The sequence below is a fragment of the Pigmentiphaga sp. H8 genome (assembly GCF_003854895.1).
In the GTDB taxonomy this organism is placed as follows: Bacteria; Pseudomonadota; Gammaproteobacteria; order Burkholderiales; family Burkholderiaceae_B; genus Pigmentiphaga.
In genome coordinates this window covers 725,832-781,956 of sequence record NZ_CP033966.1, presented here as the reverse complement: position 1 = coordinate 781,956, position 56,125 = coordinate 725,832, and the positions used below count along the sequence as shown (strand labels likewise).

The window sequence follows — 56,125 nt, the reverse complement described above, 5'->3', positions numbered from 1 at the left end:
TTTCCTGGAAGCGCGCGGTCAATTGCAGCGAGTGTTCGAGCAGGAAGCGGCCGGCCTCGGTCAATCGCAGCGATCGCCCGGTTCGCTCGAACAGAAGCACCCCGAGCTCGTCTTCCAACGCGCGTATCTGGCGGCTGAGCGGCGGCTGCGCCATGTGCAGCTTCTCGGCGGCGCGGGTGACGTTCATTTCCTGCGCCACGGCCTGGAAATAACGGAGTTGCCTGACGTCCATCGATACTTTTTAGGTATTGAAAACGCCAAATATAGTCTTGGACGCAGGAAAAATCGACTTCCATACTGACTTCCCGAATCACAATGAACCGGAAAAGTATGGCTTTCCCCCATATCGAGTCGATCGAGGCCATCCTGGTCGACCTGCCCACCATCCGCGCCCACCAGTTGGCGATGACGGTCATGAACGTGCAGACGCTCGTCATCGTGCGTCTGCGCTGCTCCGACGGCGTGGAAGGGTTGGGAGAAGCCACGACCATAGGCGGCCTGAGCTATGGCGAGGAAAGCCCCGAGGGCATCAAGCTCGCCATCGACACCTACCTGGCGCCGGCGCTGCGGGGGCAGGATGCCTCGAACGTGCTGGCCGCGGCGCAACGCATGAACCGGGTGGCGCGCGGCAACACCTTCGCCAAGTCGGCGCTCGAGACGGCGCTGCTGGACGCTCAGGGCAAGCGGCTGGGCGTACCGGTCTCGACGCTGCTGGGCGGCGCCGTGCGCGATACGGTGCCCGTGCTCTGGACGCTGGCCAGCGGCGATACCCGGCGCGACATCGAAGAGGCCGAATCCCTGCTGGCCGCGCGGCGGCACGATACCTTCAAGCTGAAGATCGGCCGCCGTTCCGTGGCCGAGGACGTGGCCCACGTGTGCGCCATCAAGGAGGCGCTGGGGGCGCGGGCGCGCGTGACCGTGGACGTGAACCAGGCCTGGAGCGAGTCGCAGGCGGCCACCGGCATCGCCCGGCTGGAGGCGGCCGGCGTGGACCTGATCGAACAGCCGCTGCCCCGCGCCCACCGGGCCGGCATGGCGCGGCTGGCGGCGCGCTTCGTCGTGCCCATCATGGCCGACGAGGCCGTCCACAGCCCCGAAGACGCCATGGACCTCGCCCGCCAGGGCGCGGCCGACGTGCTGGCCTTGAAGATTTCCAAGTCGGGCGGCCTCTACGAAGTGCTGCGCACCGCCGCCGTCGGCGATGCCGCGGGCATGGCGCTGTATGGCGGCACCATGCTGGAAGGCAGCATAGGCACGGTGGCCGCCGCGCACGCCTTCGCCACCCTGCCCCGTCTTGAATGGGGCACCGAATTGTTCGGCCCCTTGCTGCTGGTCGACGACGTCGTCCAGCAACGCCCCGCCTACCAGGAATTCTCGATGACGCTGCCCACCGGACCCGGACTGGGATTGGCGCTCGACGAAGACAAACTCAGGCGCTATCGCCGCGATCGCTGAAGCGCCATCACCAGGAGAGTCACATGTTGTTCCTCGTCCGCATGGATGTCCGCCTGCCGCCGTCCATGCCCAAGGAAGAAGCCGACACGCTGAAAGCCACTGAAAAGGCCTATTCCCAGGATCTGCAACGACAGGGCAAATGGCCGCAGCTCTACCGCGTGGTGGGCGAATACGCCAACTACAGCATTTTCGACGTGGCCGACAACGACGAGCTGCACGCCCTGCTGTCGTCGCTGCCGCTGTTTCCCTACATGGAGATCCACGTCACGCCGCTGGCCCGCCACCCCTCGTCCATCCACTGAACGCCACCGGCGGCCCATCCGTATCTACTATTCATATCGGAGACAACGATGAAACCCCTGCACAAGACAACCGCCCTGGTCCTTGCCGCCCTGTTTGCCCTGCCGCTCGGCGCGGCCGCCGCGGGTGACAGCTATCCGGACCGCTCCGTCCGCTGGATCGTTCCCTTCCCGCCTGGGGGCGCCATGGACAACATCGCCCGCACGCTGGGCGAAGCCATGGGCAAGAGCCTGGGCCAGTCCTTCGTGATCGAGAACCGCGCGGGCGCCGGCGGCAACATCGGCGCCACCTCGGTGGCGCGCGCCAAGCCGGACGGCTACACCATCATGATCGTGGCCAACGGCATGGCGGTGAACCCCGCGCTATATCCCGACATGGCCTATGACCCCGTCAAGGATTTCGCGCCCATTTCGCTACTGGCCGTCGTGCCCAACGTGCTGGTGGTCAACCCCCAGCGCATCCAGGCCAAGACCGTGCCGGAAGTCATCGCGCTCGCCAAGGCGCATCCCGGCAAGTACACCTATGCCTCGGCCGGCGTGGGAACTTCCATCCACCTGGCCGGAGAACTGTTCGCCAAGATGGCCGGCGTACAGATGCTGCACGTGCCCTACAAGGGCAGCGGCCCGGCGATCGCCGACATGCTGGGCGGGCAGGTCGACTACATGTTCGACAGCATCACCTCGTCCAAGCCGCACATCGACGCCGGCAAGCTCGTCCCCATCGCGGTCACCACCAAAAAGCGGTCGGCCGCGCTGCCCAACGTACCGACAGTGGCCGAAGCCGGCCTGCCCGGCTATGAACTGACGCCGTGGTTCGCCGCCTTCGCGCCGGCGGGTACGCCGCCCGCCGTCATCGACAAGCTGAACCGGGCCATGCGCGACGCGCTCAAGACGCCCAAGGTGCAGGGCACCCTGGCCTCGATCGGCGCCGAACCCATAGGCGGATCGCCCGCCGAACTGCGCGATTATCTCGCCGCGGAAATCAAGAGCGGACGCGAGCTGATCGAATCGCGCGGGATCAGGATGGAGTAAGGCGCGGGCCCGGGGGCTGTTTCCAATGCGCATCCTCGCGCATAATGCGCCGTTCATCGAAGCGGAACCTGCGGAGACAGCCCCATGAAAATAGAAACCCTGGCGGTACACGCCGGCTACAGCCCCGAACCCACGACCCACGCGGTGGCCGTGCCCATCTACCAGACGGTCGCCTACTCCTTCGACAGCGCGCAGCACGGCGCCGACCTGTTCGACCTGAAGGTGCCGGGCAACATCTACACCCGCATCATGAACCCCACCACCGACGTGCTGGAAAAGCGCGTGGCCGCGCTGGAAGGCGGCGTGGGCGCGCTGGCGCTGGCCTCGGGCATGGCGGCCATCACCTATGCGATACAGACCATCGCCGAAGCCGGCGACAACATCGTCGCGGCCAGCGCGCTGTACGGCGGCACCTACAACCTGTTCGCCCATACCTTCCCGCAGCAGGGCCTGGAGACACGCTTCGCCGACCCGTCCGACCCCGCCTCGTTCGCCCCGCTGATCGACGCGCGGACCAAGGCCATCTTCTGCGAATCGGTGGGCAACCCGCTGGGCAACGTCACCGACATCGCCGCGCTGGCGGACATCGCGCACGCCCACGGCATCCCGCTGATCGTGGACAACACGGTTCCCAGCCCCTATCTGTGCCGGCCGTTCGAGCACGGCGCCGACATCGTGGTGCACGCGCTGACCAAGTACATGGGCGGCCACGGCAACAGCATGGCCGGCGCGATCGTCGACAGTGGCAAGTTTCCCTGGGCCCGGCACAAGGACCGCTTCCGCCGGCTGAACGAACCCGACGTCTCGTACCACGGCGTGGTCTATACGGAAGCCCTGGGCGAGGCGGCTTTCATCGGCCGCGCGCGTGTCGTGCCGCTGCGCAACACCGGCGCCGCGCTGTCGCCCTTCAACGCCTTCCTGGTGCTGCAAGGCATCGAGACCCTGCCGCTGCGCATGGACCGCATCTGCGACAACAGCCAGGCCATCGCCCAATACCTGCAGGATCACCCGAAGGTGGGCTGGGTCAACTACGCCGGACTGTCCAGCCACCCCGACCACCATCTGGCACAGCGCTACATGGGCGGGCGCGCCTCGGGCATCCTGTCGTTCGGGTTGAAGACCGGCGGCCGCGAAGCCGGCGCCCGGGTGCTGGATGCGCTCAAGCTCTTCACGCGGCTGGTCAATATCGGCGACGCGCGCTCGCTGGCCACGCATCCCGCGTCCACCACCCACCGCCAACTGGATGCCGACGAACTGAAGAAGGCCGGTGTGAGCGAGGACATGCTGCGGCTGTCCATCGGCATCGAACATCTGGACGATCTGATCGCCGACCTGGACCAGGCGCTGGCCGCGGCCTGACCCACAAAGCAGGCAGCCGAGAGGCTGCCTGCGGCAACGGCTCAGGCCGCCGCGGGCGGCACGAAGGTCTGCCAATAACCCGGCCGCGAGGCCTGGTCGCCGTAGGAGGCCAGCCGGTCGGCCGCCACGCCCAGCAGATCGACGGCGCGCTTGCCCCGGCTCTGCACGTACGCGTCCAGCTCGCGCACGCTGCGGGCCAGCACCTCGTACCCCCCGGTGAACACCGCCGAGGTCATCTCGGTGGCGCAGGCGCCGGCCAGCAGGAACCGGGCGACGTCATGGCCGCTGCGCGCGCCGTTGGTGGCCAGCAGGGGGTAGTCCGGCCCCAGCCGCTTGCGGCTCAGCGCCAGCCAGCGCGCCGTCAGCGGCAGCGCCCAGCCGCCGCCCAGAGCCGCGGAAGTGCCCAGCACGGGCGCCTCGGTGTCGAGATCGGGCAGGAAGCCCATGAAGCGCCCCATCATCACGACCGCGTCCGCGCCCGCCTGCCTGGCCGCGTCGGCCAGGGCGGCGACGTCCTCGCTCTGCCCCGTCAGCTTGATCCAAAGCGGCAGCCGCGTCGCGGCGCGCAACGTGCGGACGATGGTGGTGATGCGTTCGCTGCTGCGTTCGAGCACGATGGCGCCGCGCGCGGCTTCCTCGCCATGGGGCGCGCCGATGTTCACTTCCAGCACCCGCAGGCCCATCTGCTCGATGGCCCGCGCATAGCGCGCGCACTGGTCGAGATCGCTCAGGATCAGGCTGGGGATGACGTAGGCGTCCTGCGCCGCGGCTTCGCGGTCCAGCGCGACCAGTTGTTCCATCCAGGGCTCGAACTCCAACTGGATCAGGCCCGAGCGGCACAACAGCTGCGCATCGGCCGGCGGCGCGAAATTCCACGGCAGCCGCTGCCAGTCGCTGCCCAGCAACGCGTAGTCGGTGCGGTCCAGCTGCTGCTTGGCCGCAGCCGATTCATTGACGGACTTGGCGACCACGGCGCCCACGCCCGCCCGCAGGGCAGCGCGAATACCGTCGGCCGTCATGGTGTGTTCCCCCGATCCGCAGATCACGGGGTTCTTCAAGGGCAGCGACCCCACTGCCACTTCGAGTCTGGACATGGAATTCTCTCGGATTGCGGCGGGGCATGCCCCCGGCCGCTTCAATTCTTCCCGGCGCCGGCCAACCCCAGGTGCTTGTAGGAAACCCCGTTCAGGCGCTCGGTCAGCGCGGCCGCCGCCTGCTGGACCAGCTTCACCATGCCGGGCGGCGGCGGCGAAGGCACGTCCTTGCTCGCGCCGATCACGCCTATGATGCCCATCAGTTCGTCGCCCTTCTCGGCGCCCCGGAAAATGGGCGCGGCCAGCACGTTGATGCCTTCGAGCACCTCGCCGTTGGCTTCTTCGAACAGCCGCTCGCGTATCAGCGCCAGGCGCTCCAGGATGCGTGCCGGCTCGACCATGGACCGGTCGGTATAGGCCTGCAGTTCGCGCCGCAGGATCTTGCGCTGCGTGGCCGGATCGCAGTAGGCCAGCACGATCCGGCCCTGGGCCGAGCAGTGATGCGGCACGCGGTTGCCGGGCTTGACGGTGATGCAGACCTGGTTGGTCGACTCCACCGACGAGATGACCAGCGCCGAGTCCTCGGTAACCGCGGACAGCAGCGCCGTCTGGCTGGTCTGGTCGCGCAGCTGCGTTAGGTAGGGATCGGCGATCAGCCTCAGGTCGAACTGCTCGCCCGCTGCCGTTCCGTAGGACACCAGCTTGGCGCCCAGCCGGTATTTCTCGCTGACCAGGTCCTGTTCGACGATGCCGAGCTGCCGCAGGGAAGCCAGGTGCCGGTAGACGCGCGGCTTGGGTTCGTCGATGGCCAGCGCCAGCTCGGTCACGCCCAGCGGGCGGCGCGCCGCGGCCAGTTGATCGAGTATCGTGAAGACGATGGCCACCGACTCCAGCAGCGCGGGGCCCGCCCCCTTGGCCGAGGTCGCGGGTGCTTCCGGTTCCGTCTTCTTTGCGGCGCTGGTCCTCATACCTCTCCTCAGATACCCATCAGGGCGGATGCGTTCGTGGAAGTCATTTTACGAACTTCCGCCTCGGTGTAGCCCAGGTCCAGGCAGGTCCGGATCACGTGGCGGAAACCGTCCACGATCCGCGGATTGCCCTGCTGGCCGAGATCCGACCCCAGTATGGTCCGGTCCACCGTGCCGGCCTCGATGATCTGGCGCAGGAACTCCGGTTCGTAGAACTTGAACTTGGAGCCGGGCACCCACATGCACATCGAATGCTCCATGTAGACCCCGTCGCGCGCCAGCACCTTCATGTCGTCGAGCGTGGCGTCCACCACATAGGTGGGATGGTTGACCAGCAGGCGCTTGACGCCCCGCTTGCGGGCCTCGTCGAACAGCGGCCAGATCTCCGAGATGTGCAGATGCCCCGCCGACAGCACCACGTCGGCCTCGGCGATCAGGTCGAGGATGTCTTTGACCTCCTCCTTGAGCCTGCCGCCGGCATCCAGCACCGTGAGCGGCACCGGATCGATCATCTTCTTCTTGGTCTGCGGGAATTTCTCGGTGAACTTGTGATCCTGCTTGTGGTGGTCGATGTGATTGGCCGACGAGAACGTCGGCATCCACACCAGGCGCGCGCCCAGCTTGATGCCATGCTCGACCGCGTGCACGTTCAGGCCGCCCACCGAGTTGTTCAGCGGCACGCCCGACAGCATGAGCACGCCCAGGTTGCTGAAATGCTTGTTCAGCAGGTAGGTGACCGGGGTGGCCGAATAATAATGGTCCTTCAGCAGCACGGCCTTCAGGCCGGCCTCGGAGGCTTCCCGCATGGCCTCCAGGTGGTCCAGGTAGCGGGCCATCACCGACGGTCCGCTGTGGCAATGCAGGTCGATGGCGCCCTGCACGAGGTTTTCGACCCGGGGGTCCAGCTCGGTGGCCGGGGTTGCGACGGCGGAAGTATTCATGGTTTGCACTCCAATGTTTGAAGAAAGGCCGCGCGCAGCCAGCTCTGGTCCGAGCCGATCACGAACAGGCTGACGCCGCGGGCGGCGTAGGCGGCCCGCGCGCCGGCATCGGGCAGGAAAATGCCCACGGCGACCCCGGCGGCCGCGCCGGCCTGGATCACCTTGTCGACCGCCTGCGCGACCAGCGGGTGATCGAGCTCCGTCACGCCATAGGACACCGCCAGGTCCGCGCGCCCGATGAACAGGCAATCGACGCCGGGCACGGCGGCGATCGCGGCGATGTTGTCCACGCCCGCGCGGTCCTCGATCTGGCACAGCACGCTGGCGCCGGCATCGGCCTCCTGCATGTGGCGAGCCATGGGCAGCGCGCCATATCCGCCCGAGCGCGGCGAATTGCTGTAGCCGCGCACGCCGCTGGCGTAGCGGGTCCGCGCGACGATCTCGCGGGCGCACTCGGCGTCGACCACGTGCGGCACCAGCACGCCCGCCGCTCCCATGTCCAGCACGCGCAGCACGCTGGCGGGGCCGGGATCGGGCAGACGCACGACCGCCGCGGTGCCGGCGGCGCGGGCAGCCAGCACGCACTGGTCCAGCTGGGCCGGATCGAACACGGCATGCTCGGCATCCAGCACGACGAAGTCCAGGCCGGCGCCGCCGGCGATCTCGACGTGCTGGTACGCGGGCGTCTTGATGAACGTCCCGCTCAGCGGCGCGCGCTCGCGCAGGCGGGCGCGGAACGCGTGGTTCACGGTGGCCATGGTCACTCGAACTCGGCGCGCTGGTACTCGACCAGGTGCTTGTAGTCTTCCCGCAGCGGCGCGAACACGTCCAGGTTCAGGACCACTTCGTCTCCCACGGGCTCGGCATAGTGCATCACGTGCGGCGGGATGCGGATCATGCTGCCCGGGCCGCCCTCGACCACTTCGTCGCCCAGATGGAAGCGCACCCGCCCCTGCACGATGATCACCAGTTGTTCGAACGTGTGGCTGTGCGGATTGGTATCCATGCCCGGCGTGAGCCAGTTCATGACGCACATCACGTCGTCGCCGCGAAAGCCGACCCGCTCCACGCCCTTGCGCACGGTTTCCCGGGCCAGGTCGTTCCAGTTATGCAGATTCGCCAATGCCATACCGCCTCCTTGAGTTCGCTTCATTGCACCGTGACGCCCGCGGTTTCCAGCAGCTTGCTCCAGCGCGGGATGTCCAGCTTCAAGCGCGCCGTGACGCGGTCCGGCGTACCGCCTTCCGGCTCGGCGCCGATGTCGGTGATGCGGCGGCGGACGTCTTCCTTGGCCAGCCCCTCGTTCAGGGCGCGATTCAGCTTCTGGATGATGGCTGCCGGCGTGCCGTGCGGCGCGTTCAGCGAGAGCCAGGAACTGGCGTCGAAACCGGGATATCCCAGCTCGGCCACGGTGGGCACCGACGGCAGCATGTTGGAACGCTTGGGTGTGGTCACCGCCAGGGCGCGCAGCTTGCCCGACTTCACCAGCGGCGTGGCGGTCGGCACGATGTCCATCATCACCTGCACGTTGCCGCCGACCAGGTCGGTCAGCGCGGGCGAGCTGCCCTTGTAGGGCACGTGCATCCAGCTGACGCCGGCCACCTGCTGGAAATACTCCCCCATCAGGTGGTTGATGCTGCCGCTGCCGGCCGACCCCATGGCCAGGGGACGCGAACCGGACTTGGACAAGGCGATCAGCTCGGCCACGGTGTTGGCCTTGAGCGCGGGATTCACCACCAGGATGCCCGGCGTGCTGGCGTACCAGATCACCGGTTCCAGCCGCTCCAGCGGATCGAACTTGCGTTCCTTGAACAGTGCCGGGCTGACCGTCAGCGGCCCGGCCGCGCCGACCGCGAGCGTGTAGCCGTCGGGCGCGGCTTTCGCCACCTCCTCCATGGCCAGCAGGCCGCCCGCGCCGGGGCGGTTCTCCACGATCACGGCCTGGCCCAGGCTTTCGTTCAGCGACTGCGCCATCAGGCGGCCGACGATGTCGACCGCGCCGCCCGGGGCGAACGGCACGATGAGCCGGATGGGCTTGGTGGGATAGGTCTCGGCCACCGACACGCCACAGGCAGCCATGCAGGCAAGGAAAATGGCGCCGCCGCGCCAGGCGGGGGCGGGGAAAAGCCGCGGGAATGACATGGTGCGTCTCCTTGTTCGAGTGTGAGCGCCCCCCTGCCTGCACGGCATGGGCGCGAGATTCCGGGAACGGGGGAAAGGCGGGGAGATTGCGGACCGAGGGGCCTGCTCCCGCCTCTCATTTGTTCTTTTAAAAAGAAAATAATTTCTTTGTGAGAAACATGGTAAAGAGCCGGACCAGGGGTGTCAAGCGCCCGCGCAGGCGATGGACGAAAAAAAACGAGGCCCGAAGGCCTCGTTCTCGGCAGCGGAACCGGGACGCGTCAGGCAACGCCCGCCGCGTGCGCCTGCTGGTCGGCGTGGTAGGACGAACGCACCATCGCGCCCACGGCGGCATGGGTGAAACCCATGGCGTAGGCTTCGCGCTCGAACATCGCGAAGGTGTCGGGATGCACGTAGCGCAGCACCGGCAGGTGATGCTCGGAAGGCTGCAGGTACTGGCCGATGGTGATCATGTCGACGTTGTGCGCGCGCATGTCGCGCATCACCTGCAGGATCTCCTCGTCGGTCTCGCCCAGGCCCAGCATCAGGCCGGACTTGGTCGGCACGTCGGGATGCAGGGCCTTGAATTCGGCCAGCAGCTTGAGCGAATGCTCGTAGTTGGATCCCGGGCGCGCCTGCTTGTACAGGCGCGGCACGGTTTCCAGGTTGTGGTTCATCACGTCCGGCGGGCCGGCGTTCAGGATGGCCAGCGCGCGGTCCAGGCGGCCGCGGAAATCGGGCACCAGGATCTCGATGCGGGTCGAGGGCGACAGTTCGCGCGTCTTGGCGATGCATTCCACGAAATGGGCGGCGCCGCCGTCGCGCAGGTCGTCGCGGTCCACCGAGGTGATCACGACGTAGTTGAGCTTCAGCGCGGCGATGGTGCGGGCCAGGTTCAGGGGCTCGTCGGTGTCCAGCGGATCGGGACGCCCGTGGCCCACGTCACAGAACGGGCAGCGGCGGGTGCACTTGTCACCCATGATCATGAACGTGGCCGTGCCCTTGCCGAAGCACTCGCCGATGTTCGGACACGAGGCTTCCTCGCACACCGTATGCAGGTTGTGTTCGCGCAGGATGCGCTTGATATCGTAGAAACGCGACCCCGGGGACGCCGCCTTCACGCGGATCCACTCCGGCTTCTTGAGCCGTTCCACCTGCACGACCTTGACGGGAATGCGCGAGACCTTGGATTCGGACTTCTGCTTCTGCAGCGGATCGTAGGCCGGTGCCGCCACGGGTGCGTCGGCATTGCCGCCCACGGCGGACGTTTCGGGCACAGAGCTCATCGACTGGTTCCTGTTCGGCGTGACCGGGGTAGAACCGGGGGCCGGGATTAGTAAAGACCCTTATTCTACCGCCGCCGGCGCCGGGGCGGCCAAAGCCCCTGCCGGCGCCTGGGCCGTCAGGGCCTGCTCCAGATGGCGCGCCAGGCGGTTGCCGGCCTCTTCCAGACTGACGCCGCAGCCGCAGGAAGCCAGGTCTACCGTCCGCAATCCCGCGTAGCCGCAAGGGTTGATCCAGGTGAAGGGCGACAGGTCCATCGCCACGTTCAGCGCCACGCCGTGATAGGTACAGCCGCGATGGACCTTGATGCCCAGCGCGGAAATCTTCGCCAGTTCCAGCGCGGCCTCGGGCGGCCGGGGCCAGTCGACGTAGACGCCGGGGGCGTCCGGCTTGCGGCGCGCATCGGGCAGGCCCAGGCCGGCCAGCATGTCGATCACCGCCTGCTCCACCCGCGCCACGTATTCCTTCACGAAGTACCCGGCCCGCTTCAGGTCCAGCAGCACGTAGGCGACCACCTGCCCCGGGCCGTGGTAAGTCACCTGCCCGCCGCGATCGCTCTTGACCACGGGCACGTCGCGCGGCGCCAGCACGTGCTCGGGCTTGCCGGCCAGGCCCAGCGTGAAGACCGGCGGATGCTCCACCAGCCAGATCTCGTCCGGCGTCTCGGGCCCGCGCGCGGCCGTGAAGGCCTTCATGGCCTCCCAGGTCTGGTGGTAATCGGCGGGAGCCGGCAGCCAGCGGATCAACATGCGGCGCTACAGCACGTACTTGACCATGGGGTGCGAGGTCAGCTCGCGGTACAGGGCGTCCAGTTGCTCGCGCGAGGTGGCCCGCACGATGAAGGTCAGGCCCAGGTAATTGCCGCCCGAACTGGGTCGCTTTTCCACCGACTCGGGGTCGAATCCGGGATCGTGGCGCAGGACCACCTCGGTCAGCACCGCGACGAAATCGGGATGATGGGCGCCCATGACCTTGATCGGAAAGTCCGACGGGTATTCGATCAGCGAGTCGGGAGTTTCAGGTAAGTCTGCCATGATGCATCAAAGCCTTGCGATCGCCTCGTCGTATCCCTCGCGCAGCCGCGCATAGACCGGCCCGGGCCGGCCATCGCCGACGGGCTTGCCGTCCAGGGACACGACGGGCAGGATTTCCTTGGTGGCCGACGACAACATCAATTCGTCGGCCGCGTCGACCTCGGCCCGGGAAATCGGCCGCATCTCGAGCTGGATGCCGCGGGCCGCGGCCATGTCCTCGATGAAGCCGTAGCGGATGCCTTCCAGGATGAGGTTGTCCTTCAAGGGCGCCAGCAGCCGGCCGTCCTTGACGACCCAGACGTTGCTGGACGAACCCTCGGAAAGATGGCCGTCGCGGAACATCACCACCTCGGGCACGTCGCGATCGGCCGCGAACTGCCGCGCCAGCACATTGCCCAGCAGTGAGGTGGACTTGATCTCGCAATGCAGCCAGCGCTCGTCCGGCATGCTGACCGTCTTCACGCCGTCCCGGCGCGCTTGCGCCGAGGGCCGCGCGAAGGGACTGCTCATGCCGAACACCGTGGGCACGACCTGCGCCGGAAAGGCATGGTCGCGCCTGGCCACGCCCCGGGTCAATTGCAGGTAGACGAGCTGGTCCTGCGCATCCGAGGCCTCGATCAGCTTGCCCACCAGGTCCTGCCACTGCCGGACCGTATGCGGATTCGGAATCCGGATCGCCGCCAGGCTGCGTTCCAGCCGGGCCAGGTGCTGCGCCATCCGGAACGGCTTGCGCCCGTACACCGGCACGACCTCGTAGATCCCGTCGCCGAAGATGAACCCCCGGTCCAACACGGATATCTTGGCCTGCGACAACGGCGTGAACTCGCCGTTCAGATAGACCCGAGGATCACCCTCGATACCAGGAATCATGCCATCTCCTAAGATCCCCCCTACGCGCTTCGCGCGCCCCCCAGGGGGCGATGCGGGTGGACCGGCAAAGCCGGATCCACCGCATCCTGAGTCTAGTACGGATATCTTGGATTGTGGCAACGGAGAGCCAATCCAAGAGGCTGGTACCAGACCCAGGAAACCGCGGATCTGGCTTTGCCTGTCCGCCGGTTTCGCCCCCTGGGGGGCGCGCGTCAGCGCGTAGGGGGGGGCCTCAACTTCAATTGAACCAGAGGCGAACCGCGTCGAACGCCCGGCCGAAGATGCCGGCCACGTCCACCGGTTCAAGCACGGTCAGCGGCACTTCGCGCACCGGCTTGTCGTTCAGGGTCAGCTTGACCGTGCCCACCTGCTGGCCGGCCTGCAGCGGCGCGACCAGCGGATCGGTCCGTTCGATCATGGACTTGACGTTGCCGGCCTGGCCGCGCGGCACGGTCACCCAGATCGCCGACGGCGAACCCAGCTTGGCCTTGCCCACGCTGCCCTTCCAGACCTTGGGCTCCACCACCGGCTGCTTGGCGTCGTAGACCTTGACGGTATCGAAGTTCTGGAAACCCCAGTTCAGCAGCTTCAGGCTTTCCTGCGCCCGGGCGTTCTCGCTCGAAGCGCCCACCAGCACCGTCAACACGCGGCGGTCACCGCGCATCGCCGAGGCGATCAGGCAGTAGCCCGCTGCATCGGTATGGCCGGTCTTCATGCCATCCACCGACGGATCCACCCACAGCAGCCGGTTGCGGTTGGGCTGGGTGATCTTGTTGTAGGTGAACTGGCGTTCCTTGTAGTAGCCGTAGTAGTCGGGATGATCCTGGATCAGCCGCTTGGCCAGCAGGGCCAGGTCGCGCACGGTGGTCACGTGCTGCGGATCGGGCAGGCCCGTGGAGTTGGTGAAGTGCGTCTCCTTCAGGCCCAGGCGCGTGGCCTCCTGGTTCATCAGCGCGACGAACGCGTCCTCGCTGCCGGCCACGGCCTCGGCCAGCGCCACGGTGGCGTCGTTGCCGGACTGCGTGATCATGCCGCGGATCAGTTCTTCGACCGTGACGGGCTTGCGCGGCTCGATGAACATGCGCGAGCCGCCCGTGCGCCACGCCTTCTGCGACACGTTGACCGTCTGGGCCAGCGTCAGGCGTTTTTCCTTCAGCGCGTTGAACACCAGGTAGGCCGACATGACCTTGGTGAGCGAGGCGGGTTCGATGCGTTCACCCGAGCGCTCCTCGGCCAGGATCTGGTCGCTGGTGACGTCGATGGTCACCCAGGCGCGCGCCGCGATCGCGGGCGCCGGCACGGAAGACAGCAGGCCGACGGTCGACATCGGCGGCGCGGACGGCGTCGCGGCGGAAGTGGTGGCGGGAGGCGCGGCGGCGGCCAGGGCGGAGGAAGGCACGGCGGCCGGGAACGCGAGGAAGCAGGCGGAAGCCACGGTGGCCAGCGCGAACCGACGTCCCGGACCAAACGAGAAAAAGCGCAGTTTCATGTGGGAGGATGGTCGTGCAAGAGGGGCGTGCCGCCGGGCCTGGCGCGCGCCCCGCGATGCGGGGTGGAAAACGTGATTATAGGCACCCGGGCCGCCGGGCCGGCGACGCGGCGCCGGACACCTGATGAAACCGAATGCTACAGCTGGATGTCAGGCCGGTTCAGCCCAGGACCCGTGCCAGGTAAGCCAGCACCAGCCGCTTCACGACCACGAGGTTGCCGTGGAAGAAGTGGCCCGAGCCCGGAATGACCGTCACGGGCAGGCCTTGCGGGCGCGCCCAGTCCATGACCGATTGCAGCGGCACGGTGTCGTCCTGTTCGCCGTGGACGACCAGGGTGTCCTCCGGCACGCTGGCGACCGAGAACCGGCTGGCCGCGGTGCCCAGCAGCATCAGGCCCGCGATGTCCAGTCCGCGCTCGCTCTGCGGTCCGCAACCGGCGTGGACCTGGCTCGCCACCGCGCTGCCGAACGAGAAGCCGCCCAGCACGAAGCGGCCGCCGGCCAGCGCCGGATACCGGTCGCGGAACTGGTCCACCACGCTCAGCATGTCGGCGGCTTCGCCCTGGCCGTTGTCGAACTCGCCCGCCGACGCGCCCACGCCCCGGAAGTTGGGCCGTACCGCCGCCAGCCCCTGCTGGACGCAGGCGCGCGCGATGGTGGTGACCACCTTGTTGTCGCGCGCGCCGCCGAACAGCGGGTGCGGGTGCAGCACCAACGCCCAGCCGCGCGCGGCCTCCAGGCCGCCCTCGGGGATGTCGAGCGCGCAATCGACGGCGCCCGCGCCGCCTTCAAGAACCAGATGTTCCGTGGTGTTGGCCATGCGAACCTCAGATCCTCAGGCGTTCGACCGGCTCGCCCCGCACCAGGTGCGAGTCGATGATCTCGTCGATGTCGCTCTGGTCCACGTAGGTGTACCAGACGCCCTCGGGATAGACCACCAGCACGGGGCCTTCCTCGCAGCGGTCCAGACAGCCCGCCTTGTTGATGCGGATCTCGCCCTTGCCGGCCAGCCCCAGCTGCTTGATGCGTTTCTTGGCGTAGTCCTGCATGGCCTGCGCGCCCTGGCGCGCACAGCTGGGCCGGGGGGCATCGGCCCCGCGCTCGTTCAGGCAGAAGAAGACGTGGTGTTTGTAGTAGGACTCCATACCGGCTCGCAAAAGGGAATGGGGACAATCGGGAGGTCAGGCGGGACGCCGCCGGGCCAGGAAAAAAAGCGCCGCCAGCGGCCAGATCACCGACAGACCGAGCGTGAGCGATTCCAGGTGCAGCCAGCCCGTGCGGGCCATCGCGGTCGTCATGTCGAAATACTGGTCGGACGGAAACAGGTTGACGATGGCCAGTTGCACGCACAGCGCCGTGATGCCCAGGCCGCGCTGCCAGGCCGGCTTCAGATAGGCCATGCCGGTCGCCAGCAGCAGCCCGGCCGCCGTGCCCGCCGCGGCCCCGGTGGTGACCCACGCGCCGGGCGCCTGCCCCGGCACGGCCAGGGGCTGCAGGGCCGCCTTCGCCAGCACGGCGCAGGCGACCAGGACGATGGGAAGGATACCGCGCGCCGGCACCGGGCGCGCCATGTACAGGAGCAGCATCGCGGCCCCCACCACGGCGGCGGCGGTGCAGACCTGTTCGGCCACGATGCGCTGCGCGGGCTCGGGAGACCACAGGAAGCCCACCACGTCCGAGGGAAGCGCCGCCCAGTCGCCCAGCAGCAGCCACAGTTCGCCGGTGCCGAACAGCATGGGCTGGCGCGGGATCTGCATGAATACCCACAGCATCGCCAGGATCAGCGCGGGACCCGCCTCGGCCCGGAACCACCGCTGGCGCCAGCGCGCCAGCGCGCCGTGGCCGATCAGCCAGGAGGCGGTGGCGGTGCCGACCAGCGCCCCCAGCAGAGCGCCGGCGGTGTTGGCCGCGAGGTCGACGTTCGAAGCGATGCGATTGGGCAGATAGGTCTGCAACGCCTCCAGTACGCCGGACAGCAGTCCGCAGCACGCCACGGCCAGGACCACGGCCAGCAGGCCCCGGCAGGCCGGATAGACGGCCCAGACGAACAGCGCGCCCACGGGCAGGTAGGCGGCGACGTTGGCGATGATCTCGGAACCGACCCAGTATTGCGGCCACGGCGCCCGCAGGTAGGCGAACGGGGGCACGCCGACGTCCACCCACCCCGAGAACGGATACAGGCTGGCATAGACGACCAGCAGAACGATGATGGACAACGCCAGCCGCGCCAGCGGCGCGCCGTGCAGGCCCGGTGGCGCGGGCACGGCGGACGAGGGGATCGAGGCGCCCTCGTGTCGCTGCGCGACATCCTCCGTGTGGGAGGGAGCACGTCCTTCGGGCGGCGTGCTCATGGGCGACGGGAGCAAAACGTAAACGACATGCCTCAAGTTTATGCGTTTTGCAGGCCCCGGCATGCGAAATCCGCCGGCTCTGCCTACAATCCGGTGTTTCCGCGTTCCACGCGCGGCCCACGACGAAGATCCATGGTTGCACCCGACTCCGCCCTCTCCGACACCCGGTTGGCCCCTCCGGGGGAGCTTGCCGCCGGCTTGCGGCGCCAGTTGCCGGACTGGACCGTGACCTGGCTGGACGCCACGGCGTCCACCAACGCCGACCTCCAGCAATACCTGCGCCGCGGCGGCGCCGGGCCGGCGCTGCTGGGCAGCCACGAGCAGACTTCGGGACGCGGGCGGGCGGGCCGGCCCTGGCGCACGCGCGCGGGCGACGCGCTGCTTTTCTCCTGCGGCTGGCAGGCGGACATCCCGCCCGCACGCCTGCCGCCGCTGTCGCTGGTGGCCGGCGTGGCCGCGTGCGAAGCCCTGAGCGGCCTGCTGGGCAACGGCGCCGACGACGCGCTGCTGGCCCTGAAATGGCCCAACGACGTGCAATGGGGTGCCGCCAAGCTGGCGGGCATCCTGGTCGAAACCGTGGCCGTGCCGGCCTCGGGGCGCATGGGCCTGATTCTCGGCATCGGCATCAACCTTCGAGGCGCGGCCGCGCTGTCGCAGGCCCTGGGCCGCGAAGTCGCCGACTGGGCGCAAACCGGCGGCACCGGCGATCCCGTGCGCCTGGCCGCCGCCGTGGCGCGGTCCTGGCACGACGCCATCGCCCACTATGCCGCCGAGGGCTTCGGCCCGTTCCAGGCGCGATTCGCCCGCTGGGACGCGCTGTACGGCCTGCCGGTCCGGGTCATGGACAATGGCCGCATACTGTTCGAAGGTACGGCCCGGGGCGTGGACGAAGGCGGCAAGCTGCTGGTCCAGGCCGCCGACGGCACGCGCGCCGTCACCGTGGGCGACATCTCCGTGCGGGCGGCCCAGGCATGAGCGCGCCCGGATCCACGCCGCATGCGGAACGCGCGGGCACGCTGCTGATCGACGCCGGCAACACCCGCGTCAAATTCGGCTGGCGGGACGACGGCGCGGCCGCGGGACAGACCGTGCCGCGCACGCCCCTGCAGGTCGCCTTCCGCCACGAGGAAGTGCCCGAAGCCCTCCTGCCCTGGCTGGACGAAGCGGGCCTGCGGCCCCATGCCGCGATGGGCTCGAACGTGGCCGGCGACGACAGCGAGCGCACCATCGCCGAGCTGCTGGCGCGCAACGGCTGCGCGGTGGACTGGATACGCGCCGGCCGGCGGCTGCTGGGCGTCACGAACGGCTACCGCCATCCCGAGCGCCTGGGCGCCGACCGCTGGCTCAGCCTGGTGGGGATCTGGAATCGCTGGCGCCGCCAGGCCGCCCCCGGCACCCCCGCCCCGGTGCACGTGCTGGCCCATTTCGGCACCGCCACCACCGTGGACACCCTGGATGGCGCGGGCCGCTTCGTCGGCGGCCTGATCCTGCCCGGCCGCGATCTGATGCGCCAGTCGCTGGCGGCCGGCACCGCCGGCCTGCCGCGCTCGAACGGCCAGGTCGCGCCTTTTCCCGACAACACCGGCGACGCGATCATGTCCGGCGTGGCGGCGGCCCAGGCCGGCGCCGTGGCACGCCAGTGGCTGGCCGCGCGCGAACGCTTCCGGCAGGAACCGCTGCTGGTGGCCAGCGGCGGCGCCTGGGCCGCCATCGCCGGAGAGGTCGCCCACCTGATGCGCGCCGCCGGCTCGACGCGCCAGGTACTGGTCGTCGATAATCCCGTCCTCGACGGCCTGGCCTGCCTGGCCGAATCGGGGCTCGCCCCCTCCCCCTGACCTCTCCGGTTTTTCATGCGCAGCCTGTTCGTCGTCTTGCTCCTGGCCAACGTGGCGCTTTTCGCCCTGGATCGCGGCTGGTTCGGCCAGCCCTTCTCGGAACGCGGCCGCGACCCTGCCCGGATGCGCTCGGAACTGCGCGCCGACACGATCCAGGTGCCCCGGCTGCCCGGCATCAACGCCACCGACGAGGCGCCGCCGGCGCCCGCCGCCGAACCGGCGGAATCCGGCCAGGCGGCCCCGGCCACCGAGCCTTCGGCCAACGCCGATGCCGCGCAAGGCTCCGCGGCAGAGACCGGCGAGCCACCCCCGGCCGGCGCCATCATCCCCGCGGCCGCGCCGTCCGACGCCGCGCCGGCACCGGCAACTCCCCCTGCACCTGCCGCCGCCCCGGCCAGCCCTCCCCCACCGCGCGAACCGCTCGCCTGCGTCGAATGGGGCACGTTCAGCGAAGCCGATCTCATCATCGCCAGGAAATGGGCGAACGAACACCTGCCGGCGGCGAAACAGGGCACCCGGCGCGAAGCGGGCAAGCAGGGATGGATGGTCATCGTGCCGCCGCTGCCCAACGCCTCGGCCGCGCAGGCCGCCGCGGCCCAACTCGGCAAGAACGGAGTCAAGGACTACTTCGTGATCCAGGAAGGCGGCCCGCTCCAGCACGCCATCTCGCTGGGCGTCTTCGGCACCGAGGCCGCAGCGAAGAAACAGGCCACGGCCCTGCAAGGCCAGGGTGTGCGCAACGCCAAGGTGGTATCGCGCAGCGCCCTGGGCGGCAAGAGCTGGCTGCGCCTGGACGGCGTCGCCGCCTCCGGCCGCCGCGCCATCGAAGGAGCGCGCAGCCTGTTCGACCGCCCCTCGGTGCAAGACTGCCGCTGACGGCGCTCAGCGCGTCCGGATGCGCTGCACGAGCTTGGTGGTGGAGCGGTCGTGCTCGAAGTCGATGGCCACCGCGTCACCGCCCCAGCTGCGCACCAGTGCGGTCTCGGGCAGCGCGTCCATGTCGTAGTCCCCGCCCTTGACGATCAGGTCGGGCCGCAGTTGGCCGATCAGCTCCAGCGGCGTGTCCTGGTCGAACCACGTCACCGCGTCCACCGAGGCCAGCGCCGCCAGCAGCGCCGCGCGGTCGTCCTGGCCGTTCAGCGGCCGGTCCGGCCCCTTGCCCAGGCGGCGCGCCGAGGCATCGGTGTTGACCGCCACCACCAGCATCGCGCCCAATTGCGCGGCCGCATCCAGGTAGGTGACGTGGCCGCGGTGCAGGATGTCGAACACCCCGTTGGTGAAGACCAGCGGGCGCGGCCAGGCCGCGCGGGCGGCCACGCATTCGGCGGGACTGAGGATCTTGGATTCGAAGCGGGCTGGCACGGTCAGGCGGCGCGGGAATGGCGGAACGGCCCATTGTAGAGGGCTTCGGCGCGCGCAGGGGGCGATACACTGTGCGCGTCCATGGCCGGGACCTGCCCCGGGACGAGGGAATGCGATGCGACTGCTGCTGGTCGAAGACGATCCGATGATAGGCGAGAGCGTGATGGACGTGCTGCGCGCCGAACATTACGCGGTCGACTGGGTCAAGAACGCCGCAAGCGCGGACACCGCGCTGCGCACCGAGACCTATGACCTCGTGCTGCTCGACCTGGGACTGCCCGACGGCGACGGCCTGTCCGTGCTGCGCGAATTGCGCGCGCGCAAGGTGCGCATCCCGGTCATCATCGCCACGGCGCGCGACGCCATCGGCCAGCGCATCGCCGGCCTGGATGCCGGTGCCGACGACTACGTCGTCAAGCCCTACGACGTGGACGAGATCCTGGCCCGCATCCGCGCGCTGATCCGCCGCAGCGCGGGGCGGGCCGAACCGCTGTACGAACACGGCGGCGTCGTCCTCGATCCCGCCACGCACACCGCCACCGTCGATGGCCAGCCCGTCACGCTTACCGCCAAGGAATGGGCGGTACTCGAACCGCTGCTGGCGCGGCCGGGCCTCATCCTGTCGCGCGCCCAGCTGGAGGAGAAGCTCTACAGCTGGAAGGACGAGATCAGCAGCAACGCGGTCGAGGTCTACATCCACGGCCTGCGCAAGAAACTGGGCACACAGTTCATCCAGACCGTGCGCGGCGTCGGCTACGTCATCCCCAAATCATGAAACTCCTGCCCGGCCACTCCCTGCGCGCCCGCCTGCTGGCCTTCCTGCTGGCCGCGATCTTCCTGGCCGCGCTGGTGCAAGGCGCCATCGCCTATCGCGGCGCGCTGGTCCAGACCGACGAGATCTTCGACTACCAGTTGCAGCGCACCGCGCTGGCGCTCGGCAACGGCAACCCGCTGTTCAGCACCGGGCCGGAAGGCGGGCTGCTGGACGATCCGGCCGCGCGCGACCTCATCATCCAGATCTGGACGCCGGACGGCGTGCGCCTGTTCCGCTCCACGCCCAAGCTCGTGCTGCCCGACCGCGTCATCCTGGGCTTCTCCACCGTCGAGGCCGACGGCGCCACCTACCGCATGTACTCGATGGAAGCGCCGCTGCAGATCATCCAGGTCGCCCAGGACGTACGCGTGCGCACCGGCACGGCGCGCACGCTCGCGCTGCGCACCATCTGGCCCATCGCGGCCATGGCGCCGCTGCTGATGCTGGTCGTCTGGTGGGTCATCAGCCTGTCGCTCGGCCCGGTGGACCGGACGCGCCGCCAGGTCGCCTCGCGCCAGGCCGACGACCTGTCGCCCGTCAGCGAGGCCGGCCTGCCCGACGAAGTGCGGCCCCTGGTCCATGAACTCAACCTGCTGCTGGGCCGTGTCCGCCAGGCCTTCGACGCGCAGAAGCAATTCGTGGGCGACGCCGCGCACGAACTGCGCTCGCCGCTGGCCGCGCTCAAGCTGCAACTGCAATCGCTGCGCCGCGCCGAGGACGACGCCACGCGCCAGGTGGCGGTGACCCGGCTGTCGGCCGGTATAGACCGCGCCACCCGGCTGGTCGAACAACTGCTGTCGCTGGCGCGCCAGGAAGCGCAGGGGCCGGCGCTCGCGACACTCGACCTGGGCGACGTCGTGCGCACCGCGCTGGCCGACATCCTGCCCCAGGCCCACGCGCGCGGCGTGGACATCGGCATGGAAGGCGCCACCAGCGCGCGCATCGCGGGCCAGGACGAAGCCCTGGTCCTGCTGGTGCGCAACCTGCTGGAGAACGCCGTCAAATACGCGCCCGCATCCGGACGCGTCGACATCCGACTCGCAGCCGGCCCGCAGGGCGTCACGCTGGACGTGGACGACGACGGCCCCGGCATCCCCGTGGTCGAACGCGGCCGCGTCTTCGACCGCTTCTACCGCGCCCAGACCGCCGACACCCCCGGTAGCGGCCTGGGCCTGGCCATCGTCAAGGCCATCGCCGACCGCCACCACGCCACGATAGAACTCCTGGACTCCCCCCTGGGCGGCCTGCGCGTGAGGGTGCTGTTTCCCGTCGCCCCATAGCAACTCAAAGGATGCCGCGATACGTCGCCAGCGCCTTCGCGGTCTGCACCAATCCCTGCCGGAGCAGGATGTCCAGGTAACGGTCGACATCGATAGAGGGATGAACAAGCTGCGCGCGCTGACGCTGCGCGGCAGACACTACCGCGGCCGCATCGAGATCGAACAGATTGTCGATGAACTCGTCCGGAATGGCACGATCCATCAAGTCAGAGGTTCGATCCAATTGCGCGCGCGTCAGATCCTGCCGATTAAGCAGCAGGTTGCGCTTCCATTCCTCGTGGATCTCGCGACTCCATCGCGCCCGAAACCGACCTGATAACCCCAACCACATCAGGAAGTCTCTCAACGGCGCGGGATAAAGCACGCATGCATCGTAGATGACCGTGAAGGGGGAATGCCTCATTCATACCCCATCTTCAACTCCTGCGACTGCCGCGCAAGTTCGCCCATGGCCTGCTCGGCGGCGAGATCACGCGTCTCCTTGTACCGCATCAGATCGGCAAACCGCACGCGGCGATGCTTGCCCGTCCGGTGAAAAGGCAACGCGCCATCCTCCAATAGCTTGACCAGATGCGGGCGCGAAACATTGAGCATGTCCGCGGCCTCCTGGGTGGTCAGTTCGGCGTGAACAGGCACGACCCTCACCGCATTGCCATCGGCCAGTTCGGCCAGTATGTCCACCAGCAGGCGCAGCGCTGAGGTAGGCAGCTCGACCTGATGAGCCTGGTTCTTATCGTCGAAGATTTGAATCCGCTGCGTTTCGACACGCGTCGCCAGATAGGCAGCCAGTGCACGCTGACCTTGCACGGCGGCCTGAACTTCCCGCTCGACGGGCAGCATCATCTTGGACGGAGCGGTGACCATGGCAAAACTCCCGGACGAAGAAACATTCCTCATATTAATCGAAACAATCGAAAAACGAAACAAACGAAAATCCGTCTGTCCTCCGACAGCAAACCCCGACCAGAGCAAGAACACTGCCCCCACTAGACCCAGGATGCGGTGGATCCGGCTCCGCCGGTCAGGGAAGCCCACCCCCAAGCGGCCTTTGGCCGCTCCCCCTCAAGGGGCGGCGCTGGCGGACCGGCAAAGCCGGATCCTCGGCGCCCTGGGTCTAGTACCTGTTTCTTGGTACGCCACATCGTTGCTCCCGCTGGCAGCCAGCGATAGCAACCGTGCTACACCCCAAGACAGCGGTACTAGACCCAGGATGCGGTGGATCCGGCTCCGCCGGTCCACCCGCATCGCCCCCTGGGGGGCGCGCGAAGCGCGTAGGGGGGGACTTAAGTTCCCTTTAAGACAAGCGCTCCACCATGACGCCATGTTCCATTACCTGGCAGAGGAGCCCACCATGAACACCCGCAAGTTCTCCGCTTCGCACCTGGCCGTCGCCCTGGTTGCCGCCGGCGTGTTCGGCGCCGCCGGCGCCACGGCGTTCCAGCGCACCGCCACGGCGCAGGCCGTGCCGGTCTCCGCCGCAAGCACGCAGGCGGCCGCGCCCGTGGGCGCGGTGACGCCCCCCGATTTCTCGCAGATCACCCAGCGCTACGGCCCGGCCGTGGTCAACATCAGCGTGACCGGCACCACCAAGGTCTCGGACGACGACGGCGATCCGTTCGCGCAGTTCTTCCGCGGCTTCCCCGGCTATCCCGGCGGCGGTGGCGGCTCGCACAGCGTGCCGATGCGCGGCCAGGGCTCCGGCTTCATCGTCAGCCCCGACGGCATCATCCTGACCAACGCCCACGTGGTGAAGGACGCCAAGGAAGTCACCGTCAAGCTGACCGACCGGCGCGAATTCCGCGCCAAGGTACTGGGCTCGGACCCCCAGACCGACGTTGCCGTGCTGAAGATCGACGCGCGCAACCTGCCGGTTGTGGTCGTGGGCAATCCCAGCGACCTGCGCGTGGGCGAATGGGTGCTGGCCATCGGCTCGCCCTATGGCCTGGAGAACACGGTAACGGCCGGCGTGGTCAGCGCCAAGGGCCGCTCGCTGCCCAATGACGGCTCGGTGCCGTTCATCCAGACCGACGTCGCCGTCAACCCTGGCAACTCGGGCGGGCCGCTGTTCAATTCGCGCGGCGAAGTGGTCGGCATCAACTCGCAGATCTACAGCCAGACCGGCGGCTACCAGGGACTGTCGTTCGCGATCCCGATCGACGTGGCCGCCAAGGTCAAGGACCAGATCGTGGCGCACGGCGAAGTCCACCATGCCCGCCTGGGCGTCACCATCCAGGAAGTCAACCAGGCGCTGGCCGACTCGTTCAAGCTGGACTCGCCCACCGGCGCGCTGGTCGCCAGCGTGGAAAAGGGCAGCCCCGCGGACAAGGCCGGCCTGAAGTCCGGCGACATCATCCGCAAGATCGACGGCAAGCCCGTGGTGGCCTCGGGCGACCTGCCCGCGGTGATCAGCCTGGCCACGCCGGGACAGGACGTCAAGCTGGAAGTCTGGCGCAACGGCTCGCCGCACGACATCGTCGCCAAGCTGGGCAGCGCCAAGGCCGAAGCCACGGCCAGCGCCGATACGCGCGGCGGCGCGGCGCACGGCCGGCTGGGGCTGGCGCTGCGTCCGCTCACACCGCAGGAACGGATGGCCGTGGGCGACAATGGCGGGCTGGTGGTCGAGCAGGTGGGCGGCCCGGCCGAACAGGCCGGCATCGAACCCGGGGACTTGTTGCTGTCGCTGAACGGCGTCCCGGTGCAGAGCGTCGACCAGGTGCGCTCGCTGATCGCGAAGTCGGGCAAGAACGTGGCGCTGCTCGTGCAGCGCGGCGACGCCAAGATCTTCGTGCCGGTGCAGCTGGGCTGAAGACCCACGGGCCGGGATCCCGCCGGCACCCTGGCCGCCGCTCAGCCGGCGGCCAGTTCCTTGCGGTAGCGGTTCAGGTCCTGCACCGTCGCGAAGCTGCGGCCGAGCAGGGTCGACATGGTGTGCAGGATGCGATCGGCCACCTTGCCCTCCCACTCGCGGTCGAACTGGATCTGGTCGTCCAGCCAGCGGTCGAGCCAGCCCGGCTCGGGCAGCCGGGATTGCACGGTGTCGTTGGGGAACAGGCTCTTGTTGACGTGCAGATTGGTCGGATGCAGCGCCTGCGACGTGCGCTTGGCCGACGCCATCAGCACGCCTATCTTGGCGAAGGCGGCACGCGCCTGGTCGGCCAGTTCCTTGCCGCGCTCGGTCAGCGCCCGCCTCATGTAGCGCAGGTAGGCCCCCGCATGGCGGGCCTCGTCCTGCGCGATGAGCTTGTAGATGGCCTTGATGACCGGCTCGCTGTGCCATTGCGCCGCGCGGCGGTACCAATGGTTGAGCCGGATTTCGCCGCAGAAGTGCAGCGTCAGGGTCTCGAGCGCGGGCGCGGCGTCGAACTCGAAGCGCACGTGGTGCAGTTCGTCCTCGGTCGGCAGCATGTCGGGACGAAAGCGCTTCAGGTATTCCTGCAGCACCAGCGAATGCTTCTGCTCTTCATAGAACCAGATCGACATGAACGCGCTGAAGTCGCTGTCCTCGCGGTTGTCCCGCAGGAACATCTCGGTGGCCGGCAGCGCCGACCACTCGGTGATCGCGTTCATCTTGATCGTATGCGCCTGCTCGTCGGTCAGCAGACTGGCGTCGAACTGGTCCCACGGCACGTCCTTTCCCATGTCCCAGCGCACGGACTCCAGGGATTTGAATAGTTCCGGGTACAGCATGATGGGGCCCTTGTATGGAAGCCGGCAGCTTGAGCGTTCCAAGTCGCCGGAAGGTCGGCGAACGATATAGCGGGAGTCTTACCCCCGCATGACACATTCCTTCTAGATCCGGCCGGGCACGGCGCGGGACGCGCCTGTAACAGAACTTACAGGACCGGATGCAGCGCGGGCCGCGCGCGCGCCCGCACCACTTGGGGAAGCAGGCTGCCGGCCCAGATGCCGACGAATCCCGCCAGCAGTCCTGCCAATTGTGGCGGAAATTCCTCCGCGGCAAAAGCCCTGACCAGCAGCCAGGCGGCCACCCCCATCACCGACGACAGCAGCGCGCCCTGCGTGGTCGCGCGCCGCCAGTACAGGCCCATCAGCAGGGGCACGAACGCCCCCACCAGCGTCACGGTATAGGCGCCCGCCACCATCTCGTAGATGCTGTCGGAGGTACTGAGCGCGAAAGCCAGCACGCACAGTCCGAACAGCACCACCGACACGCGCATCGCGCGCAGGAAATGCTTGTCGGACATGCCCGGCAGGAAATGGCGCAGGATGTTCTCGGCGAAGGTGGTCGAAGGCGCCAGCAGCGTGGCCGAGGCGGTCGACATGATGGCCGACAGCAGCGCGCCGAAGAAGAACACCTGCGCCACCGCGGGCATGCGCTCGAGGATGAAGGCGGGCAGGATCTTCTGGGGATCCTCCTGCAGCAGCGTCCCGACCGTGTCGGGCATCACGCTGAAGGCGGCCACGCCTATGTACATGGGGATGCAGGCGAACATCAGGTAGAGCAGCCCGCCGATGACGGGGCCGCGCCGGGCGGTTCCCACGTCCTTGGACGACATCACGCGCTGGTAGACGTCCTGCTGGGGAATGGAGCCCAGCATCATCGTGACCAGCGCCGCGAAGAAGAACAGCACGTCGTGCGCCGTGGCCGGCGGAAGGAAATTGAGCAGGTCGCGGCTGGTCGCCTCGTGCACGACCACGCCCACGCCGCCGGCCAGGTCGGTGGCGAAATAGGCGATGGTGAAGAGCCCGGCCACGATCACGATCATCTGGAAGAAATCGGTCAGCGCGACCGACCACATGCCGCCGAACAGGGTGTAGGTCATCACGATCAGCGTGCCGATGATCATGCCGCCGGTCTGCGAGAACACGCCCGGATCGAGCATGTGGAACACCAGCCCCAGCGCCTTGACCTGCGCCGCCACCCACCCCAGGTACGAAATGATGATCGCCAGGCTCATGAGGACCTCGACGATGGGGCCGTAGCGTTCGCGGTAGTAGTCGCCCAGCGTCAGCAGGTTGTGCCGGTAGAGCCGCGCGGCGAAGAACACGCCCACCAGCACCAGGCACATCGACGCGCCGAAGGGATCCTCGACCACGCCGCCCAGCCCTTCCCGCACGAACACGGCCGACACGCCCAGCACCGCCTCGGAGCCGAACCAGGTGGCGAAGGTCGTGGCGACCACGATGAACAGGGGCAGCGACCTGCCGGCCACCGCATAGTCGGTGGAGTTCGACACCCGGCGGGCGGCGACCACGCCGATGCAGATGGAAACCAGCAGGTAGAGCAAGACGAACCAGAACACCATGATGCCGAGCCCACCCGGGAAAAAAAGCCAAAACCGCGCGAGTATCGCACAGCGGGCCAGGGCTTTCCAGGCCCGTCAGGGCTGGCGTATCGGTGGGTGGAGCGGGGCGCTGCGGCCGGTCAGAAGCACAGGTACAGGCCCAGGAGGCCGAGCCCCGTGAAGAACCCCCGGCGGAACGCCGCGGGGCTGATGCGGTGGCGCAGATACTGGCCCGCCCACATGCCCGCCATGGCCGGTACCAGGGCCACCAGGGATGCCGCCATCTGCTGGTAGCCCAGGGCGCCGCCGCGCGCCAGCGCCACGGCCAGCGCCAGCGTCGAGACCGTGAAGGCCATGCCCAGCGCCTGCACCAGTTCATCCTTGGCCAGGCCCAGCGCCTGCAGGTAGGGCACGGCGGGAATCACGAACACGCCCGTGGCGGCGGTGACCGCGCCGGTCGCCAGGCCGGACAGCGCGCCCAGCCAGCGTTCGGCGCCGGGCGGCACGCGCAGCTGGAAGGCCATCAGGCCGAAGGCCGCGTACAGCACCAGGGCCACGCCCAGCGCCCGGACCGCCCAGGGCTGCGACCCCGTGCCGGCCAGCGCCGCCGTCAGCCAGGTGCCGGCCACCACGCCCGCCAGCAAGGGCCACAGCCGCCTGGCCAGGTGCACGAAGCGCCCGCCGGCGGCCAGTTGCCAGACGTTGGTCACCATGGATGGCACCACGAGCAGCGCCGCGGCCTGCGCCGGGACCATGGCCAGGCCCAGCAGCCCCATGGCGACGGTGGGCAGCCCCAGGCCGATGACGCCCTTCACGGCGCCGGCCACGAAGAAGGTACCGAGGATGAGAAGGATCAGCGGCCAGCTGGCCGCGGAGTACATCGAGAGCAAGGAGTCCATGACGCCATGCTGCCGCAAGGCGCGCCGGCTGGAAATGCGGATTACGCGGATCCAGCCTTCGGAAAATCCGGAGCCAGGAACAAGGCTAGCGGGCGACCGCCCACAGGGCCACGGCCACGCCCACCGCCAGCACGCCGGCGATCACCGCCATCAGGCGATTGGTCTGCTGCTGGGCGGCCCGCAGGCGCTGCAGTTCGGCCAGGGTATCGGCGGAACGATCCGGGCGGGCCAATTGATGATGCACCAGGCGCGGCAGTTCGGGCAGCATCTGCGCCCACTGCTGCGACTCGCGCCGCAGGTTGTTGCGCAGCGCCGCCCAGCCGACGCGCTCGTGCATCCAGCGTTCCAGGTAGGGTTTGGCCGTCTTCCACAGGTCCAGCGACGGATCCAGTTCGCGGCCCAGGCCTTCGACGTTGAGCAGCGTTTTCTGCAGCAGCACCAGTTGCGGCTGGATCTCGACGTGGAAGCGGCGCGAGGTCTGGAACAGGCGCAGCAGCACCTGCCCCAGCGAGATCTCGGCCAGCGGCCGGTCGAAATAAGGCTCGCAGCAGGCCCGGATCGCGCCCTCGAGTTCTTCCTCGCGCGTGCCGGGCGGCACCCAGCCGGACTCGATGTGCAGGCGGGCCACCTGGCGGTAGTCGCGCCGGAAGAAGGCCAGGAAGTTCTGCGCCAGGTAGTTCTTGTCGAACTCGGACAGCGAACCGACGATGCCGAAGTCGAGCGCGATGTAGCGCCCCAGCGTGCGCGGGTCGTCCGACACGTAGATGTTGCCCGGATGCATGTCCGCGTGGAAGAAGCCGTCCGCGAACATCTGGGTGAAGCAGATCTCCACGCCGTCCCGCGCCAGCTTCTTCAGGTCCACGCCGGCCTCGACCAGCCGCTCGGCGTGATTGACGGGGATGCCGCGCATGCGCTCCATCGTGAAGATGGACGACGAGCAGTAGTCCCACATCACTTCCGGCACGATCAGCAGGTCGCCGCGAGGGCCGTCGGGGGCGAAGTTGCGGCGCAGCTGGCTGCAGTTGGCCGCCTCGCGCAGCAGGTCGAGTTCGTCGTGCAGGTACTTGTCGAACTCGGCCACCACCTCGCGCGGCTTCAGGCGCCGTCCGTCGGCCGAGATCCTTTCGATCAGCGTGGCCGCCGCCCGCAGCAGCCGCAGGTCCTTGTCGATCACCGGCGCCATGTTGGGCCGCAGCACCTTCACGGCCACGTCGCGGCCATCCTTGAGCACCGCGAAATGCACCTGCGCGATCGAGGCCGAGGCCACCGGCTCGCGCTCGAAGCTGGCGAACAGTTCGTCCGGATGGCGGCCCAGCTCCTTGCGGATGCTGGCGATCGCCACCTCGGACGGGAACGGCGGCACGCGGTCCTGCAGGCGCGCCAGTTCGTCGGCGATGTCCGCCGGGATCAGGTCGCGCCGGGTCGACAGCACCTGGCCGAACTTGACGAAGATGGGGCCCAGCGTCTCCAGCGCCAGGCGCAGCCGCTCGCCGCGCGGCGCGTGCAGCTTGCGGCCCAGCCGCATCACGACCAGCAGGCGCTCGGTCCAGGGATGCCGGATGCCGGAGATCACGAGTTCGTCCAGGCCGTAGCGGAAGCTGACGAACATGATGCGGATCAGGCGCAGGAAGGTGAACATGGCCTAGCCCTCCGCGCCCGGACGGGTTTCGAGCCGGGCCAGTCGCGTCCGCAGGTGCTCGACCCGCTTGCCCGCGCGCTCGGCGTCGTCGCGCAGGCGCCGCACCTCGCCTCCCCAGGCTTGCAGCGCATGCGAGGACGCCACCGCCCCGCTTTCCTCGGTCAGGTACTCCGCCACGTTCTCGGCCAGCCGCCACGCGCTGGCGCGCAATCCGCCCGCCACACCCCGCGCCGTCCGGACCAGGCGGGCGGCGGGTATGTCGCCGACAATCCCGGCCAGGTCCTCTTCCACGTCCCAGCGCAGGTCCCGCGCCAGGTCTCCCAGCACGTGGGCCAGCGCCGCGTCGCCCTCGATGCGCACCGCCCCCATCCGGCGGGCGGCATCGCCCGACAGCAGTTCCGGCAGCCTGCCGCCATCGACGGTCAGGGTCACGTCGGGCACCGCATCCACGGCGGCGGCCTCGACCAGGCCGTGCGGGGTGATCGTCAGCGTCATGCGCAGGGAACCGGCGGCCAGGCGGGCCGTCTTGCCGGCATGCTGGCGCAGCCGCTCGCGGGCCCAGGGCTCGCGCAACAGCAGCGTGTCGAGCGCCCGGATGGCGGCGGCGGAAGGGTACGGCAGGGACACGGGCATAGGATGCAAGGCGGAAACCAGTAAGGAGAACCGACCGGCAATCCGGCCTTCCAATGAAAAACGCCCGTCCGAGGACGGGCGTTCCACGGGGTTCGACCCCGCAAGTTTACCGGTTGTGTTCCTGCACCGGGATCTGCTGCACGCCGGCCAGCAGCCAGCCGCCGTCGTTGGGCTTGAACAGGTTCCAGACTTCCTCGAAGCGGAAGGCCTCGGTGCCCGGTGCCTCGCGCAGCATGCCGGAGAACCGGACACTGGCCAGATGGCCGTCGGAGACGGTTTCGATGCCCAGCAGTTCCGCGTTCAACAGCACCACCTCGGTCACGTTCTGCCCCTCGCGCTGGCCGATCTGCTGGCTGAGTTCGGCCAGCAGATCGTCGGTGACCAGGTCGCGCAGCTCGTTCACGTCGCCGCGGTCCCAGACGCCTTGCAACTGCACGAAGTAGTTCTTCGCATGGCTGAGGAAATTCGCGGTGTCGAAATCGCTGGGGATGCCCCACTCGCCGGTGGGCGCAGGGCCCGCGGCGGCCACGGATGCGGCAGGAGCGGCGGCGGGTGCCGCCGATTCGCGCGCCATGGTGGCGGGCGGCTCGTTACGCTGCTGGAAGCGGCTGTTGCCCGCGCCCTGGAGCGCCGGCTGCTGACCGACGCCGCGCAGCCGGCGAACGATGAACAGCACGGCGAAGACGGCCAGCGCGATGAGCAGCAGGCTGCCGATGAGCTCGGCCGCGGCCGCGCCCAGGCCCAGATGCGACAGCAGGGCCGCCAGGCCCAGGCCGGCGGCGATGCCGGCGATGGGGCCCAGCCAGCGCGACATGCCGCTGCGCGCGGCGGTGGCGCCCGCAGCGGCCCCCGCGGCGGCAGGAGCCGCCGACGGCGCGGCCTGCTGGTTCTGCTGGGGAGTGCGCGCCGGCGGCGTGGCCTGCCGCTGCGTCAGGTTGCTGGACTGGCGGCCCATGCTGCCGCCCCCGCCCAGGCGCTTGGCCAGGGCGTCATGCGAGACGCCCAGCATCGCCACCGTCGAGACGGCGATGACCAGAGCCGGGATGAACCTGGAAAAAAATCGTCGGGACATTGTGTGGATTCTCCTGTAATCAATGTCGTGGCGCCGCCGTGCCGGCCCCGGTATCGGGTCTGCCGGCCAGCGTGGGCGCCATTGCTGCCAGGTGGGGATGCCCGGCGCCGCGACGCCCCCGCAGACGGGCGGTCGTAGCAGCCTTTCCTGACAATAAGCTGAAATTTAACGGACTACGGCGCAAATCGCCAGTCGGAACGCCCCGGATTCGCGAGGGAATTTGCAACAAGGGAGGCTACAGCCGCACGCCCTCGTGCAGGGCGACCACCCCGGCGGTCAGATTGAAATATTGGACACGCGCCAGGCCCGCCTGTTCCAGCATTCCGGCCAGGGTGTCCTGGTCCGGGTGCATGCGGATGGATTCGGCCAGGTAGCGGTAGCTGGCCTCGTCCTGGGCGACCTTGCGCCCCAGCCAGGGCAGGATGTTGAACGAATACCAGTCGTAGGCCGCCCGCAGCGGCCTGGCGACCCGGGAGAACTCCAGCACCAGCAGCTTGCCGCCGGGGCGCAGCACCCGCGCCATCTCGGCCAGGGCCCGGTCCTTGTGGGTCATGTTGCGCAGCCCGAACGCCACCGAGACCCGATCGAAATAGCCGTCCGGAAAGGGCAGCTTCTCGGCGTCGCAGACGGCGGTCGGCAGCATCAGCCCGGCATCCAGCATCCGGTCCCGTCCCACGCGCAGCATGGAATCGTTGATGTCGGTCAGCCAGACCTCGCCGGTGGGCCCGGCGCGCCGGGCGAAGGCCTTGGCCAGGTCGCCGGTGCCGCCGGCGATGTCCAGCACCTTCATGCCCGGGCGCACGCCGGCGCGGGCCACGGTGAATACCTTCCAGGCCCGGTGCATGCCGCCGGACATCAGGTCGTTCATGACGTCGTAGCGCGCGGCCACCGAATGGAAGACCTCGGCCACCTTGCGTGCCTTGTCGGTCTCGGCCACCTGCTGGAAGCCGAAATGGGTCGTGCCCGGCGGCGTGTCGCCGGCCGGCGCGGAGGAGTGCTGCTTATCGCTCATTGCTTACCTTCACGGCGTACTTCGGTTGTCGCCATCCCGTCCCGCGGCTCGGGATCCCGCGAGGCCCCCGCCGCCTCCAGCGCGGCGAGATACTCCGCCCACAGGCGGTCCTGGTCGCGGCCCAGTGCATACAGGATGTCCCACGAATAGATTCCGGTCGAATGCCCGTCGGAGAACCGGGGCTGGACCGCGTAGTTGCCCACCGGTTCGAGCGAGACGAGATCCACGTCGCGCTTGCCCACCTGCAGCGTCTCCTGGCCCGGCCCGTGGCCCCGGACCTCGGCCGAAGGGCTGTAGACGCGCAGCAGCTCGAAAGGCAGCCGGAAACTGCTGCCGTCGTCGAAGGCGACCTCCAGCATCCTGGACTGCCTGTGCACGACGATATTGGTGGGGAGAGGGGTATTCTTGTCCAGGCCTGCCATAGTGTTCTCGCGTAGGGACTCCATGGTAGCCGATGGGGGCCGCGGCCGCGCCGGGGCGTCCGCGGGCGCCGGATCATGTCACATACCTGAAACAATACCGCCATACTATGGACATGCTTCAGCAACCCAACCGGCATATCCATGTCCAGCACTATTTTAGTCGTCGAAGACGAACCGGCCATCCAGGAGCTGGTCTCGGTCAACCTGTCCTTCGCGGGCCACAAGGTCCTGCGCGCGGCTGACGCCGAACAGGCCCAGACCTTGATCCGGGCCGAACTCCCCGACCTGATCCTGCTCGATTGGATGCTGCCCGGCACCTCGGGCGTATCGCTGGCCCGCAAGCTGCGGACCGAGGAGCGCACCAAGGCCGTTCCCATCATCATGCTTACCGCCAAGGGCGCCGAGCAGGACAAGGTCGACGGCCTGGAGGCCGGCGCCGATGACTACATCACCAAGCCGTTCTCGCCCAAGGAACTGATGGCCCGCATCAAGGCCGTCCTGCGGCGCCGCGCGCCCCAGTTGACCGACGACCTGATCGACGTCGCCGGACTGCGGCTGGATCCGGTCACCCACCGGCTCAACGGCAACGGCGTGACCCTGAACATCGGCCCCACCGAGTTCCGCCTGCTGCACTTCTTCATGACCCACCCCGAGCGCGTGTTCTCGCGTTCGCAGCTGCTGGACCAGGTGTGGGGCGACCACGTGTTCGTCGAAGAACGCACGGTGGACGTGCACATCCGGCGCCTGCGCAAGGCCCTGGAGCCCAGCAAGCACGACGGGCACGTGGAGACCGTGCGCGGCAGCGGCTACCGCTTCACCGCCCATCCTGTAGGCCAATAACCCCCACGCGCCGACGCGCGCCCAGCATGGTGAGCCCCCAGCCGCTATGCGGCAGCCCCCCCGAGGGGGCCGGGGCCCGCCTTGGGGCGGCCCGGCGCCGGGCCCCGCAGGGCTCTACTGAAGGACCGGCGGAGCCGGATCCCCCGTGCCCTGGAAAATTCACAAAAAAACCATAAAAGACGGCAGGGTCCGGGCTCCGGGCAATGCGACAATTCGCTCCATGGTCTGGATACGCAACCTCATCGTCGTCCTCTTGTGGGCCGGCCTGGCGGCCCTCACGCGGCCGATCACGGGCAGCTTCGGCTGGGCCGTCTTCAGTTTCGGCCTGGGCACGCTGCTGGTCTGGCATATCTGGCAGCTCTCGCGCGTCACGCGCTGGACCAACGACCTGCAACGGCCGCCGCCGCCCTCGGCCGGTTCGTGGGACGAGGCCCTGGCCCGCATCTACCGGCACCTGCGCAACCAGGAACGCCAGCTCGCGATGCTGGAAGGGAACGTGCAGGGCTTCTTCGCCGCCGCCCAGGCCCTGCCCGACGGACTGGTCACGCTGGACAAGGAATTCCATATCGACTGGTGCAACCGCATCGCGCGCCAGCACCTGGGCCTGCGCCTGCCGGCCGATCGCGGCCAGAGCCTGCTGAACCTGGTGCGGGCCCCCGAGTTCGTGAACTATGCCCGCCAGGAAGACTGGCCCGCGCCGCGCCTGGTGCGCAGCCCCGGCGGCGGCGATCGCCTGCTGATGGTGCAGCTCATCTCGTACAACAAGCACCAGCGCATGCTGCTGACGCGCGACGTGACGCAGATCGAGCGGCTGGAGACCACCCGCCGCGACTTCGTCGCCAACGTCTCGCACGAACTGCGCACGCCGCTGACGGTGCTGTCGGGTTTCCTGGAAACGCTGCGCGACATGCCCGCGGAAGCGCTGAGCGACGAGCAGCGCGAACAGTACATGAAGCTGATGCTGGACCAGGCCCAGCGCATGCAGGCCATCGTGGCCGACCTGCTGACCCTGTCCACCCTGGAATCATCCCCCACCACCGACCCGCAGCCGGTGAACATGCCGGCCCTGATCGAGACGGCCCTGAGCCAGGCGCGCGCCCTGTCGGGCGGCCGCCACGAGATCGTCGGCGAGATCGACGAAGGCCTGGATGTCCTGGGCACCGGCACCGAACTCGCGTCGGCCATCTCCAACCTGCTGATCAACGCCGTGCGCTACACGCCCGAGGGCGGCCACATCACGGTGCGCTGGCGGCGCGAAGCCGACGGCGATGCCCGCTATTCCGTGAAGGACACCGGCATAGGCATCGCCTCGCATCACCTGCCCCGCCTGACCGAGCGCTTCTACCGCGTGGACCGCAGCCGTTCGCGCGAATCGGGCGGCACGGGGCTGGGGCTGGCGATCACCAAGCACATCGCCATGCGGCACGACGCCGAACTGGAAATCGCCAGCGAGCTGGGCCAAGGCAGCACCTTCGCGCTGCATTTCCCCGACAGCCGGGTGGCGTAGGCCAGGCGCCGCCAGGGCCTTCAGTCGGCCTGCGCGCCCGACACCTTCACCGCCTCGGCCCACATCGCGATCTCGCGCTCCACGAAGGCACGGAACGCGACGGGGGAGCTGGGCACGAACTCGGTCAGGTTGTTGGCCGGCACCCTGGGATGCAAGACGATCGCGTTCGGGAACTGCGTGGCCTGGGCATGCGCCCAGGCGGGCTCGGCGGCGGCTATTCGGCCAGCGTGGTCAGGCGCTTTTCCAGCGCGCGCATTTCTTCGTAGCCCATCAGCTTCATGATGTCCTCGATGCCTACCAGCAGGTCGGGACGATCGACGGGCTCGCCGCTTTCCATCACGCCGCGCATGGCCTGCAGCGCATGCTGCATGGCATGGATGGCGGCGGCCGGCAGCATGCGCGGCAGGCTGATGCGCTTGACGCCCAGCGCCTTCAGGCGCGGCAGCGGGATCAGCGGCGTGGTGGGCCGGCTGCGTATGCCGAATCCCATGTTGACGGTGACCGGAATGCCGGCGGCATCGACGATGCGCTTGATGTCGTCTTCGGTACGCACCGCGTCGGGGAACAGCATGTCGGCGCCCGCCGCCGCATAGGCCTTGGCCCGGCGCACCGCGCCCTCGATGCCCTCGATGGCCAGCGCGTCGGTGCGGGCGATGATGACGAAGTCATCGTCGCGGCGCGCCAGGCAGGCGGCCTCGATCTTCTTGACCATCTCGGCCTGGCTGACCACGTCCTTGCCGGGCATGTGGCCGCAGCGCTTGGGGCTGACCTGGTCCTCGAGGTTGATGCCGGCCACGCCGGCTTCCTCGAACATCCGCACCGTATGGAACACGTTCACCGGGTTGCCGTAGCCGTTGTCGGCGTCCGCCGTCAGCGGAATGGACACCGAGCGCGCCAGGTTGCGGCAATGGTTGACGTTCTCGGTCAATCCCATGACCCCGATGTCGGCGATGCCCAGCAGCGCGTTCGAGACGGCGGCCCCGCTGGTGCAGGCGGTCTTGAACCCGGCGGCCTCTACCAGCCGTATGCTGTACCCGTCGTACACCCCGGGCGAGACGATGAATTCCTCGTTCTTGAGCAACTCCCGGAACTTGCGGGGACTGTTCATGCGATGACTCCGAAATGGTCAGTGTTTCAGGTGCCCGTCCCGGCCGCCCGTCCTCGCCGTCCCGGGGCGGCGTCGGTGTCGTCCCGGTCCGCGAGATGGGTGAACAGGTGCCGGGCCGCGCGTTCGATATGCGAGCGCATCAGCGACTCCGCCAGTTCCGCATCGCGCGACTTGATCGCGCGCAGGATCTGCCAGTGCTCGGCATAGGCGTCCTCCTTGCGTTCGAGCACGGTCCCGGAATGCCGGCGGTACACGCGCAGCAGGTGATAAAGGTCTTCGCACAGCGCGTGGATGATGCGGTTGTTGCCGCTGGCCCGCACGATGCGCTCGTGGAAATCGAATACCCGAGGTCCGGACGACTCGCCCCGGTCCTTGCGCAGCTGGCGCTGCCGGTCCTGCTCCAGCTCCGCCAGCAGTTGCGCCACCTCCTCGTCGCTCATGCGCTGGGTGGCCAGGCTGCAGGCCACGCCCTCCAGCGCCATCCGCATCTGGAACAGCTCCAGCGCGGACTCGGCGGACAGCGACACGACCCGCGCCTTCTGGTAGGGCTCGCGGGTGACCAACTGGATGCCCTGCAGGCGGCGCACCGCCTCGCGCACCGGCCCACGGCTCACGCCGAATTCCTGGGCCAGCGCCACTTCGTTGATGACGCTGCCGGGCGCCAGCCGGCCCTGGTAGATCGCGTCCAGCACCTGCTGGAATACCGCGTCGGCCAGGGGCCCCTGGGCGTCCTCCCTGTTGATGAAGGTCTCGGCTGATTCGTCCATAGTGTCGACAGATTATCAAAACGGTTTTAAAAGTGTCAACTCTTTTGCGTGATTCGGGTTTGCATGAAAAGCACCCTCAAGCATAAGCCGCCGCCTGCGTGAAAAGCCTTATATCAAGACAATTCGAGCTTTGGAATGAACCAAAGCAAGCGGCCGCCTCCATTTCCCCAACCACTCTTCCACGCCAAAGTGTTGACATTTAACAAACGGTGCTCATAAGATTCATACCATAGCAAAGCCGCACGCATTTTCGCCGCCTCCGTCCATGACCCGCACCTTTTCCTTCCGATCCGGTTCGCTGTTCATCGCCGATCTCGCCGCCATGGCGCAGGCGGCGGGCAAGCCGCTGGCCGACTATCCCTACGTCGTGCGCGTGCTGCTGGAGAACCTGGCGCGCAACCGCGCATGGGGCCGACCGGTCGCCCAGGCCGACCTGCGCGCGCTGCTCGACTGGCAGGCGCATATCGGCGCCGACCTGCCGCTGCACGTGGCGCGCGTGATCCTGCCCGACTCCAGCGGCCTGCCGGTGCTGCAGGACCTGGCGGCCCTGCGCGATGCCGTCGCGGCCCGTGGTGGCGACGTCGCCACCGTGGACACGCGCGTGCCGGTGGACCTGATCGTCGACCACTCGCTGCAGGTCGACCACTGGGGCGGCGGCGACGCGGCCGAGCGCAACCTCGCCCGCGAGTTCCAGCGCAACGCCGAACGCTACCGCTTCCTGAAATGGGCCCAGCAGGCCTATGCCGGCCTGCGCGTCTTCCCGCCGGGCACGGGCATCATCCACCAGGTCAACCTGGAACACATCGCGCCAGTGGTCTGCCGCGCCGAACGGCCCGACGGCACCTGGGCGCATCCGGACTTCGTCATCGGCGGCGACTCCCACACGCCCATGGTCAACGCGCTGGGCGTGCTGGGCTGGGGCGTGGGCGGCATCGACGCCGAAGCCGCGCTGCTCGGCCAGGCCTACACCTTCCCCATCCCCCGCGTGGTGGGCGTACGCCTGTCCGGCCGCATTCCGCCCTCGGCGCTGACCACCGACGCCGCGCTGCTCATTACCGAAACACTGCGCCGGGTGGGCGTCACCGCCTGCGCGGTGGAGTTCTTCGGCCCCGCGGTGGCCGGCCTCACGGTGCCCGAACGCGCCACCATCGCCAACATGGCCCCCGAGTACGGCGCCACCTGCGGCTACTTCCCCATCGACGGCCAGACCCTGGCCTACCTGCGCACCACCGGCCGTCCCGAGGAACAGGTCGCCCTGGTCGAGGCCTATACGCGGGCCAACCACCTGTTCCGGGACGCCGGCGATGCCTCTCCCGTCTACAGCCAGATCGTCGAGATCGATCTGGACACCGTGCTGCCCGGCATGGCGGGACCGCGCCGGCCGCAGGACCGCCTGCCGCTGGCGCGCATCGCCGAAGACTTCCGGGCCCGCCTGCCGCGCCCCTTGGCCGACGGGGGCTTCGGCGCCGAGCCGGCTCCCGGTGCAGGCGCCATGGACCACGGCAGCATCGCGCTGGCCGCCATCACCTCGTGCACCAACACCTCCAACCCCGCCGTCATGCTGGCGGCCGGCATCGTCGCCCGCAAGGCGGCCGCGCGCGGGCTCCAGCCACCGGCCTGGGTCAAGCGCTCGCTGGCTCCCGGCTCGCGCACCGTCACGCGCTACCTGGAAGAGGCCGGCCTGCTGGCGCCCCTGGCCGCGCTGGGCTTCCACCTGATCGGCTACGGCTGCACCACCTGCGGCGGCAAGTCCGGACCGCTCGTTCCCGAGGCCGCGCGCGAAATCGAACAGCGCGGGCTGGTCGCCGCGGCCGTGCTGTCGGGCAACCGCAATTTCGAAGGCCGCATCCACAAGCTGATCCGCGCCAACTACATCGGCGCGCCGCCGCTGGTGGTCCTGTACGCGCTGGCCGGCCGCATCGACATCGACCTGACGCGCGAGCCCGTCGCCATCGACCCCGCCGGCGTGCCGGTCTACCTGCGCGACCTGTGGCCGACGCCCGAGGAAATCGCCCAGGCCATGCCCGCCGCCACCCGCCGCGAGATCTTCGTCGACACCTATGAAGCGCGCGCCGCCGGCGGCTCGCTGTGGGACACGCTGGACGCTCCCCGCGGACCGCTCTTCCCCTGGGACCGGCAGTCGCACTACCTGGTCGAACCGCCCTTCTTCCGCCAGGCCGGCGCCGCGAGCGGCCTCGGCCAGTTCGAACGCGGCCTGCAAGGCGCACGCGTGCTGGCCGCCTTCGGCGACTCGCTCACCACCGACCACATCTCCCCCGGCGGCGAGATCCCCGCCGACACCCCCGCCGGCCGCTACCTGATCGAGGCCGGCGTGGCGCCCGCCGACTTCAACACCTACGTGGCGCGACGCGGCAACCACGAGATCATGGCCCGCGCCACCTTCGCCAACATCCGCATCAAGAACCTGCTGGTGCCCGGCACCGAGGGCGGCGTCACGGTCCACTTTCCCGACCACGCGCCCTGCACCATCTTCGATGCGGCCCGCGCCTACCGCGAGGACGGCATCGCCACGGTGATCCTGGCCGGCAAGGAATACGGCACGGGCAGCAGCCGCGACTGGGCCGCCAAGGGCTCGGCGCTGCTGGGCGTGAAAGCCGTGCTGGCCGAGTCCTTCGAACGCATCCACCGCGCCAACCTGGTGGGCATGGGCGTGCTGCCGCTCGCCTTCCTGCCCGGGCAGGGATGGCGCCAGCTGGGCCTGACTGGCGCCGAAAGCTTCGGCTTCCAGGGGCTCATCCCCGGCATCATGGACGGCGCCCCCATCACGGTGGAGGCCACCGGCCCGGACGGCGTCATCCGCTTCCAGGTGCAGGCCCAGGTCCTGACCCAGGCCGAGCGCCAGTTGATGCAGGAAGGCGGCATCCCGGCCAGCGTCCTCCAGGCCTGCCTGGACCCCGTAGGCACCACCCCGGATTTCAACGAGGAAACGCAACCATGAATCTGGACCTCGTCCTGGCCAACGCCAGGATCCTGCTGCCGCAGCGCGGCCTGACCCCCGGCCAGATCGGCATCAGCCAGGGGCGCATCGCCGTCATCGCCGAACCCGGCGCGCAACTGGCGGCCGATGAAACGATCGACTGCCAGGGCCTGTGCGTGCTGCCGGGCGTCATCGATCCGCACGTGCACTTCGGCTTCGGCTCGCCCGAGACCGACTTCGAGACCGAGTCGCGCACCGCCGCCCTGGGCGGCACCACCTCGGTCCTGTCCTTCCACCGCTCGCGCGACATCCGCGAATCGTTCCAGGCGGCCCACGACCGGGCCCTGGCGCAAAGCTGCATCGACTTCGGCTTCCACTTCGGCCTGACCAGCCACCTGCACGTCGAGACGCTGAAGGAAATCTCCGAACGTTTCGGCGTCTCGTCCTACAAGCTCTACATGATGTACAAGGGCGCCGCCGGCCTGGCCCAGGGCTTCACCGACATCGACGACGGCCTCCTGTTCGCCGCGCTGCGCGAGACCGCGCGCATCCCGGGCGCGATCCTGGGCGTGCACTGCGAGAACGTGGAAGTGATCCCGCTGCTGCGCGATCCGCTGCGCGCCGCCGGCCGCGACGACCTGAAGGCCTGGAACGAGCAGAGCCCCGACTTCCTGGAGGCCGAGAACGTGCACCGCGTGTGCTATTTCGCGTCCAAGACCGGTGCCGCCGTCAACATCGTCCACCTGAGCAGCGGCGAGGCCCTGGACGAGGTCCGGCGCCATCGGCGCAACCGCAACGCCCCGCCCATCCACGTCGAGACCTGCCCGCACTATCTGTTCCTGACGGACGAGAGCCCCGCCGGCCCCTATGCCAAGGTCAATCCGCCCGTGCGTGGCCAGGCCGACGTCGACGCCATGTGGGAAGGCGTGCTGGACGGCTCGGTCACCACCATCGGTTCGGACCACGTGCCTCGCAAGCGCAGCACCAAGGACAAGGACATCTGGGCCGCCAGCAACGGCTTTCCCGGCACCGGCATGATCCTGCCCATCCTGCTGCACGAGGGCTACCACCGCCGCGGCGTGCCGCTGGAACGGCTGATGGAGGTCGCCTCGGCCAACTCGGCCCGGCACTACAACATGCCGGCCAAGGGCGGCATCGAGGTCGGCAAGGATGCCGACCTGCTGGTGGTCGACCTGGACCTGGAAAAAACCGTGGACCCGGCCACGCTCGAATCCTACGCCGACTATTCGCCCTACGAGGGCATGACGCTCAAGGGCTGGCCGGTGCGCACGCTGGTGCGCGGCCGCACCGTGGCCCTGGACGGCAAGATCACCGATGACGCCCGCCGCCAGCCCGGCGGCCGCTACCTCCGGCGCCTTTGATACTCCCCAAGGAAACGACATGAGCCAAACCAAACGCATCTGGGACGACTTCCTGACCGAACGCGACCAGCAGGTCCTTGCCGTGGCCGGCTACGGCAAGCGCGGCGGCTTCGGCACGCGCCCCGCCCTGTTCATCATCGACGTCCAGTACAACTTCTGCGGCGACACCCCGCAGGAGATCCTGGACGGCCTCAAGCAGTACCGCACCCACTGCGGCAAGGAAGCCTGGGACGCCGTCGCGCACATGGTGCCGCTGCTCGAACTTGCGCGCGAGAAGAACATCCCCGTGTTCTACACGGAAAGCGCGCGCCGCCCCGACCTGCTCGACAGCGGCGTGCAGGTCGGCAAGAACCATCGCGGCGGGGAAAAGACCGTGCTGGCGGATACCCACGCCACCCGGACCGTCGAGGCGCTGGCACCGCGCCCGCAGGACATCCGCATCACCAAGACCAAGCCATCGTGCTTTTTCGGCACGACCTTCATGAGCCACCTGAACTTCCTGGACGTCGACACGCTGATCCTGGTCGGCTGCACCTCGTCGGGCTGCCTGCGCGCCACCGCCGTGGACGCCTACTCGTACAACTTCAAGGTGATCATTCCCGAAGAGACCGCGTTCGACCGCTTCCAGGCCAGCCACGCCATCAACCTGTTCGATCTGAACTGCAAGTACGCCGACGTGATTCCCTCGGCCGAAGTACGCGACTACCTGGCCGCCCTGCCGGTGCGCCAGGGCGGCGGCTCGGCCGGCTGAGCGTCCCGCGCATGCCGTTCGCCACGTCCGCCGCGCCCATCCCGGTCTATCTCTTGACCGGGTTCCTGGGCAGCGGCAAGACCACCCTGCTCGCCGGGCTGGTGCACAGCCCGGCGTTCGCCGACACCGCCGTGGTCATCAACGAGTTCGGCGAGATCGGCCTGGACCACGTGCTGGTCGGCCAGTCCAGCGAAGACGACATCGTGCTGCTGGACTCCGGGTGCCTGTGCTGCGCCAGCAACAACGCGCTGCAAGAGACGTTGGAGACGCTGTACTACCGGCGCCTGCGCGGTGAGATCCCGGCGTTCTCGCGCATCGTGGTCGAGACCTCGGGGCTGGCCGAGCCGGGCCCGCTGATCAACGCCCTGGCATCCGACGCCTCCATCGCCCGCCACGTGCGGCTGGCCGGCGTGATCACCACCATCGACGCCGCCCACGGCGCGGCCACGCTGGAAGAATACGAGACCGCCGCCACGCAGCTCGCGGTGGCCGACCTCGTGGTCCTGACCAAGACCGACACGGTCACGCCCGAGGCCGCATCGGCCCTGGCCGGGCAACTGCGCCGGCAGGCGCCCGGAGCTCCGGTCCTGCACGCGAATCGCGACGGCCTGCGGGAACCGACCGACCTCTTCCAGGCGGCGGACCGCCGGGCCGCGGTGCCGGGCCCGCCCGAGCAGGAACGCCCGCAGGCCTGGACGCGGCTCGCCCACGTCCTGCGCTACGGCATCGCCTCGCACCTGATCCGGGCCGATGGTCCGGTCGGCTGGGAACGCTACGCCGCCTGGGTCGCCTTCATGCAATCCCGGCTGGGCGAACGGCTGCTGCGCGTCAAGGGCATCCTGCGCATGGAAGACGGCGCGCACTACGCCATCCATGGCGTGCGCCACGCCTTCAGCCCGCCCCAGCTGCTGGACGGCCAGGTGCCCGACGATCTGTCCGGCGTGCTGGTGGTCATCACCCGCGACGCCGACGAGGAAGACCTCGCACGGGCCGCCGCCGCGCTCGACGGCGGCGCCTGACCCACCCCTTCATTTCCAGACTTCGATTCCATGCCACGTCCCGACACCCAGGCCTACGCCCAGCAGTTCCCCAAGCTCCCGCCCACCGCCGCCGACGCGCAGGGCCACCTGGTCTACACCCAGTTCATCGACGGCGGGTTCACCGGCGCCGCTGGCGCCCGCCTGGCCACCAGCGACCCGGTCACCGGACGCCAATGGGCCAGCATCGCCCGCGGCACCGCGCAGGACGTGGACACGGCCGTGCAAGCCGCCCATCGCGCCTTCACCCGGGGCGCGTGGCCGGCCATGAACGCCAGCCAACGCGGCGCGCTGCTGCGCCGCATCGGCGACCTGGTCACCGAACACGCGGAATGGCTGGCGCACGTGGAACAGCGCGACAACGGCAAGCTCAGCGCAGAGCTGTCCATGCAGATGCGCTACATGGCCAACTACTACTATTACTACGGCGGCCTGGCCGACAAGATGGAAGGTACGGTCATCCCGACCGACAAGCCGGGCGTCTTCAACTACACCGTCTACGAACCGCTGGGCGTGGTCGCCTGCATCACGCCCTGGAACTCGCCCCTGCCACTGGCCAGCATGAAGATCGCGCCCGCCCTGGCGGCCGGCAACACGGTGGTGCTCAAGCCCTCGGAATTCACCTCGGCCTCGCTGCTCGAACTGATGAAGCTGTTCCAGCTCGCCGGCGTGCCCGAGGGCGTCGTCAACGTCGTGACCGGGCTGGGCGCCGAGGTCGGGGCCGCGCTGGTGGACCATCCGCTGGTACAGCGCATCGCCTTCACCGGCGGCCCCGAGGCCGGCCAGCGCATCAACGAGCAGGCCGCCTCGCGCATGAAGCGCGTGACGCTGGAGCTGGGCGGCAAGTCGCCCAACATCGTGTTCGACGACGCCGACTTCGAACAGGCCCTGAAGGGCGCCGTGGCCGGCATTTTCGCCGCCTCGGGCCAGACCTGCGTGGCCGGCTCGCGCCTGCTGCTCCAGGACGGCATCCACGACCGCTTCCTGGAACGCCTGGTCGAGATCGCCGGCAGCGCCCGCTTCGGCCACCCCGCCGATGCACAGACCCAGGTGGCGCCCATCTCCACCGCGCCGCAGCTCGACAAGATCGAATCCTATGTGCAGGTCGCGCTGGCCGACGGCGCCCGGCTGGTGGCGGGCGGCAAGCGCGCCCACGTGCCGGAGTGCCCCGAGGGGCTGTTCTTCCAGCCCACCATCTTCGCGGACGTGGACAACCGCATGCGCATCGCCCAGGAAGAGGTGTTCGGCCCCATTCTGTCGGTCATCCGCTTCCAGGACGAAGACGAGGCCGTGGCCATCGCCAACGACGTCGACTTCGGCCTGGCGGCCGGCGTCTGGACCACCTCCATGCCGCGTGCGCTGCGCATGGCGGGCAAGGTGCGGGCCGGCACGGTCTGGGTCAACAACTACCGCTCGACCAGCGTCACGTCGCCGTTCGGCGGCTTCAAGATGAGCGGCGTCGGGCGCGAATGCGGCATTGCCGGCATGCGCGAGTACATGGAGATCAAGAGCGTCTGGCTGTCCATGGAAACCGACATCCCCAACCCCTTCGTGCGGCGCTGAACCGGCTCCCGGCGGCGGAAAGGCAAATTGGCTATGATGGCGCGAGCCCCCAGCGACCTACCCGGCATGACGGCATGCGCCGCCGTGCCGCCCCATCGTGACCAGAACCGACTCCACCCGCTCCCGGAAAAGCGAGGACGCCGCCGCCTCGCATCGCATCGCCGACTACGTCCCGCTCTACTACCGGGTCTATACCCTGCTGCTCCAGCACATCCGGGACCATGGCTACGACGAACACACGCCGCTGCCGACCGAGGCCGAGTTCGCCGAACGCTTCCAGGTCTCGCGTGTGACCCTGCGCAAGGCGATGAACATCCTGGAGGCCGACGGCCTGATCACGCGCCAGCGCGGCCGGGGGACCTTCGCCCGCAAGCCCGTCCGCCCGCCCGGCAAGACCGGCTTCAGCGGCCTGATCGAGAACATCGTCCACTTCCAGGAGACGACCAAGGTCAGGCTGCTGGCGTTCGAGCGCGTCGGGTTGCCGACCAACATCGCGCCGCTGCTGGACCGGCAGCAGGGCGAGCCGGGCCTGCGTATCGTGCGCGTGCGCAGCGACGCCACCTCGCCCTTCTCGCATATCACCTGCTACCTGCCGGAACCCGAGGCCAGCCTGCTCAAACGCAGCGACTTGCGCAACACGCCGGTGTCCATCCTGCTCGAGCGCCAGGGCGTGAAGGCCACCCAGGCCGAGCAGTGGATCAGCGCCACGCTGGCCGACAAGGATACGGCGCAGGCGCTGCAGGTCGAGATGGGCAGCGCGCTGATCAGCCTGACGCGGGTCTACCGCGATACCGCCGGGCGGCCCATCGAGATCCTGCACGAACTCTACCGGCCCGATCGCTACGAGTACCGCGTGAACCTGTCGCGCATCGAACAGGGCGACGCCCCGCGCTGGTCGGAAGTCCCGGACTGACCCGGGCGGCGCCGTCGCGCGCGCCGCCCCCTCCCCTGATCCCGCCGATACGCCCGTCGCCGGCCTGAGCCGTCGCGCCCTGATCCGTATCCCCGACAATACCCATAAAAGTATTATGTATGATACAAAATACTTTTAAACCGGCTCGATGCCAGCGCCGGTCGCCTCATCGACAGAAGGATTCCATGCAGCAACCTCACCACGTCATCGTTGCCGGCGCCGGGCCGGTGGGCCTGACCGCCGCGCTGATCATCGCGCGCGCCGGCCTGCGCGTCACGCTCCTGGAAAAGCGCGACCGGCTCAACGAAGCCTCGAAGGCCTCGACCTTCCACGCGCCCACCCTGGCGGTGCTGGACCACCTGGGCGTGCTGTCCGCCATGCTGGAACAGGGGCAGGACGTCACGCACATCCAGTACCGCAGCACCGAACAAGGCATCCTGGGCGAAATCGCCCTGGCCGAACTGAAGAACGACACCGACTATCCGTATCGCCTGCACCTGGAACAGTCGCGCATCACGCCGCTGCTGCTGGCGCAACTGCGCGAACATCCGCATGCCGACGTCCGGTTCGGCACCGCCTTCCTGGACGCGGCCTCGGACGCCGGCGGCGTCACCGTGCGCGTGCAAGGCCCCGAGGGTGTCCAGACTCTGCGCGCCGACTACCTGCTCGGCACCGACGGCGCGCGCAGCCAGGTGCGGGAGTCCATGGGCCTGCCGTTCGACCCGACCCCCTATCCCGGCTGCGTGTTGCGGGTGCTGGCCGACGAAAGCCTGGAACGCATCCTGCCCGGCCTACGGCCCATCAGCTACCTCGTCAACGGTGACGCCTCGGCCAGCTTCCTGCGCATGCCCGACTGCTGGCGAATCATCCTGCGCGTGCCGCCCGACGTGGACGAGGCCCGCGCCCAGTCGCGCGCCTGGATACTGGAACGGCTCCAGCAACTGGTGCCCGGGCTGAAGGAGCTGCCCAACATCGTCGGCCAGGACGTGTATTCGGCCAGCAAGTTCGTGGCCGGCACGTACCGCGCGGGGCGCATCTACCTGGCCGGCGACGCCGCCCACCTCAGCAACACCCGCGGCGGCATGAACATGAACTGCGGCCTGCACGACGCCTACTTCATGGCCACCGCCCTGGTCGAGGGCCTGCGCAAGGACGACCAAGCCGTCGTCGACGCGGCCGCCGACCGGCGCCACCAGGTCGCCGCCGACTCCCTGCTGCCGCGCACCGATGCCATGGTGACCGGGCAGGCCACCTGGCTCGACAACGTCAAGGGACTGCTGGGCGACCCCGTCCAGCGTCTCGCCTTCCTGCGCCGGACCGCCATGCTGGACATGGCCCCCGAACTGGCGCGCCGCATCGATCCCGTTTCCGCCACCGCATGAGCCCCGCCATGACCGATCTCCCCCTCGTCAGCCGCCCCCAATGGCGGGTCGGCGCCCTGGTGCCGCCCGCCAACCCCACCGTGGAAGTCGAATACCCGGCGCTGCTGCCGCCCGCCGCCGCGCTGCACGCGATGCGCCTGCCCGTGGTGGCCGGCGATCTCGATACCCGCAACCTGGCCTATCTGGACAGCTATGCGTCCTGCCTGCAAGGCTTCGGCTCGCTCAGGCTCGACGGTGCCGTCATCGCCCTGACCGGCTCACAATACCGCATCGGCCACCAGGAAGACCTGCGCCGCTGCGCGCAACTGTCCGAACAGTTCGGCATGCCCGTGGAAACCGCCAGCTTCGCGCTGGCGCGCGCGCTGCGCCACCTGGGCATCACGCGCATCAGCATGGTGTCGCCCTATCCCGACTGGCTGACCGAACTGGCCATCGCCTACTGGCGCGGCGCGGGCGTGCAGGTGGACCACGTCGAACACTTCGCCGACGAACTGGTCGCCTACAAGGTCTCGCCGGCCGAGGTCGCCCAGCGGCTGGCCTCGGTGCAGGCGCATCCCGACGGCGCCGTGCTGCTGTCGGGCACGGGCATGCCCACCATCGAATCGATCATCCAGGCGACCGGCAAACAGGTCCCTATCCTGTCGTCCAACCTGTGCAGCATCTGGAGCATCAGCCGGACGCTGGGCATCCCCCATCCCGACTGGATGACGCGGGCCTTCCCCTGGCTGTGCAAGGCCTGACCCGAATCGTCCGACTCCGTCCCATCATTTCATCGAGGATATCCGCCATGACCTCCGTTCGCCTCGTCGCCCTGCTGGCCACCCTGGCCGGTACCGCCAGCCTGCCCTCCGCCCCCGCCTTCGCCCAGAACGGCGCCTATCCCAACAAGCCCGTCCGCGTCATCGTCCCGTTCCCGGCCGGCGGCACCACCGACGTGGTGGCCCGCCTGATCGGCGCGCAGGTCGGGGAAGCCTGGGGCCAGTCCGTGGTGATCGACAACATGGCCGGCGCCTCGGGCCTGATCGGCACCGCCGCGGGCGTGCGCGCCGCGCCCGACGGCTACGTCCTGACGCTGGGCAACAACCAGACCCATTCGACCAACGCCTCGCTGTTCCCCAAGATCCAGTTCGATCTGAGCAAGGACGTCCAGCCCGTCGCCCTGCTTACCCGCACGCGCCACGCCATCGTCGTGCCCGCCTCCTCGCCGTACAAGACGCTGGCCGAACTCATCCAGGGCGGGCGCGGCAAACCGGTGAACTACGCATCCTCCAGCCCCGGCTCGTCCTCGCACCTGGTATCCGAGACCTTGTGCTCGAGCATGAAGATGCGTTGCACGCACATCCCCTACAAGGGCGCCGCGCCGGCCGTGACCGACCTGATCGCCGGCCACGTGGATTTCATGACCGCGAGCTACGCCAGCGCCATCGCCTACATCAAGGCCGGCAAGCTGCGCGCGCTGGCCATCTCGGGCGATACCCGCGAGGCGCAGGCCCCCGACGTCCCCACGCTGCACGAACTCGGCTACGAGACGCTGTCGGCCGACAGCTGGATCGGGCTGTACGCCCCCGCCGGCACGCCGCGCGCGGTCCTGACCAAGTGGAGCGACGAGCTGGCGCGTGTCATGGCCCAGCCCGACATCCAGCAGAAGCTGGCCGGCGCGGGCTTCGAACCCTGGTTCAAGCCCCTGGCGCAGGTCGAGGAGTTCCACCGCAACGAGATCGCCCGCTGGCGCAAGATGGTGCAGACGGCCGGCGTCACGCTGGAGTAGCGCCATGGCTGCGCGCGCCGGATCCCCGCCGCCACGGATGTCGCGCCTGTGCCTGGGCATGATGTCCTACGGCGATCCCGCCTGGGCGCCCTGGGTCGTCGGGCTGGACACGGCGCGGGCCCTGTTTCGCCAGGGCCTGGAGAACGGCATCGAGTGCTTCGATACCGCCAACTACTACTCGGACGGGGAAAGCGAACGCATCCTGGGCCGGCTGGTGCGCGAACACGGCGGCCGACACCGCCTGACACTCGCCACCAAGGTGGGCCTGCCGGTGGCCGATGGCCGGGGCCTGTCGGCGGCGCAGATCGCCCGGCAGGCCGAGGCCTCGCTCAGGCGCCTGGACACGGACTACATCGACCTGTATCAGGTCCACAGCTGGGACGAAACGGTACCCATCGAGGAAACGCTGGGTGCCCTCGAGGCCCTGGTCGACGCGGGCAAGATCCGCGCGTACGGCTGCTCCAACCTGGACCACTCGCAGATCGCCCAGGCGGCGCGGGCCGCCTCCCTCCTGGGCGCGCGCGGCTACGCCAGCGCGCAGTTGCAGTTGAACCTGCTCTACCAGGAAGAGCTGCGCGCCACCCTGCCGGCCTGCGCCGAACACGGCCTGGACATCCTGGCCTACAGCCCGCTGGCGCGCGGCTACCTGGCCGACGCGGCGGCGGGCGACGCCGAAGCCGCCGCCCGCCTGTCCACCGACGCCAAGGGGCAGCGCCTGTACGGCGGACCGCGCGGCGCCCGGGTCCGCGCCGAGCAGTTGCGCATCGCCGCCGAACTGGGCGCCGAACCCGCGGCCGTCGCGCTGGCGTGGGTGCTGGCCCAGCCCGGCGTGCGTTCGGTCATCGTCGGCGCGTCGCGAAGTTCGCACCTGGACGCGGCGCTGCGCGGGCGCGACCTGCGCCTGCCCACCCAGGCCCTGGACCGGCTGGCCGCTGCCTACGAACCGCGCGACTACCTGCGGGTGCGCCTGAACCCCTGACGCCCGTAGGTTCAAGGCCGTCCTCCGGAGGACCAGGCGTTACCATAGGGACGTCAGCATTTCAGCCGGAGCTGCTCCCCATGGCACAAATCGTCTTGCTCGAGAACATCCATCCCAGCGCGGTCGAAGTCTTTACCGCCGCGGGCTACAGCGACATCGCCACCCACGCCGGCGCCCTGCCGCCCGACGCGCTGCGCGATGCCCTGCGGGGCGCCAGCGTGGTCGGTATCCGCTCGCGCACCCACCTGGATGCGGGCATCATCGACAGCCTGCCCGACCTGCGCGTCATCGGCTGCTTCTGCATAGGCACCAACCAGGTCGACCTCGCCACCGCAATGGAACATGGCGTGCCGGTCTTCAACGCGCCGTTCTCCAACACCCGCTCGGTGGCCGAACTGGTGCTGGCCGAGGCCATCCTGCTGCTGCGCCGCATCCCCGAGAAGAACCTGCGCGTGCATCAGGGCCACTGGGACAAGAGCGCGACCGGCGCCTACGAGGCACGCGGCAAGACCCTGGGTATCATCGGCTACGGCAACATCGGCTCGCAGGTCGGCATCCTGGCCGAGGCGCTGGGCATGCGCGTCATCTTCCACGACGTCGAGGCCAAGCTGCCGCTGGGCAATGCCCGCGCCTATCCCGACCTGTCCGCGCTGCTGGCCGAGTCCGACGTGGTAACCCTGCACGTGCCCGGCGGCCGCTCCACGGAGAACATCATCAACGAGGCCACGCTGTCGCAGATGAAGCGCGGCGCCATCCTGATCAACGCCTCGCGCGGCACCGTGGTCGACATCGATGCGTTGCGGGCCGCGCTCGACGCCGGCCTGCTGCGCGGCGCGGCGCTGGACGTCTTCCCGGTCGAGCCCAAGAGCGTGGACGAACCGCTCAAGAGCCCGCTGATCGGCCTGCCCAACGTCATCCTGACGCCGCACATCGGCGGCAGCACGGTCGAATCGCAGGAGAACATCGGCAAGGAAGTGGCCGAGAAGCTGATGCGCTTCATCCAGGGCGGCACGACCAAGGGGGCGGTGAACTTCCCCGAATTGTCCCACCAGGACATGGCGGGCACCTCGCGCATCCTGCACGTGCACCGCAACGAACCGGGCGCGCTGGCCCTGCTGAACGCGGTCTTCGCCGAACGCAAGATCAACATCTGCAGCCAGCAACTGCAGACCAAGGGACCGATCGGCTACGTGCTGACCGACATCGGCAACCAGGCGGACGCGGCGCTGATGGACGCGCTGCGCGCGCTGCCGATGACGGTGCGCTGCGACCTGCTATAGCGCAGGGGCGAAGCGCACCGACAGCCGCTCCTGCAGGCGGCGGTGGAACTCGGGCACGCGCTGCGCCGCGGCCCGGGTCAGTTCGCGGAACGCCTCGGGCTCTGCGCCGGGCGCAACGCGGGGCGCGGCCCAGATCGCATCGGGAAAATGGCGGTCGCCGCGCCAGCGGGGAATGACGTGCCAATGCAGGTGCGGCACCATGTTCCCCAGCGCGGCCAGGTTGACCTTGTCCGGCCGCATGTGATCGCGCATGACCGCCTCCACCTCCAGCACCACCCGCATCACGTGCAGCCGGTCCTCGTCGTCCAGGTCGGTCATCTCCGCCGCGTGGGTGCGCCAGATCACGCGCACATAGCCGGGATAGTCCGCATCGTCGACGGCGATCACGCGCAGACGATCGTCCCGCCACAAGGCCGGCGCGCCGTCGGTGGCGCAAAGGGGGCAGGAATCGGCAGGAGAACTCATCTGGGGAACACCTTGGTAGCTATGACGAACCGCCCTGGCGCGACTGCGCCTGGCTGATGAAATGCTGCAAGGCTTGCAGGCCGTCCTCGTCCAGGCCGTCCAGGGTGCAGCCCATGTGGTAGCCCTGCTCGGGCTCGCGGCGCGGCGTGACGTGCATCACCTTCAGGTCCACCGGCAGCCGGATCGCGGGACTCAATACCAGCGTCGCGCGCGGCAATTGCGTGCCCACCGGGAAAGGCCGGCTGCCGGGCGGCAGCAGCAGGCCGACCCCGGTCATGCTGATATCGATCACTTCCAGTTCGATGGGAGCGTCGGCCGGATCGCGGCGCGCCCGCACCACCGGAGCGGGACGCCCGGCCGGACGAACGCGGAAATACGAGCGCCGCTGGAAACGGTACAACTCCAGCGGCAGCAGGCAGGCCAGCCGGCCGCCGTCGGCGCCGGGCAGCCATTGCAGGTTGTGGACACGGAACTGGATCTTGACGTGATCCAGGTAGCCGACGGCCACTTTCCACGGCGAAGCAAGCAGGTGTTCCAGGCAGGTGTCGCCGGGGGTACCCGACAGCCACAGCAGACGCCTGCCGCGGTCCACCCCGGCGATGGCCGACAGGCAGGACACGCCGTCGGCGGCAGCCAGGGCCACGATTTCGGACTGCTCGGCCATGCGTCCGAGCAGGGTCAGGATTTCCAGCGGCTGCGAGATCCGGAAGTCCTCGAGCGAGTCGTCGCCGGCGGGCTCGGGCGTCAGAGGCAGCAGCGGGTGCTCCCTCATGGCTCGCCCTTCCGTGCGTGCGCGCCCGTTCCCAATGCCACGCCTACAACAGGACCCGCTCGATGCCGCCGTCGTTGGCGCGCCTGACGTAGTCCTCCATCCACTGCTGCCCCAGCACGTGGCGGGCGATCTCGACCACGATGTAGTCCGCGTCCAGGCTCGCGTCGTCGTTGTAGCGGCTGAGCCCCTGCAGGCACGACGGACAGGAGGTCAGCACCTTGACATCGCCCTGGAAGCCGTCGGCGCGCAGCTTGTCGGCGCCCTTGCGCAGTTCCTCTTCCTTGCGGAAGCGGATCTGCGTGGAGATGTCGGGACGGGTCACCGCCAGCGTGCCGGACTCGCCGCAGCAGCGATCGCTCTTGTCCACGCCCTCGCCCACCAGCGCCCGCACCGTCTTCATCGGATCCTGGAGCTTCATGGGCGTATGGCAGGGGTCGTGGTACATGTACCGCGCGCCGGTCACGCCCTCGAGCTTGACGCCCTTCTCCAGCAGGTATTCGTGGATGTCGATCAGGCGGCAGCCGGGGAAGATCTTCTCGAATTCGTAGCCGGCCAGTTGGTCGTAGCAGGTCCCGCAACTGACCACGACGGTCTTGATGTCGAGGTAGTTGAGCGTGTTCGACATCCGGTGGAACAACACCCGGTTGTCGGTGATGATCTTCTGCGCCTTGTCGTCCATGCCGTTGCCGCGCTGCGGGTAGCCGCAGCACAGGTAGCCGGGCGGCAGCACGGTCTGCACGCCGGCATGCCACAGCATGGCCTGGGTCGCCAGGCCCACCTGCGAGAACAGGCGCTCGGATCCGCAGCCCGGGAAATAGAACACCGCCTCGGTATCGGCCGAGGTGGCGCGCGGGTTGCGGATGATGGGGATGTACTTGGCGTCCTCGATGTCCAGCAGCTTGCGCGCGCCCTGCTTGGGCAGGTTGCCGGGCATCTTCTTGTTGACGAAGTGCACCACCTGTTCCCGCATGGACGGCTTGCCCACCGTGGCCGGCGGATGCTCGGTCTGCTTGCGCGCGAACTTGGCCAGCACGTCGTGGGCCAGTCGCTGGGCCTTGTAGCCGACGTCGACCATGGCCTTGCGCGTGGCGTTGATGGTGCGCGGGTCCTTGGCGTTCAGGAAGAACATGGCCGCGGCCGTGCCGGGGTTGAACGACTTGCGGCCCATGCGGCGCAGCAGGCTGCGCATGTTCATGGACACGTCGCCGAAATCGATGTCCACCGGACAGGGTTTCTCGCACTTGTGGCACACCGTGCAGTGGTCGGCCACGTCCTCGAACTCTTCCCAGTGCTTGATGCTGATGCCGCGCCGCGTCTGTTCTTCGTACAGGAAGGCCTCGACCAGCAGCGAGGTCGCCAGGATCTTGTTGCGCGGGGAATAGAGCAGGTTGGCGCGCGGCACGTGGGTCGCGCACACGGGCTTGCACTTGCCGCAGCGCAGGCAGTCCTTGATGGCGTGCGAGATCGCGCCGATGTCGCTCTGCTGCATGATCAGCGACTCGTGCCCCAGCAGGTTGAAGCTGGGCGTGTAGGCGTGCCGCAGGTCGCCGCCGGGCATCAGCTTGCCGGCGTTGAAGCGGTTGTGCGGATCGATGCGGCGCTTGTAATCCTGGAACGGAGCCAGCTCGGCTTCGGACAGGAATTCGTATTTGGTGATGCCGATGCCGTGCTCGCCCGAGATCACTCCGTCCAGGTTGCGCGCGACGTCCATGATGCGTGCGACGGCCTCGTTGGCCTCCTGCAGCATCTCGTAGTTGTCGGAGTTGACGGGGATGTTGGTGTGCACGTTGCCGTCGCCCGCATGCATGTGCAGCGCGACGAACACCCGGCCCTTGAGTTCCTTGTCGTGAATTTCCTGGGCGCGGACCAGGATGGGCGCGCAGGCCTGGCCGGAGAAGATGCGCGACAGCGGCGCCTTCAGCTCGGCCTTCCAGGACACGCGCACCGTACGGTCCTGCACCACGTCGAACACGCGGGCCGTGGGCTGGACCTGCAGCCGTTCCTGCAAGGCCGGCAGCAGCTGCCCCAGCCCGATGCGGGCGAACTCGCCCAGCGTATCGGCCAGCGGCAGGTCCATGCTGCGCAGGATCCAGTTCCAGCGGTCGCGCACCGCCTCCAGCAGTTCCAGCGCCTGCACGGCGCGGTCGCCCAGGATTTCCTCGCGCGAGAGCTTCTCGCCCTCGCCGTCCTCGCTCTTGCCCACCGGCAGCTCGCCGTCGAAGAACTCGGCCAGCCGGTCGATCAGCCGCAGCTTGTTGCGGGTCGACAGCTCGATGTTGATGCGCTCGATCTCGTCCGTGTACTCGCCCATGCGCGGCAGCGGAATCACCACGTCTTCGTTGATCTTGAAGGCGTTGGTGTGGCGCGCGATGGCGGCCGTGCGCGAACGGTCGAGCCAGAATTTCTTGCGGGCCTCGGCGCTGACCGCCACGAAGCCTTCGCCGTGGCGGGTATTGGCCAGCCGCACGACTTCGCTGGCAGCCACGGCCACGGCATCCTCGTCGTCGCCGACGATGTCGCCGATCAGGACCATCTTGGGCAGCGTGCCGCGCTTGCTCTTGGTGGCATAGCCCACCGCGCGCAGATAGCGCTCGTCCAGGTGCTCCAGGCCGGCCAGGATGGCGCCGCGCGCCCGCCCTTCGCCGTCCAGGTAGCCCTTGACCTCGACGATGGACGGAATGGCGTCACGCGCCTGCCCGAAGAACTCCATGCAGACCGTGCGCACGTGCTTGGGCATGCGGTGCAGCACCCAGCGCGCCGACGTGATCAGGCCGTCGGTACCTTCCTTCTGCACGCCCGGCAGGCCGGCCAGGAACTTGTCGGTCACGTCCTTGCCCAGGCCTTCCTTGCGGAACACGCGGCCGTGGATGTCCAGCGTCTCGGTACGCAGCAGGTGTTCGCCCGGCTTGCCCGCGCCGTCGAACCACTTCAGCTCGAAGCGTGCCACCGCCACGTCGTGGATCTTGCCCAGGTTGTGCTCGAGGCGCGTGACCTCCAGCCAGTTGCCCTCGGGGTCGACCATGCGCCACCAGGCCAGGTTGTCCAGCGCCGTGCCCCACAGCACCGCCTTCTTGCCGCCGGCGTTCATGGCGACGTTGCCGCCCACGCAGGAAGCCTCGGCCGAGGTGGGATCCACGGCGAACACGAAACCGGCCTTGTCGGCCGCGTCAGCCACCCGCTTGGTGACCACGCCCGCGCCGGTGAACACCGTGGCGACCTCGCGGTCCACGCCAGGCAGCGGCCCGACGGTGACTTCGCCCAGGGTCTCGAGCTTCTCGGTATTGATGACGGCGGACTTCCAGGTCAGCGGCACCGCGCCGCCGGTATAGCCCGTGCCGCCCCCCCGCGGGATGATGGTCAGGCCCAGCTCGATACAGCCACGCACCAGCGCGGCGATCTCGTCCTCGCTGTCGGGCGTCAGCACCACGAACGGGAATTCCACCCGCCAGTCGGTGGCGTCGGTGACGTGCGAGACCCGGGACAGCCCGTCGAACTTGATGTTGTCGCGCGCCGTCGTGCGGCCCAGTACCTTCTGCACCCGGCGGCGCAGTTCGGCGGTCTCGTTGAACTCCTGCTCGAAGGCCCGCACGGCGCTGCGCGCCATGTCCAGCAGCCGGCCCACCTTGCCGTCGCGTTCGGCGTCGTCGGGTTCGCGCCGGCGCTCGACCTCGCGCAGCCGGTGGTTCAGCGCCTCGACCAGCAGGCCGCGGCGCTTGGGATTGTCCAGCAGGTCATCCTGCAGGTAGGGATTGCGGCGCACCACCCAGATGTCGCCCAGCACCTCGTACAGCATGCGCGCCGACCGGCCGGTGCGGCGCTCGCCCCGCAGGTCGCACAGCATTTCCCAAGCCTGCGAGCCCAGCAGCCGCTGCACGATTTCCCGGTCGGAAAACGACGTGTAGTTGTACGGAATCTCCCGCAGGCGAGTGGGTGCGTGCGCGGGGGCGAGGGCGATGGGCAGAGGGGCGTTCATGGTGGGGGCTGTACTTCATCCCGAGGGTAGCCGACCATTCTAGCCGATTGCCCCGCCCCCTCGCTGGGGACGCCCCCTTTTCCCGACCCGTGAAAAGGGTCATATCTCGCGGGAATTGCAGTCAACGCGAGGGATTTCCGCCCTAGGAAGCGGCTCCCAGGCGCCGCGCCCAGCCCGCCTCGGAAAACCCCACGCTGGCCACCCCGTCCGCCGTCACCAGCACCGGCCGCTTCACCAGCGTCGGATGCT

56 protein-coding genes (2 of these 56 only partly in view) are annotated in these 56,125 nt (G+C 68.7%); 23 read left to right on the top strand and 33 right to left on the bottom strand.

Going from position 1 to position 56,125, the window contains the following annotated elements; genetic code table 11:
- Positions 1-232: the 5' end (the start) of a LysR family transcriptional regulator gene (locus EGT29_RS03830; RefSeq protein WP_124687773.1), read on the bottom strand. Its footprint begins 680 nt before the window's first position; the window shows 232 of its 912 coding nt (coding positions 1-232); the start codon lies at positions 230-232; its stop codon lies beyond the left edge, outside the window.
- A 98-nt stretch (positions 233-330) separates the two neighbouring features.
- Between EGT29_RS03830 and EGT29_RS03825 the strand changes: the two genes are divergently transcribed.
- The 4 genes from EGT29_RS03825 to EGT29_RS03810 all read left to right on the top strand — a co-directional run bounded on the left by EGT29_RS03825 (position 331) and on the right by EGT29_RS03810 (position 4,145).
- On the top strand, positions 331-1,455 hold the full coding sequence (locus tag EGT29_RS03825; RefSeq protein WP_124687772.1) for a muconate/chloromuconate family cycloisomerase: 1,125 nt from the start codon (positions 331-333) through the stop codon (positions 1,453-1,455).
- Positions 1,456-1,478: 23 nt separating this feature from the next.
- Entirely contained in the window at positions 1,479-1,757 is a 279-nt protein-coding gene (catC, locus tag EGT29_RS03820; protein ID WP_124687771.1) for a muconolactone Delta-isomerase, read from the top strand.
- A gap of 48 nt (positions 1,758-1,805) precedes the next feature.
- Positions 1,806-2,786 (top strand): tripartite tricarboxylate transporter substrate binding protein, encoded by a 981-nt coding sequence (locus EGT29_RS03815; RefSeq protein ID WP_124687770.1) that lies wholly within the window; start codon positions 1,806-1,808, stop codon positions 2,784-2,786.
- Positions 2,787-2,870: 84 nt separating this feature from the next.
- Positions 2,871-4,145 carry an O-acetylhomoserine aminocarboxypropyltransferase/cysteine synthase family protein gene (locus EGT29_RS03810; protein ID WP_124687769.1) on the top strand — a complete coding sequence of 425 codons (1,275 nt, stop codon included), beginning with the start codon at positions 2,871-2,873 and terminating at the stop codon, positions 4,143-4,145.
- Between the two features lie 41 nt (positions 4,146-4,186).
- On the opposite strand, the gene EGT29_RS03805 is transcribed toward EGT29_RS03810, so the two are convergent.
- The 14 genes from EGT29_RS03805 to EGT29_RS03740 form a co-directional block, all read right to left on the bottom strand.
- A complete protein-coding gene (locus tag EGT29_RS03805) occupies positions 4,187-5,239 on the bottom strand; it encodes a dihydroorotate dehydrogenase (protein WP_124687768.1) in 1,053 nt (350 codons plus the stop codon).
- Between the two features lie 41 nt (positions 5,240-5,280).
- Positions 5,281-6,147 carry an IclR family transcriptional regulator gene (locus EGT29_RS03800; protein ID WP_124687767.1) on the bottom strand — a complete coding sequence of 289 codons (867 nt, stop codon included), beginning with the start codon at positions 6,145-6,147 and terminating at the stop codon, positions 5,281-5,283.
- An 8-nt stretch (positions 6,148-6,155) separates the two neighbouring features.
- Complete coding sequence (locus EGT29_RS03795; protein ID WP_124687766.1) at positions 6,156-7,088, bottom strand: DUF6282 family protein; 933 nt, start codon at positions 7,086-7,088, stop codon at positions 6,156-6,158.
- Positions 7,085-7,846 carry an HpcH/HpaI aldolase/citrate lyase family protein gene (locus EGT29_RS03790; RefSeq protein WP_124687765.1) on the bottom strand — a complete coding sequence of 254 codons (762 nt, stop codon included), beginning with the start codon at positions 7,844-7,846 and terminating at the stop codon, positions 7,085-7,087. The genes EGT29_RS03795 and EGT29_RS03790 overlap by 4 nt, the downstream gene beginning before the upstream one ends.
- A 2-nt stretch (positions 7,847-7,848) precedes the next feature.
- Complete coding sequence (locus EGT29_RS03785; protein WP_124687764.1) at positions 7,849-8,217, bottom strand: cupin domain-containing protein; 369 nt, start codon at positions 8,215-8,217, stop codon at positions 7,849-7,851.
- A 20-nt stretch (positions 8,218-8,237) separates the two neighbouring features.
- On the bottom strand, positions 8,238-9,230 hold the full coding sequence (locus EGT29_RS03780; RefSeq protein ID WP_161567688.1) for a tripartite tricarboxylate transporter substrate binding protein: 993 nt from the start codon (positions 9,228-9,230) through the stop codon (positions 8,238-8,240).
- 260 nt (positions 9,231-9,490) lie between these two features.
- Positions 9,491-10,495: a lipoyl synthase gene (gene lipA / locus EGT29_RS03775; RefSeq protein ID WP_124687762.1), complete on the bottom strand. Its 1,005-nt coding sequence runs from the start codon at positions 10,493-10,495 to the stop codon at positions 9,491-9,493.
- Positions 10,496-10,555: 60 nt separating this feature from the next.
- A complete protein-coding gene (gene lipB, locus EGT29_RS03770; RefSeq protein ID WP_192901792.1) occupies positions 10,556-11,242 on the bottom strand; it encodes a lipoyl(octanoyl) transferase LipB in 687 nt (228 codons plus the stop codon).
- A 6-nt stretch (positions 11,243-11,248) separates the two neighbouring features.
- On the bottom strand, positions 11,249-11,527 hold the full coding sequence (locus EGT29_RS03765; RefSeq protein WP_124687761.1) for a DUF493 family protein: 279 nt from the start codon (positions 11,525-11,527) through the stop codon (positions 11,249-11,251).
- Positions 11,528-11,533: 6 nt separating this feature from the next.
- Positions 11,534-12,397, bottom strand: a complete 864-nt coding sequence (locus EGT29_RS03760) for a D-amino acid aminotransferase (protein WP_124687760.1) — start codon at positions 12,395-12,397, stop codon at positions 11,534-11,536.
- A 238-nt stretch (positions 12,398-12,635) separates the two neighbouring features.
- Entirely contained in the window at positions 12,636-13,886 is a 1,251-nt protein-coding gene (locus EGT29_RS03755; protein WP_124687759.1) for a D-alanyl-D-alanine carboxypeptidase family protein, read from the bottom strand.
- 160 nt (positions 13,887-14,046) lie between these two features.
- Entirely contained in the window at positions 14,047-14,706 is a 660-nt protein-coding gene (locus EGT29_RS03750) for an alpha/beta hydrolase (RefSeq protein WP_124687758.1), read from the bottom strand.
- Between the two features lie 7 nt (positions 14,707-14,713).
- Entirely contained in the window at positions 14,714-15,031 is a 318-nt protein-coding gene (locus EGT29_RS03745; protein WP_087836781.1) for a ferredoxin, read from the bottom strand.
- Positions 15,032-15,067: 36 nt separating this feature from the next.
- Complete coding sequence (locus EGT29_RS03740; RefSeq protein WP_161567687.1) at positions 15,068-16,237, bottom strand: VanZ family protein; 1,170 nt, start codon at positions 16,235-16,237, stop codon at positions 15,068-15,070.
- Between the two features lie 132 nt (positions 16,238-16,369).
- Here EGT29_RS03740 and EGT29_RS03735 point away from each other — a divergent pair, with 132 nt between their 5' ends.
- Genes EGT29_RS03735 through EGT29_RS03725 form a run of 3 tightly spaced genes read left to right on the top strand, consistent with a single transcriptional unit; the run spans position 16,370 to position 18,948 of the window.
- The gene (locus EGT29_RS03735; RefSeq protein WP_124687756.1) at positions 16,370-17,212 is read left to right on the top strand and encodes a biotin--[acetyl-CoA-carboxylase] ligase; all 843 of its coding nucleotides are present in this window, start codon (positions 16,370-16,372) and stop codon (positions 17,210-17,212) included.
- A complete protein-coding gene (locus tag EGT29_RS03730) occupies positions 17,209-18,072 on the top strand; it encodes a type III pantothenate kinase (protein ID WP_124687755.1) in 864 nt (287 codons plus the stop codon). Before EGT29_RS03735 ends, EGT29_RS03730 begins: the two co-directional genes overlap by 4 nt.
- A gap of 15 nt (positions 18,073-18,087) precedes the next feature.
- On the top strand, positions 18,088-18,948 hold the full coding sequence (locus tag EGT29_RS03725) for an SPOR domain-containing protein (protein WP_124687754.1): 861 nt from the start codon (positions 18,088-18,090) through the stop codon (positions 18,946-18,948).
- Between the two features lie 6 nt (positions 18,949-18,954).
- Here EGT29_RS03725 and rfaE2 read toward each other — a convergent pair whose 3' ends face one another.
- Positions 18,955-19,434: a D-glycero-beta-D-manno-heptose 1-phosphate adenylyltransferase gene (rfaE2, locus tag EGT29_RS03720; protein WP_124687753.1), complete on the bottom strand. Its 480-nt coding sequence runs from the start codon at positions 19,432-19,434 to the stop codon at positions 18,955-18,957.
- A 115-nt stretch (positions 19,435-19,549) separates the two neighbouring features.
- Between rfaE2 and EGT29_RS03715 the strand changes: the two genes are divergently transcribed.
- Positions 19,550-20,209, top strand: a complete 660-nt coding sequence (locus EGT29_RS03715; protein WP_124687752.1) for a response regulator — start codon at positions 19,550-19,552, stop codon at positions 20,207-20,209.
- A complete protein-coding gene (locus EGT29_RS03710) occupies positions 20,206-21,528 on the top strand; it encodes an ATP-binding protein (RefSeq protein ID WP_124687751.1) in 1,323 nt (440 codons plus the stop codon). Before EGT29_RS03715 ends, EGT29_RS03710 begins: the two co-directional genes overlap by 4 nt.
- Positions 21,529-21,532: 4 nt before the next feature.
- Here EGT29_RS03710 and EGT29_RS03705 read toward each other — a convergent pair whose 3' ends face one another.
- Together EGT29_RS03705 and EGT29_RS03700 are read right to left on the bottom strand one after the other, a co-directional pair.
- Positions 21,533-21,931: a hypothetical protein gene (locus EGT29_RS03705; protein WP_124687750.1), complete on the bottom strand. Its 399-nt coding sequence runs from the start codon at positions 21,929-21,931 to the stop codon at positions 21,533-21,535.
- Positions 21,928-22,392, bottom strand: coding sequence for a helix-turn-helix domain-containing protein (locus EGT29_RS03700; protein WP_124687749.1), 465 nt, complete (start codon positions 22,390-22,392; stop codon positions 21,928-21,930). The genes EGT29_RS03705 and EGT29_RS03700 overlap by 4 nt, the downstream gene beginning before the upstream one ends.
- Before the next feature lie 487 nt (positions 22,393-22,879).
- Here EGT29_RS03700 and EGT29_RS03695 point away from each other — a divergent pair, with 487 nt between their 5' ends.
- Entirely contained in the window at positions 22,880-24,334 is a 1,455-nt protein-coding gene (locus EGT29_RS03695; protein ID WP_124687748.1) for a DegQ family serine endoprotease, read from the top strand.
- 41 nt (positions 24,335-24,375) lie between these two features.
- Here EGT29_RS03695 and EGT29_RS03690 read toward each other — a convergent pair whose 3' ends face one another.
- The 8 genes from EGT29_RS03690 to EGT29_RS03655 form a co-directional block, all read right to left on the bottom strand.
- Positions 24,376-25,215 carry a ferritin-like domain-containing protein gene (locus EGT29_RS03690; RefSeq protein ID WP_124687747.1) on the bottom strand — a complete coding sequence of 280 codons (840 nt, stop codon included), beginning with the start codon at positions 25,213-25,215 and terminating at the stop codon, positions 24,376-24,378.
- 146 nt (positions 25,216-25,361) lie between these two features.
- Positions 25,362-26,795 carry a sodium:solute symporter family protein gene (locus EGT29_RS03685; protein ID WP_124687746.1) on the bottom strand — a complete coding sequence of 478 codons (1,434 nt, stop codon included), beginning with the start codon at positions 26,793-26,795 and terminating at the stop codon, positions 25,362-25,364.
- Between the two features lie 119 nt (positions 26,796-26,914).
- On the bottom strand, positions 26,915-27,655 hold the full coding sequence (locus EGT29_RS03680; RefSeq protein WP_238160415.1) for a sulfite exporter TauE/SafE family protein: 741 nt from the start codon (positions 27,653-27,655) through the stop codon (positions 26,915-26,917).
- Positions 27,656-27,758: 103 nt separating this feature from the next.
- The gene (ubiB, locus tag EGT29_RS03675; protein WP_124687744.1) at positions 27,759-29,312 is read right to left on the bottom strand and encodes a ubiquinone biosynthesis regulatory protein kinase UbiB; all 1,554 of its coding nucleotides are present in this window, start codon (positions 29,310-29,312) and stop codon (positions 27,759-27,761) included.
- Positions 29,313-29,315: 3 nt separating this feature from the next.
- Complete coding sequence (locus EGT29_RS03670; protein ID WP_161567686.1) at positions 29,316-29,939, bottom strand: SCP2 domain-containing protein; 624 nt, start codon at positions 29,937-29,939, stop codon at positions 29,316-29,318.
- Between the two features lie 112 nt (positions 29,940-30,051).
- Entirely contained in the window at positions 30,052-31,017 is a 966-nt protein-coding gene (locus EGT29_RS03665) for a Tim44 domain-containing protein (protein WP_124687742.1), read from the bottom strand.
- Positions 31,018-31,252: 235 nt separating this feature from the next.
- Positions 31,253-32,029 carry a bifunctional demethylmenaquinone methyltransferase/2-methoxy-6-polyprenyl-1,4-benzoquinol methylase UbiE gene (gene ubiE, locus EGT29_RS03660; RefSeq protein WP_124687741.1) on the bottom strand — a complete coding sequence of 259 codons (777 nt, stop codon included), beginning with the start codon at positions 32,027-32,029 and terminating at the stop codon, positions 31,253-31,255.
- Entirely contained in the window at positions 32,026-32,451 is a 426-nt protein-coding gene (locus tag EGT29_RS03655; protein ID WP_124687740.1) for a gamma-butyrobetaine hydroxylase-like domain-containing protein, read from the bottom strand. The genes ubiE and EGT29_RS03655 overlap by 4 nt, the downstream gene beginning before the upstream one ends.
- 141 nt (positions 32,452-32,592) lie before the next feature.
- On the opposite strand from EGT29_RS03655, the gene phoB reads away from it, so the two are divergent.
- Together phoB and phoR are read left to right on the top strand one after the other, a co-directional pair.
- Complete coding sequence (gene phoB / locus EGT29_RS03650) at positions 32,593-33,291, top strand: phosphate regulon transcriptional regulator PhoB (RefSeq protein ID WP_087841592.1); 699 nt, start codon at positions 32,593-32,595, stop codon at positions 33,289-33,291.
- Between the two features lie 220 nt (positions 33,292-33,511).
- The gene (gene phoR / locus EGT29_RS03645; RefSeq protein WP_124687739.1) at positions 33,512-34,798 is read left to right on the top strand and encodes a phosphate regulon sensor histidine kinase PhoR; all 1,287 of its coding nucleotides are present in this window, start codon (positions 33,512-33,514) and stop codon (positions 34,796-34,798) included.
- 20 nt (positions 34,799-34,818) lie between these two features.
- Here the strand turns inward: phoR and EGT29_RS28845 are convergent, their stop codons facing one another.
- Genes EGT29_RS28845 through EGT29_RS03635 form a run of 3 tightly spaced genes read right to left on the bottom strand, consistent with a single transcriptional unit; the run spans position 34,819 to position 36,673 of the window.
- Complete coding sequence (locus EGT29_RS28845; protein ID WP_255465718.1) at positions 34,819-34,953, bottom strand: hypothetical protein; 135 nt, start codon at positions 34,951-34,953, stop codon at positions 34,819-34,821.
- 59 nt (positions 34,954-35,012) lie between these two features.
- On the bottom strand, positions 35,013-35,906 hold the full coding sequence (locus EGT29_RS03640; RefSeq protein ID WP_124687738.1) for an oxaloacetate decarboxylase: 894 nt from the start codon (positions 35,904-35,906) through the stop codon (positions 35,013-35,015).
- A gap of 26 nt (positions 35,907-35,932) precedes the next feature.
- A complete protein-coding gene (locus EGT29_RS03635) occupies positions 35,933-36,673 on the bottom strand; it encodes a GntR family transcriptional regulator (RefSeq protein WP_124687737.1) in 741 nt (246 codons plus the stop codon).
- Positions 36,674-36,938: 265 nt separating this feature from the next.
- Here EGT29_RS03635 and acnA point away from each other — a divergent pair, with 265 nt between their 5' ends.
- From acnA to serA, 11 genes are all read left to right on the top strand, one after another.
- On the top strand, positions 36,939-39,632 hold the full coding sequence (gene acnA / locus EGT29_RS03630; protein ID WP_124687736.1) for an aconitate hydratase AcnA: 2,694 nt from the start codon (positions 36,939-36,941) through the stop codon (positions 39,630-39,632).
- Entirely contained in the window at positions 39,629-40,993 is a 1,365-nt protein-coding gene (locus tag EGT29_RS03625) for a dihydroorotase family protein (protein ID WP_124687735.1), read from the top strand. Before acnA ends, EGT29_RS03625 begins: the two co-directional genes overlap by 4 nt.
- Positions 40,994-41,012: 19 nt before the next feature.
- Positions 41,013-41,744, top strand: a complete 732-nt coding sequence (locus EGT29_RS03620; protein WP_124687734.1) for an isochorismatase family protein — start codon at positions 41,013-41,015, stop codon at positions 41,742-41,744.
- A gap of 11 nt (positions 41,745-41,755) precedes the next feature.
- Positions 41,756-42,763: a GTP-binding protein gene (locus EGT29_RS03615; protein WP_124687733.1), complete on the top strand. Its 1,008-nt coding sequence runs from the start codon at positions 41,756-41,758 to the stop codon at positions 42,761-42,763.
- Positions 42,764-42,793: 30 nt separating this feature from the next.
- A complete protein-coding gene (locus EGT29_RS03610) occupies positions 42,794-44,344 on the top strand; it encodes an aldehyde dehydrogenase (RefSeq protein WP_124687732.1) in 1,551 nt (516 codons plus the stop codon).
- 97 nt (positions 44,345-44,441) lie between these two features.
- A complete protein-coding gene (locus EGT29_RS03605) occupies positions 44,442-45,257 on the top strand; it encodes a GntR family transcriptional regulator (protein ID WP_124687731.1) in 816 nt (271 codons plus the stop codon).
- Positions 45,258-45,442: 185 nt separating this feature from the next.
- A complete protein-coding gene (locus EGT29_RS03600) occupies positions 45,443-46,639 on the top strand; it encodes an NAD(P)/FAD-dependent oxidoreductase (protein ID WP_161567685.1) in 1,197 nt (398 codons plus the stop codon).
- Positions 46,640-46,647: 8 nt separating this feature from the next.
- The gene (locus EGT29_RS03595) at positions 46,648-47,379 is read left to right on the top strand and encodes a hypothetical protein (RefSeq protein WP_124687729.1); all 732 of its coding nucleotides are present in this window, start codon (positions 46,648-46,650) and stop codon (positions 47,377-47,379) included.
- 47 nt (positions 47,380-47,426) lie between these two features.
- Positions 47,427-48,407, top strand: coding sequence for a tripartite tricarboxylate transporter substrate binding protein (locus EGT29_RS03590; protein ID WP_124687728.1), 981 nt, complete (start codon positions 47,427-47,429; stop codon positions 48,405-48,407).
- A gap of 4 nt (positions 48,408-48,411) precedes the next feature.
- Positions 48,412-49,386: an aldo/keto reductase gene (locus EGT29_RS03585; RefSeq protein WP_124687727.1), complete on the top strand. Its 975-nt coding sequence runs from the start codon at positions 48,412-48,414 to the stop codon at positions 49,384-49,386.
- Positions 49,387-49,466: 80 nt separating this feature from the next.
- Positions 49,467-50,666: a phosphoglycerate dehydrogenase gene (gene serA / locus EGT29_RS03580; protein ID WP_124687726.1), complete on the top strand. Its 1,200-nt coding sequence runs from the start codon at positions 49,467-49,469 to the stop codon at positions 50,664-50,666.
- Here serA and EGT29_RS03575 read toward each other — a convergent pair.
- The 4 genes from EGT29_RS03575 to EGT29_RS03560 form a co-directional block, all read right to left on the bottom strand.
- Positions 50,661-51,131: an HIT family protein gene (locus EGT29_RS03575; protein ID WP_124687725.1), complete on the bottom strand. Its 471-nt coding sequence runs from the start codon at positions 51,129-51,131 to the stop codon at positions 50,661-50,663. The two genes, serA and EGT29_RS03575, sit on opposite strands and share 6 nt — an antisense overlap.
- A 19-nt stretch (positions 51,132-51,150) precedes the next feature.
- Positions 51,151-51,903 (bottom strand): flagellar brake protein, encoded by a 753-nt coding sequence (locus EGT29_RS03570; protein ID WP_124687724.1) that lies wholly within the window; start codon positions 51,901-51,903, stop codon positions 51,151-51,153.
- 43 nt (positions 51,904-51,946) lie between these two features.
- Positions 51,947-55,876, bottom strand: coding sequence for a DUF3683 domain-containing protein (locus EGT29_RS03565; RefSeq protein ID WP_124687723.1), 3,930 nt, complete (start codon positions 55,874-55,876; stop codon positions 51,947-51,949).
- A gap of 142 nt (positions 55,877-56,018) precedes the next feature.
- Positions 56,019-56,125, bottom strand: partial view of an arsenate reductase gene (locus tag EGT29_RS03560; protein WP_124687722.1) — the end only. It continues 256 nt past the right edge of the window; only the last 107 of its 363 coding nucleotides appear in the window; its start codon lies beyond the right edge, outside the window; the stop codon is at positions 56,019-56,021.

Coding starts and splice junctions, on each gene's coding strand:
- EGT29_RS03825 (WP_124687772.1), top strand. CDS start 331: ATGGCTTTCCCCCATATCGAGTCGATCGAGGCCATCCTGGTCGACCTG.
- catC (WP_124687771.1), top strand. CDS start 1,479: ATGTTGTTCCTCGTCCGCATGGATGTCCGCCTGCCGCCGTCCATGCCC.
- EGT29_RS03815 (WP_124687770.1), top strand. CDS start 1,806: ATGAAACCCCTGCACAAGACAACCGCCCTGGTCCTTGCCGCCCTGTTT.
- EGT29_RS03810 (WP_124687769.1), top strand. CDS start 2,871: ATGAAAATAGAAACCCTGGCGGTACACGCCGGCTACAGCCCCGAACCC.
- EGT29_RS03805 (WP_124687768.1), bottom strand. CDS start 5,239: ATGTCCAGACTCGAAGTGGCAGTGGGGTCGCTGCCCTTGAAGAACCCC.
- EGT29_RS03800 (WP_124687767.1), bottom strand. CDS start 6,147: ATGAGGACCAGCGCCGCAAAGAAGACGGAACCGGAAGCACCCGCGACC.
- EGT29_RS03795 (WP_124687766.1), bottom strand. CDS start 7,088: ATGAATACTTCCGCCGTCGCAACCCCGGCCACCGAGCTGGACCCCCGG.
- EGT29_RS03790 (WP_124687765.1), bottom strand. CDS start 7,846: ATGGCCACCGTGAACCACGCGTTCCGCGCCCGCCTGCGCGAGCGCGCG.
- EGT29_RS03785 (WP_124687764.1), bottom strand. CDS start 8,217: ATGGCATTGGCGAATCTGCATAACTGGAACGACCTGGCCCGGGAAACC.
- EGT29_RS03780 (WP_161567688.1), bottom strand. CDS start 9,230: ATGTCATTCCCGCGGCTTTTCCCCGCCCCCGCCTGGCGCGGCGGCGCC.
- lipA (WP_124687762.1), bottom strand. CDS start 10,495: ATGAGCTCTGTGCCCGAAACGTCCGCCGTGGGCGGCAATGCCGACGCA.
- lipB (WP_192901792.1), bottom strand. CDS start 11,242: ATGTTGATCCGCTGGCTGCCGGCTCCCGCCGATTACCACCAGACCTGG.
- EGT29_RS03765 (WP_124687761.1), bottom strand. CDS start 11,527: ATGGCAGACTTACCTGAAACTCCCGACTCGCTGATCGAATACCCGTCG.
- EGT29_RS03760 (WP_124687760.1), bottom strand. CDS start 12,397: ATGATTCCTGGTATCGAGGGTGATCCTCGGGTCTATCTGAACGGCGAG.
- EGT29_RS03755 (WP_124687759.1), bottom strand. CDS start 13,886: ATGAAACTGCGCTTTTTCTCGTTTGGTCCGGGACGTCGGTTCGCGCTG.
- EGT29_RS03750 (WP_124687758.1), bottom strand. CDS start 14,706: ATGGCCAACACCACGGAACATCTGGTTCTTGAAGGCGGCGCGGGCGCC.
- EGT29_RS03745 (WP_087836781.1), bottom strand. CDS start 15,031: ATGGAGTCCTACTACAAACACCACGTCTTCTTCTGCCTGAACGAGCGC.
- EGT29_RS03740 (WP_161567687.1), bottom strand. CDS start 16,237: ATGAGCACGCCGCCCGAAGGACGTGCTCCCTCCCACACGGAGGATGTC.
- EGT29_RS03735 (WP_124687756.1), top strand. CDS start 16,370: ATGGTTGCACCCGACTCCGCCCTCTCCGACACCCGGTTGGCCCCTCCG.
- EGT29_RS03730 (WP_124687755.1), top strand. CDS start 17,209: ATGAGCGCGCCCGGATCCACGCCGCATGCGGAACGCGCGGGCACGCTG.
- EGT29_RS03725 (WP_124687754.1), top strand. CDS start 18,088: ATGCGCAGCCTGTTCGTCGTCTTGCTCCTGGCCAACGTGGCGCTTTTC.
- EGT29_RS03715 (WP_124687752.1), top strand. CDS start 19,550: ATGCGACTGCTGCTGGTCGAAGACGATCCGATGATAGGCGAGAGCGTG.
- EGT29_RS03710 (WP_124687751.1), top strand. CDS start 20,206: ATGAAACTCCTGCCCGGCCACTCCCTGCGCGCCCGCCTGCTGGCCTTC.
- EGT29_RS03705 (WP_124687750.1), bottom strand. CDS start 21,931: ATGAGGCATTCCCCCTTCACGGTCATCTACGATGCATGCGTGCTTTAT.
- EGT29_RS03700 (WP_124687749.1), bottom strand. CDS start 22,392: ATGGTCACCGCTCCGTCCAAGATGATGCTGCCCGTCGAGCGGGAAGTT.
- EGT29_RS03695 (WP_124687748.1), top strand. CDS start 22,880: ATGAACACCCGCAAGTTCTCCGCTTCGCACCTGGCCGTCGCCCTGGTT.
- EGT29_RS03690 (WP_124687747.1), bottom strand. CDS start 25,215: ATGCTGTACCCGGAACTATTCAAATCCCTGGAGTCCGTGCGCTGGGAC.
- EGT29_RS03685 (WP_124687746.1), bottom strand. CDS start 26,795: ATGGTGTTCTGGTTCGTCTTGCTCTACCTGCTGGTTTCCATCTGCATC.
- EGT29_RS03680 (WP_238160415.1), bottom strand. CDS start 27,655: ATGTACTCCGCGGCCAGCTGGCCGCTGATCCTTCTCATCCTCGGTACC.
- ubiB (WP_124687744.1), bottom strand. CDS start 29,312: ATGTTCACCTTCCTGCGCCTGATCCGCATCATGTTCGTCAGCTTCCGC.
- EGT29_RS03665 (WP_124687742.1), bottom strand. CDS start 31,017: ATGTCCCGACGATTTTTTTCCAGGTTCATCCCGGCTCTGGTCATCGCC.
- ubiE (WP_124687741.1), bottom strand. CDS start 32,029: ATGAGCGATAAGCAGCACTCCTCCGCGCCGGCCGGCGACACGCCGCCG.
- EGT29_RS03655 (WP_124687740.1), bottom strand. CDS start 32,451: ATGGCAGGCCTGGACAAGAATACCCCTCTCCCCACCAATATCGTCGTG.
- phoB (WP_087841592.1), top strand. CDS start 32,593: ATGTCCAGCACTATTTTAGTCGTCGAAGACGAACCGGCCATCCAGGAG.
- phoR (WP_124687739.1), top strand. CDS start 33,512: ATGGTCTGGATACGCAACCTCATCGTCGTCCTCTTGTGGGCCGGCCTG.
- EGT29_RS03640 (WP_124687738.1), bottom strand. CDS start 35,906: ATGAACAGTCCCCGCAAGTTCCGGGAGTTGCTCAAGAACGAGGAATTC.
- EGT29_RS03635 (WP_124687737.1), bottom strand. CDS start 36,673: ATGGACGAATCAGCCGAGACCTTCATCAACAGGGAGGACGCCCAGGGG.
- acnA (WP_124687736.1), top strand. CDS start 36,939: ATGACCCGCACCTTTTCCTTCCGATCCGGTTCGCTGTTCATCGCCGAT.
- EGT29_RS03625 (WP_124687735.1), top strand. CDS start 39,629: ATGAATCTGGACCTCGTCCTGGCCAACGCCAGGATCCTGCTGCCGCAG.
- EGT29_RS03620 (WP_124687734.1), top strand. CDS start 41,013: ATGAGCCAAACCAAACGCATCTGGGACGACTTCCTGACCGAACGCGAC.
- EGT29_RS03615 (WP_124687733.1), top strand. CDS start 41,756: ATGCCGTTCGCCACGTCCGCCGCGCCCATCCCGGTCTATCTCTTGACC.
- EGT29_RS03610 (WP_124687732.1), top strand. CDS start 42,794: ATGCCACGTCCCGACACCCAGGCCTACGCCCAGCAGTTCCCCAAGCTC.
- EGT29_RS03600 (WP_161567685.1), top strand. CDS start 45,443: ATGCAGCAACCTCACCACGTCATCGTTGCCGGCGCCGGGCCGGTGGGC.
- EGT29_RS03595 (WP_124687729.1), top strand. CDS start 46,648: ATGACCGATCTCCCCCTCGTCAGCCGCCCCCAATGGCGGGTCGGCGCC.
- EGT29_RS03590 (WP_124687728.1), top strand. CDS start 47,427: ATGACCTCCGTTCGCCTCGTCGCCCTGCTGGCCACCCTGGCCGGTACC.
- EGT29_RS03585 (WP_124687727.1), top strand. CDS start 48,412: ATGGCTGCGCGCGCCGGATCCCCGCCGCCACGGATGTCGCGCCTGTGC.
- serA (WP_124687726.1), top strand. CDS start 49,467: ATGGCACAAATCGTCTTGCTCGAGAACATCCATCCCAGCGCGGTCGAA.
- EGT29_RS03575 (WP_124687725.1), bottom strand. CDS start 51,131: ATGAGTTCTCCTGCCGATTCCTGCCCCCTTTGCGCCACCGACGGCGCG.
- EGT29_RS03570 (WP_124687724.1), bottom strand. CDS start 51,903: ATGAGGGAGCACCCGCTGCTGCCTCTGACGCCCGAGCCCGCCGGCGAC.
- EGT29_RS03565 (WP_124687723.1), bottom strand. CDS start 55,876: ATGAACGCCCCTCTGCCCATCGCCCTCGCCCCCGCGCACGCACCCACT.